The organism is Porphyrobacter sp. THAI-01a, from assembly GCF_056868655.1.
In genome coordinates this window covers 1,585,377-1,641,741 of sequence record NZ_CP180579.1, presented here as the reverse complement: position 1 = coordinate 1,641,741, position 56,365 = coordinate 1,585,377, and the positions used below count along the sequence as shown (strand labels likewise).

Annotated in this window: 53 protein-coding genes and 1 tRNA gene (2 of these 54 only partly in view); 34 read left to right on the top strand and 20 right to left on the bottom strand. The window is 67.9% G+C overall.

The features are described 5' to 3' along the window. The 5 genes from ACMX37_RS07965 to ACMX37_RS07945 form a co-directional block, all read right to left on the bottom strand. A protein-coding gene (locus ACMX37_RS07965) for a serine hydrolase (protein WP_483148310.1) crosses the window boundary here: on the bottom strand, positions 1 to 849 show its 5' portion. The gene continues 462 nt to the left of window position 1, outside the view; the window shows 849 of its 1,311 coding nt (coding positions 1-849); the start codon lies at positions 847 to 849; its stop codon lies beyond the left edge, outside the window. Positions 850 to 878: 29 nt separating this feature from the next. After that, positions 879 to 1,472, bottom strand: a complete 594-nt coding sequence (locus ACMX37_RS07960) for a hypothetical protein (RefSeq protein ID WP_483148309.1) — start codon at positions 1,470 to 1,472, stop codon at positions 879 to 881. Further along, a complete protein-coding gene (locus ACMX37_RS07955) occupies positions 1,469 to 1,993 on the bottom strand; it encodes an RNA polymerase sigma factor (protein WP_483148308.1) in 525 nt (174 codons plus the stop codon). Before ACMX37_RS07955 ends, ACMX37_RS07960 begins: the two co-directional genes overlap by 4 nt. Positions 1,994 to 2,068: 75 nt before the next feature. After that, entirely contained in the window at positions 2,069 to 4,069 is a 2,001-nt protein-coding gene (gene parE / locus ACMX37_RS07950) for a DNA topoisomerase IV subunit B (RefSeq protein WP_483148307.1), read from the bottom strand. A gap of 57 nt (positions 4,070 to 4,126) precedes the next feature. Next, complete coding sequence (locus tag ACMX37_RS07945; protein ID WP_483148306.1) at positions 4,127 to 5,344, bottom strand: penicillin-binding protein activator; 1,218 nt, start codon at positions 5,342 to 5,344, stop codon at positions 4,127 to 4,129. Between the two features lie 38 nt (positions 5,345 to 5,382). Between ACMX37_RS07945 and rsmI the strand changes: the two genes are divergently transcribed. The 4 genes from rsmI to ACMX37_RS07925 all read left to right on the top strand — a co-directional run bounded on the left by rsmI (position 5,383) and on the right by ACMX37_RS07925 (position 8,354). Further along, positions 5,383 to 6,243: a 16S rRNA (cytidine(1402)-2'-O)-methyltransferase gene (gene rsmI, locus ACMX37_RS07940; protein ID WP_483148305.1), complete on the top strand. Its 861-nt coding sequence runs from the start codon at positions 5,383 to 5,385 to the stop codon at positions 6,241 to 6,243. Next, positions 6,240 to 6,617 carry a YraN family protein gene (locus tag ACMX37_RS07935; RefSeq protein WP_483148304.1) on the top strand — a complete coding sequence of 126 codons (378 nt, stop codon included), beginning with the start codon at positions 6,240 to 6,242 and terminating at the stop codon, positions 6,615 to 6,617. The genes rsmI and ACMX37_RS07935 overlap by 4 nt, the downstream gene beginning before the upstream one ends. A 112-nt stretch (positions 6,618 to 6,729) precedes the next feature. Continuing rightward, positions 6,730 to 7,695, top strand: coding sequence for a glutathione synthase (gene gshB / locus ACMX37_RS07930; RefSeq protein WP_483148303.1), 966 nt, complete (start codon positions 6,730 to 6,732; stop codon positions 7,693 to 7,695). A gap of 35 nt (positions 7,696 to 7,730) precedes the next feature. Beyond that, entirely contained in the window at positions 7,731 to 8,354 is a 624-nt protein-coding gene (locus ACMX37_RS07925) for a DedA family protein (protein WP_483148302.1), read from the top strand. On the opposite strand, the gene ACMX37_RS07920 is transcribed toward ACMX37_RS07925, so the two are convergent. Genes ACMX37_RS07920 through rph form a run of 4 tightly spaced genes read right to left on the bottom strand, consistent with a single transcriptional unit; the run spans position 8,351 to position 11,738 of the window. Then, on the bottom strand, positions 8,351 to 9,241 hold the full coding sequence (locus ACMX37_RS07920) for a tyrosine recombinase XerC (RefSeq protein ID WP_483148301.1): 891 nt from the start codon (positions 9,239 to 9,241) through the stop codon (positions 8,351 to 8,353). The genes ACMX37_RS07925 and ACMX37_RS07920 overlap by 4 nt on opposite strands. Further along, positions 9,238 to 10,389, bottom strand: coding sequence for a radical SAM family heme chaperone HemW (hemW, locus tag ACMX37_RS07915; RefSeq protein WP_483148300.1), 1,152 nt, complete (start codon positions 10,387 to 10,389; stop codon positions 9,238 to 9,240). Before hemW ends, ACMX37_RS07920 begins: the two co-directional genes overlap by 4 nt. 9 nt (positions 10,390 to 10,398) lie before the next feature. Continuing rightward, on the bottom strand, positions 10,399 to 11,028 hold the full coding sequence (rdgB, locus tag ACMX37_RS07910) for an RdgB/HAM1 family non-canonical purine NTP pyrophosphatase (protein ID WP_483148299.1): 630 nt from the start codon (positions 11,026 to 11,028) through the stop codon (positions 10,399 to 10,401). Then, a complete protein-coding gene (rph, locus tag ACMX37_RS07905) occupies positions 11,025 to 11,738 on the bottom strand; it encodes a ribonuclease PH (protein ID WP_483148298.1) in 714 nt (237 codons plus the stop codon). Before rph ends, rdgB begins: the two co-directional genes overlap by 4 nt. A 145-nt stretch (positions 11,739 to 11,883) precedes the next feature. On the opposite strand from rph, the gene hrcA reads away from it, so the two are divergent. From hrcA to ACMX37_RS07890, 3 genes are all read left to right on the top strand, one after another. Continuing rightward, the gene (hrcA, locus tag ACMX37_RS07900) at positions 11,884 to 12,927 is read left to right on the top strand and encodes a heat-inducible transcriptional repressor HrcA (RefSeq protein ID WP_483148297.1); all 1,044 of its coding nucleotides are present in this window, start codon (positions 11,884 to 11,886) and stop codon (positions 12,925 to 12,927) included. Between the two features lie 17 nt (positions 12,928 to 12,944). Continuing rightward, positions 12,945 to 13,514, top strand: coding sequence for a nucleotide exchange factor GrpE (locus ACMX37_RS07895; protein ID WP_483148296.1), 570 nt, complete (start codon positions 12,945 to 12,947; stop codon positions 13,512 to 13,514). 104 nt (positions 13,515 to 13,618) lie between these two features. Then, entirely contained in the window at positions 13,619 to 13,891 is a 273-nt protein-coding gene (locus ACMX37_RS07890; RefSeq protein ID WP_483148295.1) for a glycine zipper family protein, read from the top strand. On the opposite strand, the gene ACMX37_RS07885 is transcribed toward ACMX37_RS07890, so the two are convergent. Next, positions 13,888 to 14,307, bottom strand: a complete 420-nt coding sequence (locus ACMX37_RS07885) for a vgr related protein (protein WP_483148294.1) — start codon at positions 14,305 to 14,307, stop codon at positions 13,888 to 13,890. The genes ACMX37_RS07890 and ACMX37_RS07885 overlap by 4 nt on opposite strands. Positions 14,308 to 14,390: 83 nt before the next feature. Continuing rightward, a complete protein-coding gene (locus tag ACMX37_RS07880; protein WP_483148293.1) occupies positions 14,391 to 14,882 on the bottom strand; it encodes a copper chaperone PCu(A)C in 492 nt (163 codons plus the stop codon). Positions 14,883 to 15,050: 168 nt separating this feature from the next. Here ACMX37_RS07880 and dnaK point away from each other — a divergent pair, with 168 nt between their 5' ends. The 3 genes from dnaK to ACMX37_RS07865 all read left to right on the top strand — a co-directional run bounded on the left by dnaK (position 15,051) and on the right by ACMX37_RS07865 (position 18,845). Continuing rightward, positions 15,051 to 16,970 carry a molecular chaperone DnaK gene (gene dnaK, locus ACMX37_RS07875; RefSeq protein ID WP_483148292.1) on the top strand — a complete coding sequence of 640 codons (1,920 nt, stop codon included), beginning with the start codon at positions 15,051 to 15,053 and terminating at the stop codon, positions 16,968 to 16,970. A 91-nt stretch (positions 16,971 to 17,061) separates the two neighbouring features. Further along, positions 17,062 to 18,219, top strand: a complete 1,158-nt coding sequence (gene dnaJ, locus ACMX37_RS07870; RefSeq protein WP_483148291.1) for a molecular chaperone DnaJ — start codon at positions 17,062 to 17,064, stop codon at positions 18,217 to 18,219. 2 nt (positions 18,220 to 18,221) lie between these two features. Then, positions 18,222 to 18,845 carry a DUF6445 family protein gene (locus tag ACMX37_RS07865; protein ID WP_483148290.1) on the top strand — a complete coding sequence of 208 codons (624 nt, stop codon included), beginning with the start codon at positions 18,222 to 18,224 and terminating at the stop codon, positions 18,843 to 18,845. Between the two features lie 118 nt (positions 18,846 to 18,963). Here the strand turns inward: ACMX37_RS07865 and ACMX37_RS07860 are convergent, their stop codons facing one another. Continuing rightward, positions 18,964 to 21,273, bottom strand: a complete 2,310-nt coding sequence (locus tag ACMX37_RS07860) for a patatin-like protein (RefSeq protein WP_483148289.1) — start codon at positions 21,271 to 21,273, stop codon at positions 18,964 to 18,966. A gap of 73 nt (positions 21,274 to 21,346) precedes the next feature. Between ACMX37_RS07860 and radA the strand changes: the two genes are divergently transcribed. The 9 genes from radA to rnr all read left to right on the top strand — a co-directional run bounded on the left by radA (position 21,347) and on the right by rnr (position 32,656). Next, a complete protein-coding gene (gene radA, locus ACMX37_RS07855; RefSeq protein ID WP_483148288.1) occupies positions 21,347 to 22,714 on the top strand; it encodes a DNA repair protein RadA in 1,368 nt (455 codons plus the stop codon). A gap of 11 nt (positions 22,715 to 22,725) precedes the next feature. Continuing rightward, a complete protein-coding gene (locus tag ACMX37_RS07850; RefSeq protein ID WP_483148287.1) occupies positions 22,726 to 23,271 on the top strand; it encodes a CvpA family protein in 546 nt (181 codons plus the stop codon). 6 nt (positions 23,272 to 23,277) lie between these two features. Continuing rightward, the gene (locus ACMX37_RS07845) at positions 23,278 to 23,718 is read left to right on the top strand and encodes an iron-sulfur cluster assembly scaffold protein (protein WP_483148286.1); all 441 of its coding nucleotides are present in this window, start codon (positions 23,278 to 23,280) and stop codon (positions 23,716 to 23,718) included. A gap of 49 nt (positions 23,719 to 23,767) precedes the next feature. Beyond that, the gene (locus ACMX37_RS07840; protein WP_483148285.1) at positions 23,768 to 25,399 is read left to right on the top strand and encodes an MFS transporter; all 1,632 of its coding nucleotides are present in this window, start codon (positions 23,768 to 23,770) and stop codon (positions 25,397 to 25,399) included. After that, positions 25,392 to 26,474, top strand: a complete 1,083-nt coding sequence (gene alr / locus ACMX37_RS07835) for an alanine racemase (RefSeq protein ID WP_483148284.1) — start codon at positions 25,392 to 25,394, stop codon at positions 26,472 to 26,474. Before ACMX37_RS07840 ends, alr begins: the two co-directional genes overlap by 8 nt. 83 nt (positions 26,475 to 26,557) lie before the next feature. Beyond that, positions 26,558 to 27,136 carry a polyhydroxyalkanoate synthesis repressor PhaR gene (gene phaR, locus ACMX37_RS07830; RefSeq protein ID WP_483148283.1) on the top strand — a complete coding sequence of 193 codons (579 nt, stop codon included), beginning with the start codon at positions 26,558 to 26,560 and terminating at the stop codon, positions 27,134 to 27,136. A 42-nt stretch (positions 27,137 to 27,178) separates the two neighbouring features. Beyond that, positions 27,179 to 28,723, top strand: coding sequence for a proline--tRNA ligase (proS, locus tag ACMX37_RS07825; RefSeq protein WP_483148282.1), 1,545 nt, complete (start codon positions 27,179 to 27,181; stop codon positions 28,721 to 28,723). 37 nt (positions 28,724 to 28,760) lie between these two features. Continuing rightward, entirely contained in the window at positions 28,761 to 30,128 is a 1,368-nt protein-coding gene (locus ACMX37_RS07820; RefSeq protein WP_483148281.1) for a M28 family peptidase, read from the top strand. Between the two features lie 224 nt (positions 30,129 to 30,352). Next, positions 30,353 to 32,656, top strand: a complete 2,304-nt coding sequence (rnr, locus tag ACMX37_RS07815; RefSeq protein WP_483148280.1) for a ribonuclease R — start codon at positions 30,353 to 30,355, stop codon at positions 32,654 to 32,656. A gap of 9 nt (positions 32,657 to 32,665) precedes the next feature. On the opposite strand, the gene ACMX37_RS07810 is transcribed toward rnr, so the two are convergent. Beyond that, entirely contained in the window at positions 32,666 to 33,118 is a 453-nt protein-coding gene (locus ACMX37_RS07810) for a universal stress protein (protein ID WP_483148279.1), read from the bottom strand. 137 nt (positions 33,119 to 33,255) lie between these two features. Here ACMX37_RS07810 and ACMX37_RS07805 point away from each other — a divergent pair, with 137 nt between their 5' ends. From ACMX37_RS07805 to ACMX37_RS07790, 4 genes are all read left to right on the top strand, one after another. After that, positions 33,256 to 34,716 (top strand): 2-oxo acid dehydrogenase subunit E2, encoded by a 1,461-nt coding sequence (locus ACMX37_RS07805; protein WP_483148278.1) that lies wholly within the window; start codon positions 33,256 to 33,258, stop codon positions 34,714 to 34,716. 49 nt (positions 34,717 to 34,765) lie between these two features. After that, positions 34,766 to 36,178 carry a dihydrolipoyl dehydrogenase gene (gene lpdA / locus ACMX37_RS07800; protein ID WP_483148277.1) on the top strand — a complete coding sequence of 471 codons (1,413 nt, stop codon included), beginning with the start codon at positions 34,766 to 34,768 and terminating at the stop codon, positions 36,176 to 36,178. A gap of 13 nt (positions 36,179 to 36,191) precedes the next feature. Continuing rightward, positions 36,192 to 37,046 carry a class I SAM-dependent methyltransferase gene (locus ACMX37_RS07795; protein WP_483148276.1) on the top strand — a complete coding sequence of 285 codons (855 nt, stop codon included), beginning with the start codon at positions 36,192 to 36,194 and terminating at the stop codon, positions 37,044 to 37,046. Positions 37,047 to 37,114: 68 nt separating this feature from the next. Then, a complete protein-coding gene (locus tag ACMX37_RS07790) occupies positions 37,115 to 38,281 on the top strand; it encodes an aspartyl/asparaginyl beta-hydroxylase domain-containing protein (RefSeq protein WP_483148275.1) in 1,167 nt (388 codons plus the stop codon). A 107-nt stretch (positions 38,282 to 38,388) separates the two neighbouring features. On the opposite strand, the gene ACMX37_RS07785 is transcribed toward ACMX37_RS07790, so the two are convergent. From ACMX37_RS07785 to ACMX37_RS07760, 6 genes are all read right to left on the bottom strand, one after another. After that, positions 38,389 to 39,141 carry an SDR family NAD(P)-dependent oxidoreductase gene (locus ACMX37_RS07785; protein ID WP_483148274.1) on the bottom strand — a complete coding sequence of 251 codons (753 nt, stop codon included), beginning with the start codon at positions 39,139 to 39,141 and terminating at the stop codon, positions 38,389 to 38,391. A gap of 13 nt (positions 39,142 to 39,154) precedes the next feature. After that, a complete protein-coding gene (locus ACMX37_RS07780) occupies positions 39,155 to 39,751 on the bottom strand; it encodes a pyridoxamine 5'-phosphate oxidase family protein (RefSeq protein WP_483148273.1) in 597 nt (198 codons plus the stop codon). Continuing rightward, complete coding sequence (locus tag ACMX37_RS07775; protein WP_483148272.1) at positions 39,748 to 40,536, bottom strand: alpha/beta fold hydrolase; 789 nt, start codon at positions 40,534 to 40,536, stop codon at positions 39,748 to 39,750. Before ACMX37_RS07775 ends, ACMX37_RS07780 begins: the two co-directional genes overlap by 4 nt. 37 nt (positions 40,537 to 40,573) lie before the next feature. Then, positions 40,574 to 41,470 carry an alpha/beta fold hydrolase gene (locus ACMX37_RS07770; RefSeq protein WP_483148271.1) on the bottom strand — a complete coding sequence of 299 codons (897 nt, stop codon included), beginning with the start codon at positions 41,468 to 41,470 and terminating at the stop codon, positions 40,574 to 40,576. A 79-nt stretch (positions 41,471 to 41,549) separates the two neighbouring features. Continuing rightward, entirely contained in the window at positions 41,550 to 41,966 is a 417-nt protein-coding gene (locus ACMX37_RS07765; protein ID WP_483148270.1) for a DUF6130 family protein, read from the bottom strand. 29 nt (positions 41,967 to 41,995) lie between these two features. Further along, positions 41,996 to 42,967, bottom strand: coding sequence for an alpha/beta fold hydrolase (locus ACMX37_RS07760; RefSeq protein ID WP_483148269.1), 972 nt, complete (start codon positions 42,965 to 42,967; stop codon positions 41,996 to 41,998). 108 nt (positions 42,968 to 43,075) lie between these two features. On the opposite strand from ACMX37_RS07760, the gene ACMX37_RS07755 reads away from it, so the two are divergent. From ACMX37_RS07755 to ACMX37_RS07730, 6 genes are all read left to right on the top strand, one after another. Continuing rightward, a complete protein-coding gene (locus tag ACMX37_RS07755) occupies positions 43,076 to 44,020 on the top strand; it encodes a LysR family transcriptional regulator (protein ID WP_483148268.1) in 945 nt (314 codons plus the stop codon). A 384-nt stretch (positions 44,021 to 44,404) separates the two neighbouring features. Then, positions 44,405 to 44,812 (top strand): Csu type fimbrial protein, encoded by a 408-nt coding sequence (locus tag ACMX37_RS07750; protein WP_483148267.1) that lies wholly within the window; start codon positions 44,405 to 44,407, stop codon positions 44,810 to 44,812. A 40-nt stretch (positions 44,813 to 44,852) separates the two neighbouring features. Beyond that, positions 44,853 to 45,536 carry a fimbrial biogenesis chaperone gene (locus ACMX37_RS07745; protein WP_483148266.1) on the top strand — a complete coding sequence of 228 codons (684 nt, stop codon included), beginning with the start codon at positions 44,853 to 44,855 and terminating at the stop codon, positions 45,534 to 45,536. A gap of 186 nt (positions 45,537 to 45,722) precedes the next feature. Further along, on the top strand, positions 45,723 to 47,738 hold the full coding sequence (locus ACMX37_RS07740; RefSeq protein ID WP_483148265.1) for a fimbria/pilus outer membrane usher protein: 2,016 nt from the start codon (positions 45,723 to 45,725) through the stop codon (positions 47,736 to 47,738). Positions 47,739 to 47,929: 191 nt separating this feature from the next. After that, positions 47,930 to 48,433, top strand: a complete 504-nt coding sequence (locus tag ACMX37_RS07735) for a Csu type fimbrial protein (protein WP_483148264.1) — start codon at positions 47,930 to 47,932, stop codon at positions 48,431 to 48,433. A 136-nt stretch (positions 48,434 to 48,569) separates the two neighbouring features. Continuing rightward, positions 48,570 to 50,657 carry a putative bifunctional diguanylate cyclase/phosphodiesterase gene (locus ACMX37_RS07730; RefSeq protein WP_483148263.1) on the top strand — a complete coding sequence of 696 codons (2,088 nt, stop codon included), beginning with the start codon at positions 48,570 to 48,572 and terminating at the stop codon, positions 50,655 to 50,657. A 162-nt stretch (positions 50,658 to 50,819) separates the two neighbouring features. Here the strand turns inward: ACMX37_RS07730 and ACMX37_RS07725 are convergent. Beyond that, positions 50,820 to 50,909 (bottom strand) — tRNA-Ser (locus tag ACMX37_RS07725). Positions 50,910 to 51,000: 91 nt separating this feature from the next. Here ACMX37_RS07725 and ACMX37_RS07720 point away from each other — a divergent pair. The 5 genes in view from ACMX37_RS07720 to metG are tightly spaced (at most 53 nt apart) and all read left to right on the top strand, a layout consistent with a single transcriptional unit that may run on beyond the window. Next, the gene (locus ACMX37_RS07720; RefSeq protein WP_483148262.1) at positions 51,001 to 52,050 is read left to right on the top strand and encodes a lytic murein transglycosylase; all 1,050 of its coding nucleotides are present in this window, start codon (positions 51,001 to 51,003) and stop codon (positions 52,048 to 52,050) included. Positions 52,051 to 52,103: 53 nt separating this feature from the next. Beyond that, on the top strand, positions 52,104 to 53,288 hold the full coding sequence (locus ACMX37_RS07715; protein WP_483148381.1) for a D-alanyl-D-alanine carboxypeptidase family protein: 1,185 nt from the start codon (positions 52,104 to 52,106) through the stop codon (positions 53,286 to 53,288). After that, positions 53,285 to 53,917 (top strand): dTMP kinase, encoded by a 633-nt coding sequence (gene tmk / locus ACMX37_RS07710; protein ID WP_483148261.1) that lies wholly within the window; start codon positions 53,285 to 53,287, stop codon positions 53,915 to 53,917. The genes ACMX37_RS07715 and tmk overlap by 4 nt, the downstream gene beginning before the upstream one ends. Next, positions 53,914 to 54,870 (top strand): DNA polymerase III subunit delta', encoded by a 957-nt coding sequence (locus tag ACMX37_RS07705; protein WP_483148260.1) that lies wholly within the window; start codon positions 53,914 to 53,916, stop codon positions 54,868 to 54,870. The genes tmk and ACMX37_RS07705 overlap by 4 nt, the downstream gene beginning before the upstream one ends. Further along, positions 54,863 to 56,365, top strand: the 5' portion of a protein-coding gene (gene metG, locus ACMX37_RS07700; protein ID WP_483148259.1) for a methionine--tRNA ligase. 54 nt of this gene lie beyond the right edge of the window; 1,503 of the gene's 1,557 nt are visible here — the first part of the coding sequence; the start codon lies at positions 54,863 to 54,865; the stop codon falls past the right edge of the window. Before ACMX37_RS07705 ends, metG begins: the two co-directional genes overlap by 8 nt.

Genomic DNA, 56,365 nt, shown 5'->3' with positions numbered 1-56,365 from the left:
CTCGCGCGTTGTCAGGAAGGGATCGTTCGCGGCCGGGTTCGCATGGCCGCTGTCGCGCAGCATCTTTTGCAGCCGCTCCTGCCCGAGCAGCCGGACAAGCTGGTCGGTGGCGGTGTTGTCGCTGATCGAGATCATCAGGGCGGCGAGGGTATGGAGCGTCACCGGCGCGCCCTTCGGCCAGTCCTGCAACCGGCCGCTGGGATAGCTCTTCTCCGAGAGCGGCACGACATCGCTCCACTTGCGCCGCCCCGCCTTCACGTCCTCGGCGAGCGCGGCGAGAACATAGAGCTTGAAGGTCGATCCGAGCGCCAGCGGCCGCGCGGCTTCGAGGCCGATCACCGGCGCGCCCTCGCCGAGCGGGGCGAACAAGGCGTTGACGGTGCCGGGGAGCGCGGCGAGCTCGGCGGCGATGGCATCGGGCGTGTCTCCCGCCACCGCCAGCGAATCCACCTGGGTGAAACGCAATTCGCTTACCCGGTTGTCCTCGGCCGGGTCGATCGCGATCCCGCCGCGGGCGATGCCGCGTTCGAAGCGGATCTCCAGCGCGGCGCGGGTGCCCTCGCGCGGGGCGAGCAGGGCGACCTCGCGCGCGGGGCCGAACTGCGAGACGAGGCTTGTGGCGAGCGCCTTGATCTGGGCGTCGGCGATGGCGGCGCGGAAGCCGGCGGTGAAGATGTCCTCGGGCCTGGCCGTGCCGTTCAGAAGGTCGACCACTTGGCCAGCACGCGATTCGAGCGCGGTCTGCTCCTGTACAGCAGCGGGCGCGGGCCCCTGCGTCTGCGCGCCGAGCGGGGCGGCGAGCGGCGTTCCTGCCGCCAGTGCGAGGCCGAAAAAGACTCTGCGGATCATGGGCTTCACTCCTCTCGCGTCTGCATGGTCTAGGTCGATTGTCCGTCCGGCGCCAGCGCCCTGATCCGCGCGATGTCGGTCGCGATGGAGCGCGCGGCGAGGCGGTTGAGCAGTATCACGGCGAGGAATATCCCGAAGGTCACGGCAAAGGGAACGACCGCCCCCTCCAGCGCGGCGCTCCAGCCCCTGCTTTCGGCCACCCGCGCGGTGACCGCGGCGAAGAAGGCCAGCGTGCCGGGCACCAGCGGGCCGATATACCACAGGGGAACGCTGCGGAGCGCGGCGAGCTGGTGGCGGTATTGCCGTTCGAGGTGGGCAAGGCACGGCTCCTCGGGCCGGGGCGGGAGATTGTCGGCGCGGCGCGCGAGGTTGCGCAGCACCAGCAGCACGCCAGCGCCGGTCAGCAGCAGCGACAGCGCGGTGAGCCATTCGCCCTGCCACAGGAAGAACCCCGCCATTCCGGCCCAGACCGGAAGCTGGATCCACCCGGCAAGCCTTTCGCGGCGGTTGCGGCGGGCGATCTGGCGCTCGAAACTGCCCGCCCGCGCGGCGCAGGCGGCAGGATCGGTGAAGGCCGCGTCTTCGGCAGCGGCGGTCCACAGGGGGAAGGGGGCGTTGCTCATGCGTCGCTCTCCGGCTTTTCGTCGGGGTTGAAGTGGCGGGCCAGCAGGGCCTTGATGCGGTGGACGCGGACATTGACCGCGCCGGGCGAAAGGCCGGTGATCTCGGCGATGGCGGCGGCGGTCTCGCCTTCGAGCCACAGCACGATCACCTGCATGTCGACGGGGGGCAGCCGGCGGATCAGCGCGCCGACCTGCGCCAGCACCAGCGCCTCTCCGGCCTCGGCCTCGATGTTGCCCGGCGAGGGCAAGGCCTCGATTTCCTCGAGCGGCACCCGCCTGAGCCCGCGCACGGCCTGCGCGACATGATCGGCAGCGACATTGTGGGCGACGCGGTAGACCCAGGTCTTCAGCGCACATTGCCCCTCGAACCGCGCGAGGCTGCGCCACAGCGCGCAGTGCATCTCCTGCTCGAGATCGCGCGCCTTGTCGGCGTCACGCTCGACCGAGCGGGCGAGACGCGCCAGTGCCGGGGCGAATTGCGCGCCGGCCTGCCGGTAGAGCTGTTCGATCGCTTCGGTCATGCCCCCTTAGTCCCCGCCGGAGCGGATTCCTTACACGAGGGGGCGATTTTTTCTGTGGCGGGCGGAAACGCCGCCTCAGGCGTCGATCAGGTCGCGGTCAACGTCGCCCGCGCGGTTCTGGATGAAGTTGAAGCGGTGTTCGGGGTTGCGGCCCATCAGCTCGTCGACGAGCCGCGCGATCCCGGCGCGCTGCTCGAATTCCTGCGGCAGGGTGATGCGGATGAGGCTGCGGGTCTCGGGCGCCATGGTGGTCTCGCGCAGTTGCTGCGGGTTCATCTCGCCGAGGCCCTTGAAGCGGCTGACCTCGACCTTCCGGCCCTTGAACACCGTGGCCTCCAGCTCCGCCCGGTGCGCATCGTCGCGGGCGTAGCGGCTCTCCTTGCCCGCGGTCAGGCGGTAGAGCGGGGGCTGCGCGAGGAACAGGTGCCCGCGCCGCACGATGTCGGGCATTTCCTGGAAAAAGAAGGTCATCAGCAGCGTCGCGATATGCGCGCCGTCGACGTCGGCGTCGGTCATGATGATGATGCGATCGTAGCGCAGGTTGCCCGCGTCGCAGTCCTTGCGGGTGCCGCAGCCCAGCGCGAGGATCAGGTCGGCGATTTCACTGTTGGCGCGGATCTTGTCGGCGGTGGCGCTGGCGACGTTGAGGATCTTGCCGCGGATCGGCAGGATCGCCTGGCTCTTGCGGTCGCGCGCCTGCTTGGCGCTGCCTCCCGCGCTGTCGCCCTCGACGATGAAGAGTTCGGTCTCGCGCCCGCCTTCGCCGGAGCAATCGGTGAGCTTGCCGGGCAGGCGCAGCTTCTTCGCATTCGTGGCGCTCTTGCGCTTGATCTCGCGCTCCTGCTTGCGCTTCAGGCGCTCGTCCATGCGATCCATCACCTCGCCCAGCAGCGCCTTCCCGCGCTCCATGTTGTCGGCGAGGAAATGGTCGAAGTGGTCGCGGACCGCGTTCTCGACGAGGCGCGCGGCCTCGGGCGAGGTGAGGCGGTCCTTGGTCTGGGACTGGAACTGGGGATCGCGGATGAAGACCGAGAGCATCACTTCCGCGCCTGTCATCACGTCATCCGCGGTGATGTCCTTGGCCTTCTTCTGGCCCACCAGCTCGCCGAAGGCCCTGAGGCCCCGGGTGAGCGCGGTGCGCAGGCCCTGTTCGTGCGTCCCGCCATCGGGGGTGGGGACGGTGTTGCAGTACCAGCTCGTCGCACCGTCGGAATAGAGCGGCCAGGCGATTGCCCATTCGACCCGGCCCTGCTGGACGCCGTCCACCTGCGGGAAGTCCTGCGAGCCGGTGAAGGGCTGGGCGGTCACGCATTCGCGCGTGCCGACCTGTTCGGCGAGGTGATCGGCAAGCCCGCCGGGGAACTTGAACACGGCTTCCGCCGGCACGTCCTCCGACGCGAGGCTGGCTGCGCATTTCCAGCGGATCTCGACGCCCGCGAAGAGGTAGGCCTTGGAGCGCGCCAGCTTGAACAGGCGCTTGGGGTTGAAGCTGCGCTCGCCGAAGATCTCGGTGTCGGGGACGAAGGTGACGGTCGTCCCGCGCCGGTTGGGCGTCGGGCCGAGGTTCTGGATCGGGCCCTGCGTCACCCCGCGCGCGAATTCCTGCGCGTAAAGCTGCTTGTCGCGCGCCACCTCGACACGGGTGTGGGACGACAGCGCATTGACAACGCTGATCCCGACCCCGTGGAGGCCGCCGCTGGTGGCATAGGCCTTCCCGGAGAACTTGCCGCCCGAGTGGAGCGTCGAAAGGATCACCTCCAGCGTCGACTTGCCCGGAAACTTCGGGTGCTCGTCGACCGGGATGCCGCGGCCGTTGTCGGCGATGGAGAGGCGGTTGCCTTCGTCGAGGCGCACCTCGATCCGCGTCGCATGGCCCGCCACCGCCTCGTCCATCGCGTTGTCGAGCACTTCGGCGGCAAGGTGGTGATAGGCGCGGTCGTCGGTACCGCCGATATACATCCCCGGTCGGCGGCGGACGGGCTCCAGCCCCTCCAGCACCTCGATGGCGGAGGCGTTGTAGTCGCCGCTGGAGGTCGGGGTGTTGGCGAAGAGATCGTCGGGGGAGGTATCGGCCATGCGCGCGGTTATAGGGCCGCCGCGCGGAGCCTCACAAGCCACCCCCCGCGATTATACTCACTTGCCGAAGCCGGTCGGGGCCGGATCGACCGGCACGACCTCGCCGCCGCGGACCTCGCGCACCTCGAGCGCCCGCTCGATCACGCCGCCCCGCCCGAACCGGAACGCCCCGTCGACCCCGAGGAACCCGCCCTTGTCGTAGAGCTCGTTCTTGGGGAAGGGCGTGCCCACCTTCCAGTCGCGCGCCACCCTCAGGGTCAGCAGCACGGCATCATAGCCGAGCGTCGCCACCCGGTAGGGCTGGGCGCCGAAGCGGGCGGCGTAGCTGTCGGCGAAGCGGGCGTAGCGCTGGTCCGAGACGGCGGCGAACAGCGCGCCTTCGAGCGAGGCCGCCCGGGTGAGCACGGCATCGCCGCTCCACAACTCGGTGCCGAGAATCCGCGTGCGATTGCGGGCGGTCTTGTTGAGCTCGCCCGCGGCATCGACCCCGAGCCGGGCGGAATCGGCGATCAGCACCGTGTCGTAGCCCCCCGCCGCCCGCAGCCTTGCGGCCGCGCTGACGATCGAGGTGTTGCCGCGCGCATAGCTCTCGCGCCGCACCAGTGCGCCGCCGAAATCCCTGAGGGCGTTCTCCAGCACCGAGACGGCGCGGGTGCCGTAGTCGCCTTCGGGGGCGAGCACGGCGAAGCGGCCTGCGCCCTTGCCGCGCGCATATTGAACGGTGCGGCGGATCGACTGTTCGGGCAGGTGTCCGATCACGAAGACATCGGCGCTGGCGACCGAGGCGTCGTTGGCGAAGGCGATCACCGGCACGCCGGCCGGACGCGCCGCCATCTGCACCGCGGGGACGGCATCGGAGGTCAGCGGGCCGAGGATCAGCTTGTTGCCGTCGGCGATCGCTTTCTGCGCCGCTCCGCCGATGCCGGCCGAGGTGTCGTAGGTGGTGATGCGCAGATTGTCCGCGCCCGTATCGAGCAGCGCCATGGTGGTGGCATTGGCGATCGCCTGCCCGACAGGCCCGGTATCGCCCGACATCGGCACCAGCAGGGCAATGCGGTGGCGGCCCGTGTCGGTCGGGAGCGCGGTCGCCGAGGGTTCGGGCGCGGGCGCGGGCGGGGCGGTGGTCGCCACGTCGGTCTTGGGGATCACCTGGCACCCCGCCGCCAGCAGCGCCGCGCCGGCCAGTGCCACGTTGCGCGCCGGAACGGCAGGCGCGATGCGCTGCGCCGCGTGCCCGAGCCGTGCGGCCCAATTCGATCCCGCCCAAAGCTTCATTCTTGCCGACCCCTCAGCCGTGCTCCATGAAACGTCCCGTGAGACCCTCGGAGCTTTCTTCCATTCCCGCGTGGGAACCCGTCCCCGGGCTGTATATCGTCGCGACCCCGATTGGCAATCTCGGCGACATCACGCTGCGCGCGCTGGCGGTGCTCGCAGGCGCCGCGCTGATCGCCTGCGAGGACACGCGGGTGACGGGCAAGTTGTTGAAACATTACGGTATCAAGGCGCGGCTCCAGCGGCTCGACGATCACGCGCCGCCCGAGATCCGCGCGCGGGTGATCGACGAGGCGAGGCAGGCGCCGGTCGTATTGGTGTCGGATGCGGGCACGCCGCTGGTGTCCGATCCGGGCTATCGCCTGGTGCGCGAGGCGCGCGCGGCGGGCGTGACGGTGACGAGCATTCCGGGCGCCTGCGCCGCGGTCTCGGCGCTGGCGATGGCGGGCCTGCCCTCCGACCGCTTCCTCTTCGCGGGCTTCCTGCCGGTCAAGGACAAGGCCCGCCGCGAGGCGCTGGAGGGCGTGGCGGGCGTGGGGGCGACACTGGTGTTCTACGAGACCGCGCCGCGGCTCGAACGCTCCTTACAGGCCATCGCGGAGCTGTGGCCGACCCGCGAGGTGGCGGTCGCGCGCGAACTCACCAAGCTCCACGAGGAGTGCCGCAGCGGCACCGCCGCAGCCTTGGCGGAACACTACGCCGCGCATCCGCCCAAGGGCGAGATCGTGCTGCTGGTCGGTCCACCCGCCGAGGCGGAGGCGCCTGTCCACGACACCGACGCCCTGCTGCGCGCGGCACTGGCCGGGGCAGGGCCGGGCAAGGCAGCGGGCCAGGTGGCGAAGCAAACCGGTATCGACCGCGCGACGCTCTATGCCCGCGCGCTGGAGCTGAAAGGCGAATGAGCGCGCCCCGCACCCCGGAAGATCGCCACGAGGCCGACGCCCGCGGCCGCGAGGGCGAAGCCGAAGCGGCGATGTTCCTCGCCCAGCGAGGCTGGCGGATCGTGGCCGAGCGGGTCAAAACCAAGGCGGGCGAAATTGATCTCGTCGCCAGGAAGGCCGGCCTCGTCGCCTTCGTCGAGGTGAAGTGGCGGGCGCGTGCCGCGAGCCTTGCCGACGCCATCGACGAACGCCGCTTGAGGCGCGTCGCGGCGGCGGTGGAATGCGTTTGGCAGGACTATGCGACAGGCGGGGAGGACATCCGCATCGACGTCATCCTGCTCGCCCCCGACCGCAAACCGACCCACATCGAAAACGCATGGATGCCTTTCGGGTAACGGCCCGCTCTTCCGTTTCCACCAACCTTGTCGAGGGGCCGTCCTTCCTTCTAAACCGCCGCACCTGAGAAACACGGTGCTTCGACAAGCCCAGCACGAACGGATTTGGGACATGACCCTGAAAATTGCCGTCCAGATGGACCCCATCGACCGCATCAAGATCGCGGGCGACAGTTCCTTCGCCCTGATGCTCGCAGCACAGGCGCGGGGCTACACGGTCTATGAATACCATGTGGAAAGCCTGACGCTGGACGAGGACGACCGCCTGTTCGCCCACGCCTTCCCGGTGACGGTGCAGCGGGTCGAGGGCGATCATTTCACCCGGGGCGAGCAGGTCAGGCTCGATCTCGGCAAGGATGTCGATGTCGTGCTGATGCGTCAGGACCCGCCCTTCCACATGGGCTACATCACCGCCACGCACCTGCTCGAACGGATCGGGCACGAGACGCTGGTGGTCAATGATCCGGCCAATGTCCGCAACAGTCCCGAAAAGGTGATGGTGCTGAACTACCGCCGCTTCATGCCGCCGACGCTGGTCACGCGCTCGGTGGACGAGGTGCGGCGCTTCATGGCGAAGCACGGCGCGATCGTGGTCAAGCCGATCCACGGCAATGGCGGCAAGGCCATCTTCCGCATCGGCGAATCCGGTGAAAACCTCACCGCGCTGTTCGAGGTGTTCAACCAGACCTGGCCCGAGCCGCACATGGTCCAGCCATTCCTTCCCGATGTGGCGAAGGGCGACAAGCGCATCGTGCTGGTCGACGGGGAGGTCGCGGGCGCGATCAACCGCATCCCGGGCGAGGGCGAGTTCCGCTCCAACCTGGCGATGGGCGGCTCCGCGCAACCGACGGAGCTCACGGAGCGCGAAAGGGAGATCTGCGATGCCCTCGGGCCGGACCTCAAGCGGCTCGGCCTCACCTTCGTCGGGATCGACGTGATCGGGGGCAAATGGCTCACCGAGATCAACGTGACGTCCCCCACGGGCATCGTGGCGATTGACCGCTTCAACCAGACTGATACGGCGGGCATGATCTGGGACGCGATCGAACGGCGCCTCGCCGCGCGCCGCGCCGCATAGACCGATCCGTCCCGCAACCTCTCGACTGGGATCACATGACCGAATTCCTCCTCGAACTGCTCGACAAGGGCGGCTACCTCGGCATCTTCCTGCTGATGATGGCCGAGAACGTCTTCCCGCCGATCCCGTCGGAGGTGATCATGGGCGGGGCGGGGCTGCTGGTCGCCAGGGGCGAGATGACCTTCTGGGCGGTGTGGATCGTCGCCACGCTCGGCACGGTCGCCGGCAACCTGTTCTGGTACTGGATCGGAGTGCGCTGGAGCGAGGAACAGCTCAAGGCGATCATCGACCGCTGGGGCCGCTGGCTGACCTTCGAGTGGGACGAGTTCACAAAGGCGCGCAACATCTTCCGCAAATACGGCGACGGGATCGTCTTCGCGCTCCGGTTCTCGCCGATCCTGCGCACCATCGTCTCGCTGCCGGCGGGGCTGGCGCAGATGAAACTGTGGCGCTTCTGCCTGTTCACCTTCCTCGGCTCGGGGATCTGGAACGCGGTGCTGATCTTCGGCGGACGGGCGGCGGCCCCGCTGGTCGAGCGGTTCGAGAAGCTCGCCGGCTACGGCGTGGTTGCTTTCGTGCTCGCCGGGGTGGCGTTCTACATCTACCGCGTGGTGACGTGGAAGCCGGTCAAGGCGCACGAGGCCGAGGACAAGGCCTAACCCCTCGGGTGGGCCTTACGGTAGTTCTCCAGCAGCGCCGCCGCATCGACGCGGGTGTAGATCTGGGTCGATCCCAGTGAGGCGTGCCCGAGCAGTTCCTGCAAGCTCCTGAGATCCGCCCCCGCCCCCAGCAGGTGGGTGGCGAAGGAGTGCCTGAGCGCGTGCGGCGTGGCGGTGTCCGGCAACCCTAACGCGCGCCGCGCCTGTGCCATCGCGCGCTGCACCATTCCGGGCGAGAGCGGCCCGCCCTTGGCGCCCCGGAACAGCGGTTCTGCCGGAGCGAGCGGCCAGGGGCACTGGCGCACATAGTCTGCCACCGCCGCGCGCGTGATCGGCAGCACCGGCACCATGCGCTGCTTGCCGCCCTTGCCGGTCACTTGCAGCACCTCGCCCATCGCCCCGTCGCGTCCCTTTAGCGAGAGCGCCTCGGCGATGCGCAGGCCCGATCCGTACATCAGGAGCAGCACCGCCCTGTCGCGCGCGCCGATCCAGTCCTCGCCCGCGAGGCCATCGACGAGGTCGGCGAGGTTCGCGGCCTCGTCGGGGGTGACGGGGCGGGGGAGGCCCTTCTTGAGACGCGGTCCGCGCAGGCGCGGTGCGGCAGGGTCCGGGTCACCCGATTGGGTGCGGGCAAAGGCGATGAAGGCCTTCAATGCCGAAAGCTCGCGGGCGGTGCTGGCGTTGCCGAGCCCTTCGGTGCGCCGCGCGGCGAGGTGGGCCCGCAGGTGATGCGCCTCGGTCCGGGCGACCGACGGCCAATCCTCCAGCGCGTTTGCCGCCATCAACCGGGCGGCGGCGGCGACATAGGCGCGCACCGTATGGGGCGAGCGGCGGCGGTTGTCGGCAAGATGCGCGCGCCAGGCCTCGAGCAGGTCGGCAGCGCTCATGCCGCGACCAGCGTGTCGGCGACGAGTTCGGCGAGCAGCGCGTCGAGCACCCCCCGCCCCGGCGGCGCGACCCCGATCCGCGTGCCCTGCCTCCACATCATCCCGAGGCCGGCAAGCCGTGCGAGGGCGCCCTCATCGACAAGGCCGGCGACCGGCAGACCGAAGCGCGCCGAAAGTCCGGCAAGATCGACCCCCTCGGTCAGGCGAAGGCCCATCAGCAGCGCCTCGGCGGCCTGTTCGGGGATGGCCAGCGCGCGGGCCTCGGCGATCCCGTCGCCCTGCCGCGCCACGGCGGCGAGGTAGTTTTCGGGCTTCCTGTGCCGCACCGTCGCGATGCCGCCCCGCCGCCCGTGCGCACCCGGGCCGATCCCGGCGTAATCCTGATAGCGCCAATAGACGAGGTTGTGGCGGCTTTCCTCGCCCGGCCTTGCGTGATTGCTGGTCTCGTAGGCCGGCAGACCCGCCGCGCCGGTCAGGCTCTGGGTAATGTCGAAAAGCTCGGCCGCGGCGTCGTCATCCAGCGGCACGAGCCGCCCGCGCCGCACGTCGCTGGCGAAGCGCGTTCCCGGCTCGATCGTCAGCTGGTAGAGCGAGAGGTGACCGGTCCCGAAGCCCAGCGCGCGGGTCAGGCGCTTCTCCCACAGCTCCGGCGTATGGCCGGGCAGGGCATAGATCAGGTCGAAGCTAACCCGCCCGAAATGCGCCTGTGCCGTCTCCAGCGCCGCCAGCGCCTCGCCGGCCCCGTGGAGCCGCCCGAGGAACCGCAGTTCCGCATCGTCAAGCGACTGCACCCCCAGTGACAACCGGTTCACCCCCGCCGCCGCGAGTCCGGCGAAGTTCGCCGCCTCGACCGAGGAGGGATTGGCCTCCAGCGTGATCTCGATGGCCGGATCGAAGCCCCAAAGGCCTTCCGCCTCGGTCAGCAGCGCGGCGACGAGGGCAGGGGGCATTAGCGAGGGTGTGCCGCCGCCGAAGAAGATCGAGGTCAGCGTCTCCCCGCCGGCGACAGCCGCCTCTGCCCGCATGTCGGCGATCAGCGCGGCCTGCCACGCGGCAATGTCGACGCCCTCGCGCACGTGCGAGTTGAAGTCGCAATAAGGGCACTTCTTCGCGCAGAAGGGCCAGTGGATGTAGAGGGCGCGGGCCATGCCGCCAGTCTAGCCGCCGAACTGCTCCGCGACCAGCTTGGCGAAAGCATCGGCGCGGTGGCTGATGGCGTGCTTTTCCTCAGGCGGGATTTCCGCGAAGGTCAGCGCGCTGCCGGTCGGCACGAAGACCGGATCATAGCCGAAGCCGAGCGTGCCACGCGGCGGCCAGGTGAGGCTTCCGTTGCAGCGGCCCTCGTAGATGGCGTGCTCGCCGTCGGGCCACGCAATCGCCAGGACGCAGTGGAAGGCGGCGGCACGGTCCACATCGGGGCCCTTCTCGGCGAGCATCCCCTCGACCTTGCCCATCGCCATGTACCAGTCCCGCCCCGGCGCGCCCTCGAACCACTGCCGCTCGGCCCAGTCGGCGGTGTAGACGCCGGGGCGGCCATCGAGCGCCGCGACCGAAAGCCCGCTGTCGTCGGCGAGCGCGGCGAGGCCCGAAGCCTCGGCCGCCGCGCGCGCCTTGATCATGGCGTTCTGGGCGAAGGTGGTGCCCGTCTCGGCCGGCTCGGGCAGACCCAGCGATCCGGCGGAGATGCACTTCACCCCGTAAGGATCGAGCAGGGCACTGATTTCCTTGAGCTTGCCCGCATTGTGCGTGGCAATGACCAGCGTGCCGGAGCCAAGCCTTCTGGTCACTTCACGGCGTCCAGCTGTGTCGCGAAGATCCGGTCGCAGCCGATGCGGGCGAGGCGCAGGAGGCGCAGCAGGCCTTCCTCGTCATAGGTCGCGCCCTCGGCGGTGGCCTGCACCTCGGCGATCTTGCCGCCCGACAGGAGCACGAAATTGCCGTCGGCTTCGGCGTTCGAATCCTCGTCATAGTCGAGGTCGAGCACCGGCGTGCCCTTGTAGATGCCGCAGGAAATGCCGGCGACCTGCGCGGTGATAGGATCCTGCTTGATCTCGCCCGCTGCCATCAGCCCGTTGATGGCGAGCCTGAGCGCGATCCACGCGCCCGAGATCGCGGCGGTGCGGGTGCCGCCGTCGGCCTGGATCACGTCGCAATCGAGCGTGATCTGCCGCTCGCCGAGCTTCTGCAAGTCTACCACTGCGCGCAAGCTTCGACCGATAAGCCGCTGGATTTCCTGCGTACGGCCCGACTGCTTGCCCTTGGCGGCCTCGCGTGCCCCGCGGGTGTGGGTGGCGCGCGGGAGCATCGAATATTCCCCCGTCACCCAGCCTTCGCCCTTGCCTCGCATCCACGGCGGCACGCCTTTCTCGACGCTCGCGGTGCACAGCACCCGGGTGTCGCCGAAGCCGATCAGGCACGAGCCTTCCGCGTGCTTGGTGAAACCCGTCTCGATGGTGATGGCGCGCATTTCGTCGGGCGCGCGTCCTGAAGGGCGCATGATCTCTTGTCCTTTGATCCGTTCGCCCTGAGCTTGTCGAAGGGCTGTTTTTCTTTCGTCGCCATGCGCTAGAAGAAAGTGCAGGGCTCGGGCAAGCTCAGCCCGAACGGATTGAAAGAAAGTTGGCGATAGGGCCTGCACATCCATGACCTCGCTCCCCGTCACCGAACTGACCCAGCGCGCCCGTGAGATCTTCCGGCGCGTGGTCGAGGAATATATCGAGAGCGGACAGCCGGTCGGCTCCAAGACGCTGGCGGCGGACGGCACGCTCAACCTTTCGCCCGCCTCGATCCGCTCGGTGCTGGCCGACCTGGAAATGCTCGGCCTGCTCGCCGCACCGCATACCAGTGCCGGACGGATGCCGACCGATGCAGGCCTCAGGATCTTCGTCGACGGGATGATGCGCGTGGCCGAACCGACGCGCGAGGAACAGGCCGCGATCGAGGCGCGGCTCGCGGAGGCAGGGCCGGTCGAGGCCGCGCTGAAGCAGGCGAGCGCGATCCTCTCCGACCTGTCGGGAGCTGCGGGGATGGTGCTGGTGGCTCCGCGAGAACAGCGGCTCGCCCAGTTCTCCCTCGTCGACCTCGGGCAGGGCCGCGCGCTCGCGGTGCTGGTGGGCGAGGACGGGGGGGTGGAGAACCGCGTCGTCACCATCGGGGGCGCCCTGAACCCGGGGGCGCTCGATCGGGCGTCGAACTACATTACCGCGCGCCTCGCCGGGCGCACCCTTGCCGAGGCGGCGCAGGCGATGCGCGCCGAGATCAGCGCCGGACAGTCGCAGCTCGACGATGCCTCGCGCGATCTGGTCGAACGCGGCCTCGCGGTGTGGAGCCAGGACGCAGCCGCACGGCCCGTGCTGATCGTTCGCGGCGCGGCGAACCTGCTCGACGAGGCGGCGCTCGGCGATATCGAGCGGGTGCGGATGCTGCTGGAAGACCTCGAGAACAAGCAGTCGGTCGCCGAGCTGCTCGATTCGGCGCGCGAGGCCGAGGCGACCCGCATCTTCATCGGCTCGGAGAACCGCCTCTTCGCGCTTTCGGGCTCATCGGTGATCGCCTCGCCCTATCGCGACCGCGAGGGGCGGGTGGTCGGCGTGCTCGGCGTGATCGGCCCCACGCGGTTGAATTATGCGCGGGTTGTCCCCATGGTGGACCTCACCGCCCGTTCGCTGGGCAAGCTTATCGCTTGAATGGAAAGCCACACGACATGACCGACAACGACAAGCCGCTGGATCAGGCGGCGGAAGACGAATTGAAGGGCGTGCCCGAGCACCTGCGCGAGGGCGGCGAGGAAGCCGAGCCGCTGGCCGAGGCGCTCGAATCGCTCAAGCGCGATCTCGAGGCGGCGAAGCAGGAGGTGCTCTACGCCCAGGCCGAGACGCAGAACGTGCGCCGCCGCCTCGAGCGCGAGAAGGACGAAGCGCGCGCCTACGCCGCGACCGGCTTTGCCCGCGACATCCTGAGCGTCGCCGACAATCTCGCGCGCGCGATCGACGCGATCCCGCAGTCCCTGCGCGAGGACGAGAGCATGAAGGGCCTCGTCATCGGGCTGGAGGCGACCCAGCGCGAGCTCGAGAAGGTATTCGCCTCGAACGGCATCACCCGCATCGCCGCGGTCGGCCTGCCGCTCGATCCCAACCAGCACCAGGCGATGCTCGAGGTGCCGACCACGGATCACGAGCCGGGCACGGTGGTCTCGGAAATGCAGGCGGGCTGGATGATCAAGGACCGCCTGCTGCGCGCGGCGATGGTCGCGGTGGCGAAGGCGCCCGAATAACCGGGCTTTCGCGCCGCACGCACCCTGCGGCGCGGCGAGCCGAGGAACATCGCTGTCCCCTCTCCGGTAGGCTTGGGCCTAACCCGATCCATCGGAGAGATGACATGAACTATCGCCTTGCAACCCCGATCCTCGGCGCGGCCGCAGCCCTCTCGCTTGCCGCCTGTGCCGACAACTACGCCGTCGAGGGCGCCGGCGTCGGCGCTGCCGCAGGGGCCGCCGTCGGCGCTGTGACCGGCGGCGACATCGGCACGGGCGCCGCCATCGGTGCTGCCGCAGGCGGCGTTGGCGGCACGCTGATCAAGAAGCGCGACAACGGCGATTGCTACCGCGTCGACGCACAGGGACGCGAATACGCGGTGCGCTGTCCCGACTAACCCGCCCGGAAGGGCAGAATTCCGGCGTAGGTCGCGAGGTCGGGTGCCCCCCCCGCGACCTCGCCGCCTTCGCGCAGCAGGAAGGCATGGCGCACGATCTCGGCCTGCTGCTCGATCCCGTAGCGTTCGAGCGGCCAGCCCGGCTTCAGCGCATAGTCGTAGCGGCACCACGGATGGCGGCGCGTCACCAGATACCACCGCCCGCGGGTCTGCGTCTGCCAGACATGCACCATCTCGTGGATGAAGTGCGCCTGCCGCTCCAGCGGGGCGGCGGCGAAGTCGTCGCAGTAATGGGCGGCGAGCGGGTGGAAGTGGAGATGACCCATCGGCGCCATCGTCACCCCGCGCGGGTGGAGGGCAAAGAACTTGCGGCGCCGGATGCGCACCGGCGCGTAGTCGATCGCATCGCCGAACACCGAGCGCGCAAGGGCGACCTCGCCCGCCGTCAGGGGCCGCTCGCCGCCGACCGGGCAGGCAGGGGCGAGGACCTGAGCCTCGTTCAGCGTTCGTCCCCGGCGGCGCGCACCGGTGCATCGACGGTGGTGGTGCTGCCGTCCGACAGGGTCAGGGTCACCTTCGCGGTGCCGCCCGGCTTGAGCGCGTCGGTCGGCTCCATCGCCATCACGTGCAGACCGCCAGGCGCAAAGCTCACCGGCGCACCCTCGGCGAGGGTCACGGGCCCCGCCATGGTCATCTCCATCTTCCCCGCTGTCTCGGCATAGTCGTGGATCATGGTCATGCCTGCGCCCTCGACCGTCACATCCTCGAGCGTGACGCCCGCTGCGCCCGTATAGGCGAGGTCGAAATAGACCGCCGCCGGATTGCCCGCGACGGGCGGGAGCACGACGCGCGCATTGCTCACGGTTAGGCCGCTGGCTGCGGGGCTCGCGGTCTCGCCTGCAGGCGCGCCGGCCTCGGGGGCGCAGGCGGCAAGGCCGGGCAGGGCGAGGACAACCAGAGCGGCACATGCGACGGGTCGAAGGGAAATCACGCTTCAGTCTCCTTGTGGAAGGGCTCTGAATCTAGGGCGGGGCCTCTCTTGTGCCAAGCGAAACCACACCTATATCGCCGTCACAAACGAGCCGCCGAGGTGCTTTGCCGATATCCGGGAAGCCGAAGGCAGCGGTGTCCAACAATTGTCCTTATGGATGGGGAAACAATGGGTAAAGTAATCGGTATCGACCTCGGCACCACCAACTCCTGCGTTGCTGTCATGGACGGCGGCAAGCCCAAGGTCATCGAGAATTCGGAAGGCGCGCGCACCACGCCCTCGATCGTGGCCTTCACCAAGGATGGCCAGCGCCTGATCGGCCAGCCCGCCAAGCGGCAGGCGGTCACCAACCCCGACAACACCCTCTTCGCGATCAAGCGCCTGATCGGCCGCCGGTTCGACGATCCCATGACCAAGAAGGACATGGAGCTCGTTCCCTACAAGATCACCAAGGGCAAGAACGGCGATGCCTGGGTCAACGCCGGCGGCGAGGACTACAGCCCCTCGCAGGTTTCGGCCTTCATTCTCCAGAAGATGAAGGAAACCGCCGAAAGCTACCTCGGCGAGAGCGTGACGCAGGCCGTCATCACCGTGCCCGCCTATTTCAACGACGCCCAGCGTCAGGCGACCAAGGATGCCGGCCAGATCGCCGGCCTCGAGGTGCTGCGCATCATCAACGAGCCGACGGCCGCAGCGCTCGCCTATGGCCTCGACAAGGAAGACGGCAAGACCATCGCGGTCTACGACCTCGGCGGCGGCACCTTCGACGTTTCGATCCTCGAGATCGGTGACGGCGTGTTCGAGGTGAAGTCGACCAACGGCGACACCTTCCTTGGCGGTGAAGACTTCGACAACGCGATCGTCGAGTTCCTCGCGGATTCCTTCAAGAAGAAGGAGCAGATGGACCTCAAGACCGACAAGCTCGCCCTCCAGCGGCTCAAGGAAGCCGCCGAAAAGGCCAAGATCGAGCTGTCGAGCGCGGCGACCACCGAAATCAACCTGCCCTTCATCACCGCGCGCATGGAAGGCGGCAGCACCACCCCGCTGCACCTCGTCGAGACGATCACCCGCGCCGACCTCGAGAAGATGGTCGACGGGCTGATCCAGCGCACGCTCGAGCCCTGCAAGAAGGCGCTCGCCGATGCGGGCATCACCAAGGATCAGGTCGACGAGGTGATCCTCGTCGGCGGCATGACCCGCATGCCCAAGGTGCGCGAGGTCGTGGAGCAGTTCTTCGGTGCGAAGCCCCACACCGGCGTGAACCCCGATGAAGTCGTCGCGATGGGCGCGGCGATCCAGGCGGGCGTGCTCCAGGGCGACGTCAAGGACGTGCTGCTGCTCGACGTGACCCCGCTCTCGCTCGGCATCGAGACGCTGGGCGGCGTGTTCACCCGCATGATCGACCGCAACACCACCATCCCGACCAAGAAGACCCAGACCTACTCGACCGCCGAGGACAACCAGAACGCGGTGACGATCAAGGTCTATCAGGGCGAGCGCGAGATGGCGGCGGACAACAAGCTGCTCGGCAATTTCGACCTGATCGGTATCCCGCCGGCCCCGCGCGGCGTGCCGCAGATCGAAGTGACCTTCGACATCGACGCCAACGGCATTGTCTCGGTCTCGGCGCGCGACAAGGGCACCGGCAAGGAACAGACGATCAAGATCCAGGCCTCGGGCGGTCTCTCGGATGCCGACATCGATCAGATGGTCAAGGACGCCGAGAAGTTCGCCGAGGAGGACAAGAAGCGCCGGGCGGCCGCGGAAGCGCGCAATCAGGCCGACAGCCTTGTCCACGCGACCGAAAAGCAGCTCGAGGAGCACGGGTCCAAGATCGACGCCGCGACCAAGAGCGACGTCGAGGCCGCGATCGCCGCGGTCAAGGCCGCGCTCGAAGGCGGCGATCCGGATGACATCAACGCCAAGGCGCAGGCGCTCACCCAGGCGGCGATGAAGATGGGCCAGCAGATCTACGAAGCCCAGCAGGCCGCCGGCCCCGAAGGCGAGGCCGCGCCGGCCGACGAGGCTCCGGCCGAGGACGTGGTCGACGCCGAGTTTTCCGAGGTCGACGAAGACAAGAAGGGCTAAGGCCCCGATGCAACCCACAGGCCCGTCGCAGCGCCCGGATCACGTATCCGGCGCGGCGGCGGGTGGTGGTCACGGGGATTAGGTCACGCACATGTCCAGCGCCCAGCTCGATTATTACGCCACGCTCGAGGTCACCCGCGATTGCGACGGGGCGACCCTCAAGAGCGCCTACCGCAAGCTCGCCATGAAGTATCACCCGGACCGCAATCCGGGCGATGCCACCTGCGAGGCCAAGTTCAAGGCGATCAACGAGGCCTATGACTGCCTCAAGGACCCGCAGAAGCGTGCGGCCTATGACCGCTACGGGCACGAGGCCTTCACGCAGGGGATGAACGGCGGGGGCGGGGGCGGCCCGTTCGGCGGCGGCTTCGGCGGCCGGGGCGGCGGCGACTTCGCCGATATCGGCGACATCTTCGAGACGATCTTCGGCGGCGCCTTCGGCGGCGGCGGGGGCCAGCGCCAGCAGAACCGGCGCGGCGCGGATCTGCGCTACGACATGCAGGTCACGCTCGAGGAGGCCTTCCACGGCAAGTCGAGCGAGATCGAGATCGAGGTCTCGCAAGCCTGCGACACCTGCGACGGCACCGGCGCCACCCCTGGCACCAGCGAACGCCAGTGCAACCTGTGCCACGGCATGGGGAGCGTGCGCGCCAAGCAGGGCCTGTTCGTGATCGAGCGCCCGTGCCCGACCTGCAACGGCCGCGGCACGGTGATCGAGAACCCCTGCCGCGTCTGCCGCGGGGAAGGCCGCGTCGACAAGGCCCAGACCCTCAAGGTCGACATCCCCGCAGGGGTCGACACGGGCACCCGCATTCGCCTTCAGGGCAAGGGCGAGGCCGGCCAGCGCGGCGCGCCTCCGGGCGATCTCTACATTTTCCTCCACGTGAAGCCGCACCCCGTGTTCGAACGCGAGGGCACGACGCTTGCGACGCGTGTGCCGGTCAGCTTCACCACCGCCGCGCTCGGCGGCTGTGTCGAGATCCCCGATCTCGACGGCTCGACCAACCGGCTCGACATTCCGGCGGGCATCCAGTCGGGCAAGCAGCTACGCATCCGCGGCGCCGGGATGCCCGTGCTCCAGGGCCGCGGACGCGGCGATCTGGTGGCGGAGATCGTGGTCGAAACGCCCACGAGACTCTCGCGCCGTCAGAAGGAGCTGCTCGAGGAGTTCAAGGCGACCGAAACGGGCGACGAATGCCCCGAAAGCCGCAGCTTCTTCGCCAAGCTCAAGGACGCGTTCGGTAGCTGAGCGTGCTGCCCTCGCTCCTCATCATTGACGATTTCCTTGCCGACCCCTGGGCGGCGCGGCGGGCGGCGCTGGGGCTGGACTATGATCCGGCGCGACAGCACGGCAATTTCCCGGGGCTCAACTCCTCGCAGCCGCTCGATACCGCGCCAATCGACACTGCGGTCTCGCGCCTGCTCGGGGTGAGGCTCACCTCCGCGCCCGGCACGCAGCACGGCCATTGCCGTCTTACCCGCAAGGGCGCGAAGGGCCGGAGCGGGGTGCATATCGACCCGGCCGCCTATTCGGGCATCCTCTATCTCTCGCGCCCCGAGGATTGCGCCAAGCCGGATGCGGGCGGCACCGATTTCTTCCGCCACAGGCGCACCGGGCTCGAAGCCGTGCCGCAGGACGCGGCGAAGATCGCCGCCTCGGGCTATGGGGACATCAACGCGCTGGTCGAGGACGTGGTCAACAAGGACACCACAAGTCCGGCCAAGTGGGAGCGCGTCATGCGCGTGCCCGCCCGCTTCAACCGGCTGCTGCTGTTCTCGCCCTGGCAGTTCCACGATGCCGCCCCGGGCTTCGGCACCACGCCGGAGGATTCGCGCCTCGTGATGCTGCTGTTCTTCGGGGTGGTCAAACCTTAGAACCGTTCGTGCTGAGCTTGTCGAACCACTGCTTTTCCTTTTCGATAGCGGGGTTTGTAAGCGAAAGGAAAGACGGCCCTTCGACAAGCTCAGGGCGAACGGAAGCCGAGCGCAATTGCTAGCCCATCCGCTCGCGCACTTCCAACCGCACCTGTTCGACCAGCCCGCGCTGGCAGCGACCGGCGCTCTCCTCCTCGTCGAGCACCGCAAGGAACACCGACCGCTTGGCGGCGCGCACCGCTTCGCCCGAGACGCCGCCGGTGACGGTCGATGCGACGAGATCGATCATCCGCTCCGCCCCGTGCAGGCGGCCCCAGAGGTAATCGTTCTCGCGGTAATCGCGGCTGAAGAAGGCGCCGAAATTGTAGAACTCGATGCCCCTGAGCGTCGCCGTCGTCCCGCCGCCGCGGATGCTGAGCGCATCGTCGGGGGAGATGCGGTCGATCTTCACAGGATTGAACTCGTCCAGCCCCTCGCGCCGCGACAGGGGCAGGGTGGCGACATCGTAGAAGGGAAAGCCGAGATAGGTGAGCAGCATCCGCCGCTTGAGGTTCTTCGGCATGTCCTCGAGCGCGTCGATCAGCTGCTCCTCCGCGGCCAGATCCGTGGCGGGCAGGAGCCGCTGGGTGGCGAGCAAATCGAGCACCGCGCCCGGATTGCGGATCCCGTCTACGGCAAGCTCGCGGAAACGGGACGCGCGCAACACGTCCTCGTCGGCGCGATAGTAGAGCGCGAGGATCTCGTAGAGCCGGTCGCGCGCGCGGTCGAGCGCGTCCTCGGCGATGTCGGGATCGACCTGCCAGTCGCGCGCGAGCTTGCGGGCGAGGAGTTGCAGGCGGCGGATGCGGAAGCCTGTGTCGTGGGCGCGGAAGAAGGCGATCGCGCCGGCCGTGGCGCCGCCTTGCGCATCGGTCAGCCCGTCGAGCCCCCGCGCCTCCAGCTCGCACCGAAACGCCCGCACCAGCGGCGCCGTGTCGCCGAGCGGCTGACCCGCGGCCTTGAGCGTCAGGCGCGCGAGCTGGTCGAGGATGCCCTCGAACTTGGTCAGCGCATAGGCCCCGAAGGCATAACCCGCGCGCTCGGCGGCGGCCTGCTGTGCCTTGGCGCGCCACCCGGCGAGGCGCTTGGGCGTGGGGCGGTCGAGCAGGAAGGTGTAGCCGAACAGCTTCTCCACCGCGCGGTCGATATCGCCCTGGAGGTCCATGACGATGCGCTTCAACCGGGCGGCGTCGCGCGATTGCTGTTCGATGCGTTCCAGATCGTCGCGGATCGGCTGTTCGCGCGGGATGGTCGAGAGCGAGCCGAAGATCGCGCCGAAGAAGCCGACCTTGCGAGACGCAGGCCCCGTCATCGCCGCGCCGCCTTCCGGGCGCGGGTCGAGATAGACGAAGCGCCGGTCGACCTCGCGCTGGGCCGGACGGCCATAGAGCGCCGCAAGCGCGGCTCCGAAGGGCGCGTTGACCAGCACCGCCCCGTCGATCAGCGCGACCTCTCCCACGGTGCCCCGCGCGACGTGCGCGGGCATGATGCGGGCAAGGAACGCCTCGCGCGTGGCCCAGTGATGCCCCTCGGCCTCGGCCAGACGGTCAATCTCGGCGAGCGTGAGCGGCGGGAAGGCGCCCGGGAAGCTCGCGGTGGCGCGGGCCGCGAGCACCAGTTCGAGCGGATCGGCCAGCACCCCGCCATCGCCGGTGCGCGCGCGGAAATTGATCGGCAGGCGGTGCTCGGTCTCCTCGACCTCGAGCGGGGAGTTGAGGCGCAATGTCTCCGGGTGCCCGCGGAAGTCGGTGACCGTCACTGCGAGGTCGACCGGATAGCCGGGGGGCAGCAGCGGGATGCCGTCGCCTTCCGCCTCCATCTTCCTGAAGGCCTCGTAGAGCATCGCCGAAAAGCGCGCGCCCGAGAAGGGCGGGCTGAACCAGCGCCCGCGCACGAGGCGCGAGACCTTGGCCCGCACCTCGGCCCGCGTCTCCGGCGAGACGGTCGCACTGACAGCGTTGCCCGGCCGCGAGAGGAACCATTCGGCGATCGGCTGGGCCCAGAGCTTGGCATAGCGCCACATCGGCTCGGCCTCGGGATCGGTCAGCTCGCTCACGTCGGCATTGGTCAGCCACAGGTCGGTCAGCGGCTCCAGGCTGTGCCCGGCGTGGATCGCCTGGGCGAGGAACACCGCGTTGATCCCGCCCGCGCTCGCCCCGGTGAGGATGTCGGGAAGCACGCGCAGGCGCAGGCCCTGCTGCTGCTCGATGGTGCGCAGGAAATCGCGATAGGCCGCCGCCACGCCCTCGAGCGGCACCGCGGCGGGGTGATGGAAGGCACGGCTCGCGCGGGCGAGGTGCCAGACCTCCTTGGTGATCCCGTGCATGTAGACCGCAAGGCTGACCCCGCCATAACATACCAGGGCTAGGCGCAATTCCTTCTGGCGCATGGCGACTGTCTAGCGGGGAAGACAGGCGGGATGCAATTGCGTTCAGCATCTGTTCTCGTTATGGCGCGTGCCTATGGCAAAAACCAAGCGCCGTTACGTGTGCCAGGAATGCGGCTCGGTCTCGCACCGCTGGCAGGGGCAATGCGCCGATTGCGGGCAGTGGAACACGCTGGTGGAGGACGTCCCGGCGACGGTGTTCTCGCAAAAGCACGACCTTTCGAGCGGCGGACGGCCGGTGGCCTTCGAGCCGCTCAACGCGCCCGCGACCCTGCCGGTGAGGAAGTCGACCGGTCTTGCCGAGTTCGACCGCGCACTGGGCGGCGGGCTGGTGCCCGGCTCGGCGGTGCTGCTCGGCGGCGATCCGGGGATCGGCAAGTCGACCCTCCTGCTCCAGACCGCGGCGACCATCGCGCGGGGCGGCAATGATGTCGTCTATGTCAGCGGCGAGGAGGCGGCCGGGCAGGTCCGCCTGCGCGCCTCGCGCATGGGCGTGGCCGACGCGCCGATCCGGCTCGCCTCGGAAACCTCGGTCCGCGATATCCTGACCACGCTCGGGATGGGCCCGCCGCCCGCGCTGCTGGTGATCGATTCTATCCAGACGATGCATTCCGACACGATCGAGGGCGCGCCCGGCACGGTGTCGCAGGTCCGCGGCTGCGCGCTGGAGCTGATCCGCTACGCCAAGGAGAGCGGCTGCGCGCTGGTGCTGGTCGGCCATGTCACCAAGGACGGCACCATCGCCGGCCCGCGCGTGCTGGAACACATGGTCGATGTGGTGATGAGCTTCGAGGGCGAACGCTCGCACCAGTATCGCATCCTGCGTGCGCTGAAGAACCGCTTCGGCGCGGTCGACGAGATCGGGGTCTTCGCCATGGCCACCGAGGGGCTGGAGGAGGTCGCCAACCCCTCGCTGCTGTTCCTCTCGGGCCGCGAGACGCCGCTCGCCGGGAGCGCGGTGTTCCCGGCGCTGGAGGGCACGCGGCCCGTGCTGGTCGAGATCCAGGCGCTGATCGTGCGCCTGCAATCGGGCGCGACCCCGCGGCGGGCGGTGGTGGGGTGGGACAGCGGGCGCCTCGCCATGCTGCTCGCCGTGCTCGAATCGCGCTGCGGGCTGAATTTCTCCTCGGCCGAGGTCTATCTCAACATTGCCGGCGGCTATCGCCTGACCGACCCCGCCGCCGACCTTGCCGTCGCCGCCGCGCTGGTCTCGGCGCTCGCCGACCGGCCGCTGCCCGACAAGGCCGCGTGGTTCGGCGAGGTCAGCCTTGCAGGCGAGATCCGCCCCGTCGCCCACGCCCCGCTGCGCCTGCGCGAGGCCGCCAAGCTCGGCTTTGTGCGCTGCTACGGCCCGGCGGGCGCAGCGACGGGCGACAAGGGCGCGCAATATCGCGGTTTGCCGGCGCTTGCGAACCTCGTTGACCAGGTGATGGGCAGCGCATAGACCTCGCGCCCATGGCCGGTCTCGACATCATCATCGCCATCATCGTGGGCGTCGCCGCCATCGGCGGATTCATGCGCGGGCTCGTGCAGGAAGTCCTCAGCCTCGCCTCGTGGATCATGGCGGCGATCGCGCTGCACTTTCTCCACCCCGGCCTGACAGAGGGCCTGCGCAATTTCTACCGTGCCGAACCGGCCGTTTCGCTGCTGGCCTTCGCGCTCCTGCTCCTGATCCCCTATGCGGCCATGAAGGTCATCATCGGCAATGCCAGCAGCGCATCGGACGGCGCGGTGCTGGGACCGATCGACCGGGTGCTCGGCTTCGGCTTCGGCGCGGTCAAGGGCGCGCTGATGGCGGTCTTCGCCTTCGCGATGCTGGTCACCGGCTTCGACGAGAGCTGGGGCTACACCGGCCGCCCGCAATGGATCACCGGTGCACGCACCTATCCGGCCGCCGATGCCTTCTCGCGCCAGCTGCTGCCCTCGATCGCGATCCGGCGCGACCGGCTGCGCGGCGAGAACGAGGCGCGCGAGGCGGCGGCGGCCCGGTTCGCCAAGTAAGCGCCGGTGAACGCGCGCGCATCGACAAGGCTCTATTCGCCCGAACTCCTGTCGCTGGCGACGGCGCTGGCAGCATTTCCGCTCGCTGACGACCTGCCGCTCCGCGCCGAGGCGCGCTCGCGCAGCTGCGGCAGCGTGATCGCGCTCGGGATGGCGCTGGACGGGGCGGGGCAGGTCGCAAGGGTCGGGATGCAGGTCAGCGCCTGCGCGATCGGACAGGCTTCGGCGGCGCTGCTGGCGCAGGGCGCGCCGGGCGCTCCGGCAGAGGACCTCCACCGCACCCTTTCCGCGCTCGAGGCGTGGCTGGCGGGCGAGGGCGCGCTGCCGTCATGGCCGGGAATCGCGGCGCTCGCTCCCGCACAGGGGCACCCCGGGCGCCACGGCGCGCTGCTCTTGCCGTGGAAGGCCGCCGTCGCGGCGCTTTCAAGCGGCGCGGACGCGCGCTAGGGACGTGTCCCGAGAAGCTGCCTCGGGCGGCAAAGGGGATAAGAGAAACATGGCAGAGGCGCAGGCGCTCGCTGACCGCGAGCCGTCAGAACAGGAAATCCGGCTGGTGATCGGCGCATCGTCCGCCGGCACCATCTTCGAGTGGTACGATTTCTTCATCTACGGCACGCTCGCCTACATCCTCAAGGACGCCTTCTACGCCACCGACAACGAGACGCTGGGGCTCCTGCTGGTGTGGTCGACCTTCGCGGTCGGCTTTGCCTTCCGCCCGCTGGGTGCGGTGCTGTTCGGCTTTCTGGGGGACAGGCTGGGGCGCAAATACACCTTCCTCGTCACCGTCACCCTCATGGGGATCGCGACCGCCGGCGTGGGTCTGATCCCGACAGTCGACACCATCGGCATGGCGGCGCCGATCATCGTGATCCTGCTGCGGGTGATTCAGGGCCTTGCGCTCGGCGGCGAATATGGCGGTGCGGCGATCTATGTCGCCGAGCACGCCCCGCCCGAAAAGCGCGGCTTCTACACCAGCTTCATCCAGGCCAGCGTGGCAGGAGGCTTTGTCCTGTCGATCATCGTCGTGCTGGCCTGCCGCGCGCTGATCCCCGCCGATGCCTTTGCCGCATGGGGCTGGCGCGTGCCCTTCCTGCTTTCGATCATCCTCCTTCTGATCTCGCTGTGGATGCGCCTCAAGCTGTCGGAAAGCCCGGTGTTCCAGGCGATGAAGGCGGCCGGCGAAACCTCGGGCAACCCCTTCGTCGAGAGCATGACCTATCCCGGCAATCCCAAGCGTCTGTTCGTCGCGCTGTTCGGGATCACCGGCATCCTTACGACGATCTGGTACACGGCCTTCTTCTCGGGGATGAGCTTCCTGCGCGGGCCGATGCATGTCGATGATCTGACGGTCGAGCTGGTGCTGCTGGTGTCGGGCCTGATCGCCATGAGTTTCTACATCGTGGTCGGCAAGTGGTCCGACCGGGTCGGGCGCAAGCTGCCGATCATCGTCGGATCGGTGCTGACGCTGGCGCTGCTTTTCCCGCTGTTCTGGCTCATGGGGAGCCTCGCCAACCCCGGAATCGCCGAGGCGGCAGAACGCGCCCCGGTGGTGGTGAGCGGCCCGGCCTGCGAGACCGATCCCTTCGCCGAGCTGTTCCAGCGCGACCAGACCGATTGCGGCAAGGTGCTCGAGACCCTGACCGCCGCGGGCGTGCCCTACACCCTGACCGCGGGCGATGCGGTCACGCTCAGCGTCGGCGGGGAGCCGGTGCCGGTCGATCCGGCATGGTTCGCCGACGGAGCGGCGCGCAAGGCGGGGATTCAGGGCGCTCTCGGGCAATACGGGTTTGACTTCGCCAAGCAGCAACCGCCTCTCGCCAACATCATCGGCATCGTCGGCGTGCTGCTGGTGCTGGGGCTGCTCTCGGCGCTGACTTATGGTTCGGTTGCCGCGCTCCTCTCAGAGATGTTTCCGGCCCGCATCCGCTATTCCTCGATGTCGATCCCCTACCACATCGGCGCGGGCTATCTCGGCGGGTTCCTGCCCCTGATCGCCGGCGTGATCGTGGCCCGCACCGGGGATATCTATTCGGGCCTGTGGTACACTTGGGCGGTGGTCGCCTTCGGCCTGCTGGTCGCATGGTGGGGCATTCCGGGAGGCCCGCCGCGAGACTTTGTCGATGAATGAAAGCTATCGGGCAGCGATGGGCACCGTTCCAGACCCCCTGCTGCCTCCGCCCAGTCTGCGCCTGACCGTCGATCGCGAGGCCCTCGCGGCCAATTGGCGGGCGCTCGATGCGCTCTCGGGCGCGGCGACCGCGGGAGCTGCGGTCAAGGCGGACTGCTACGGCCTCGGTGTGGACACCTGCGTTCCGGTGCTCAGGGATGCGGGGTGCGAGACCTTCTTCGTCGCCCACTGGAGCGAGGTTGCGGGGGTGATTGCCCACGTCCCCGCCGAACAGGTGGCAGTGCTCCACGGCCCGTTGACGAGCGAAGATTGCGCCTATGCCCGCGCGAGCGGGGCGGTGCCCGTGATCAATTCGCTCGAACAGGCCGCAATGTGGACAAACAGCGGGGGCGGGCGCTGCCATCTGATGGTCGACACCGGGATCAACCGGCTCGGCATCGCGCTGGCCGAAGCGGGCGATCCGCGGATCGCCGCGCTCGAGATCGACTTACTGATGAGCCACCTCGCCAGTGCCGACGAGACCACGGCGATGAACCGGATGCAGGCCGAACTGCTGCGCGAGGCGGCCGGGATCGTTCCGCACCGGCGGCTCAGCCTCGCCAACAGCGCAGGCATCGCGCTGGGAGAGAACTTCGCCTTCGACGTGACGCGCCCGGGCCTTGCGCTCTACGGCGGGGTGCCGCGCCCGGAACTGGCCGGCACGATCCGCCCCGTCGCCCGCGTCGAGGCGCGCCTGCTGCAATGCCGCCAGCTCGCGCCGGGCGAGGGCGTGGGCTACAATTCGGTCTTCATTGCGCCAACCCACATGCGGGTCGGCACTGTCTCGATCGGCTATGCCGACGGGTTCCTGCGCAGCCGCGGCCCGGGCAACGCGCTCCATCATCAGGGCCGGCCGCTACCGATCCTCGGCAAGGTGTCGATGGACATGGTGGTGGTCGATCTGGGTGCGGCACCCGATCTTGTGGCCGGAGACTGGCTCGAGGTTCCCTGGGACATCGCCGATGCTGCGCAGCAAAATGCTCTCTCGCCTTACGAAATGCTGACGGTGATCGGCGCGCGCCTGCGCCGCGGTTGACAGATTCCGGCGCGGTTGTTGCACCGCAGCGTGTGCAGGTGCTAAGGAGCAACTAACGGGACGCAATTCGGGATCGAAACACAATGGCGGGCAGGGCGAAATCGGCATCGGGCGAAGCAGGCGATGCCATCATCATCAAGAAATACGCCAACCGGCGGCTCTACAACACGGCATCCTCGAGCTACATCACGCTCGAGGATCTGGCCAAGATGGTTCGCGAGAATGTCGAGTTCCAGGTGCTCGACGCCAAGACCGGCGATGACATCACCCACCAGATCCTGACCCAGATCATCATGGACGAGGAAGCCAGCGGCGGCCAGCAGATGCTCCCCGTCAGCTTCCTCAGGCAGCTGATCGGCATGTACGGCAATTCGATGCAGGCGATGATGCCGTCCTATCTCGAAGCCAGCATGGCCAATTTCCGCGAGAACCAGTCCAAGATCCGCGAGGCCTTCGAGAAGGGCCTCTCCACCGGTCCCTTCGCCGCCATCCACGAAACCAACATGGCGATGATGCGCGCGGCTGCCGACGTCTTCATGCCCGGGATCGGCAAGCCCAAGGACAAGCCGCGAGCGTCCGCGGGCGAGAGCCGCGACGAGATTGCGGTGCTGCGCGAACAGATGGCGGCAATGCAAAAGAAGCTGGACGAACTCGGCAAATAGCGCATAGCGCCCTGCCGCAATTCCAAGCAGGAAAGCCCGACAGTGTCCCAGATCCGCCACGCGCTCACGGTCAAGCGCGAAGACGACTTTGCCAAGTGGTACCAGGAGGTCATCTCCGCCGCCGACCTCGCCGAGGAATCGGGCGTGCGCGGGTGCATGGTCATCAAGCCGTGGGGTTACGGCATCTGGGAACGCATCCAGCGGTTGATGGACGACCGGATCAAGGCCGCGGGCGTGCAGAACTGCTATTTCCCGCTGTTCATCCCGCTCGCCAACTTCACCCGCGAGGCCGAGCATGTCGAGGGCTTCGCCAAGGAGATGGCGGTCGTCACCCACCACCGCCTGATCGCTGACGGCAAGGGCGGGCTGATCCCCGATCCCGAAGCTAAGCTGGAAGAACCGCTGGTGGTGCGCCCGACCTCCGAGACGATCATCGGCGATGCCATGGCGCGCTGGGTGCAGTCGTGGCGCGATCTGCCGCTGCTCACCAACCAGTGGGCCAACGTGGTGCGCTGGGAAATGCGCACGCGGATGTTCCTGCGCACCAGCGAGTTCCTCTGGCAGGAGGGCCACACCGCGCACGAGACCCGCGAGGACGCGCTCGCCGAAACGCACCGCGCGCTCGAGATGTATCGCGCCTGTGCCGAGGATGACCTCGCGCTCCCCGTGATCGCGGGCGAGAAGCCCGAGAACGAGCGTTTCCCGGGCGCGGTCGAGACCTGGTCGATCGAGGCGATGATGCAGGACGGCAAGGCCTTGCAGGCGGGCACCTCGCACTACCTCGGCACCAATTTCGCCCATGCGGCGGGCATCCAGTTCCAGGACCGCGAGGGCACCCAGCAATATTGCCACACGACCAGCTGGGGCGTTTCGACCCGCATGATCGGCGGGGTGATCATGACCCACGGCGACGACGATGGCTTGCGCGTGCCGCCCGCCATCGCGCCGCAGCAGATCGTCATCATCCCGATGCTGCGCGAGGCGCCGGAGGATGCCGAGCTGATCGCCTATTGCGAAAAGGTCCGCGCCGCGCTCGCCGCGCACACCGCGCTCGGTGAGCGGGTGCGCGTGCTGCTGGACACCAAGCCGGGCAAGGCCGCGGCCAAGCGGTGGGACTGGGTGCGGAAAGGCGCGCCCGTCATCATCGAGGTCGGCCCGCGCGACATGGCCGAGGGCAAGATCGCCGTCCTGCGCCGCGACCGGCTGTGGAATGAGGCCAACGGCAAGCCCGCCTTCACCTATCCCGCCCATGCCGATTTCGTGGCCGAAGCGGGCGCGCTGCTCGAAGCGATCCAGCAGGGCCTCTATGAAGAAGCCCGCGCGCGGCGCGATGCCAACATCACCCGCGGGGTGACCGAGTGGCAGCAGGTCGTCGACCACTTCGAGAAGGGCGGCAAGTATCCCGGCTGGGTCGAGGTCGAATGGGCCAAGCCGACCGGCGCGGCGCTCGAAGCGGTCGTGGAGAAGCTGAAGGCGGTGAAGCTCACCATCCGCAACGTCCCGCGCGGCGCGGAGCCTGCGGGCGGCGCCTGCATCTTCACGGGCGGACCGGCGGTCGAGCGCATTCTGGTGGCGCGCGCCTACTAGGGTTGCGCCCGCGCCAGCGGGCAGGCAGACAGGAGGCATGATCAAACGTGCCCTCCTGCTCGCCGCCGTCCTTGCGGCTCCGCTTTCCGCCCAGAACCACCCCGCCGACAACGTCTCCGCCGAAAGGCTGGAGCAGGACGTCGCCAAGCTCGTCAGCTTCGGCACCCGGCACACCCTGTCCTCGCAGACCGACCCCAAGCGCGGGATCGGCGCCGCGGTTGACTGGGGGCTGGCCGAGTTCAAGCGCATCGGGGCGAAATGCGGCGGGTGCCTCGAAGTGCTGCCCGTCGGCGAGACCGTCACCGGCCCGCGCATTCCGACCCCGACGCTGGTGCGCAATGCGGTCGCGATCCAGCGCGGCACCGAGCGCCCGAACGAGGTCGTGATCGTTCAGGGCCACATTGATAGCCGCGTTAGCGACGTGATGGACGCGACCTCCGACGCGCCCGGCGCCAATGACGACGGCAGCGGCACCGCGCTGGTGATCGAGGCGGCGCGGGTGCTCTCGGGCACGAAATACCCCAGCACGATCATCTACGCCCTGCTCTCGGGCGAGGAGCAGGGCCTCCACGGCGGGCAGATTCTCGCCAACTGGGCGGCGGCGCAGGGCTTCACCGTCAAGGCCGTGCTTAACAACGACATCGTCGGCAATTCCTGCGGGTCGGACGGCTATTGCGAGCCCAAGGTGGTGCGCGTCTTCTCCGAAGGCCCACGCGCCGACCTCACCGAGCGGCTGCGCGCCGCCGCCACGCGCTTCGGGGGCGAGAACGACACGCCCTCGCGCAACCTGTCGCGCTGGGTGGCGGACCTTTCGGCCAAGCACCCGGAGGAAATGCAGGTCCGCCAGATATGGCGCACCGACCGCATGGGGCGGGGAGGGGACCAGGTGCCGTTCCTGCAGAAGGGCTACCCGGCGATCCGCTTCTCCGTGGGCGTCGAGGACTACGACCACCAGCACCAGGACCTGCGGACCGAGAACGGCGTGGTCTACGGCGACACCATCGACGAGATGGACTTCGCCTATCTCGCCGGGGTGACCAAGCTGAACGTGCGTGCATTGGATGCGCTCGCCCGCGCACCGATGCCGCCCAAGGTGACGGTGGATGCCGCGGTGCGGGTCGATACGGAGCTGACGTGGAAGGCCGTTCCCGGCGCGCAAGTCTACGCCGTCGCCACCCGCGCGACCGACGCGCCCGAATGGGGCAAGGATGTCGCACTGGTCACCATCGACGGGCCCCAGGCGGCCAATGATGCCGCCGCCAGTGAGGGCCGCGAGTTCAGGCATGTGAAGAAGCTGCGCGGCGACGACTGGATGTTCGGCGTGGCGGCCTGCTCCGGCGAGTATTGCTCTCCCGTCTCCAGCGCGGTTCCGGGCGGGGCCTTCGCGCCGGTGGGGAAGGAATAACCAGACCCCTAACGGCATGAAATTTCCTACCCAAGGGATTCGTGCCATAAAGCCAGAATGTCCGGCCAGAATGCGAAAACAAGCCTGCGCTCCCCTGTCCGTCCGCTCTGGGCGGTCGTGAATATAGATCTGACTTTGAACGACATTATTTCTTGCGACGAGGCGGACAGGGTGTCCGCTTTGTCCGCTTCACGCGCGACATTCGCGCCTCGACCGGATTTTTCATGAACAGCAAATATCCCAAGCTCCCCCAGGGGATGCCGACGCGCCAGCAGGTGCTCGACTTCATCCAGTCCTCCGACATTCCCGCCGGCAAGCGCGAGATCGCCAAGGCCTTCGGCCTGAAGGGGCAGGAGAAGATCAAGCTCAAGGCGCTGCTCAAGGACATGGCCGAGGAAGGCCTGATCGACGGGAAGAAGAGCGCCTATCACCGCATGGGCGGGGTGCCGAAGGTGACGACGCTCAGGATCGTAGACGTGGACGAGGGCGATCTGATCGCCGAGCCCGACAACTGGGACCCCGAGGCCCCCGGCAAGCCGCCGCGCCTCACCATCCGCGAGCCGAAGATGCGCGGGGCGAAGCGCCCGCCCGCCCTGAAGCGCGGCGACCGGGTGCTGGCGCGCACCGAGGAGACCGAGCGGGGCTGGGTCGCCCATGTGATGAAGAAACTCCCCGCCCGGACGGAGGGCCTGATGGGGATCGTTGAGATCGACAAGACCGGCAAGGCCTGGCTCGCGCCGGTCGACAAGCGCGTGCGCCAGTCCGCTCCGATTGCCGATCGCGGCGAGGCCGAGGAAGGCCAGCTGGTGATCGCCGAGCGGGTGGGGCGCTCCGAGCGGGCTGGGGTCAAGGTGATCGAGGTGGTGGGCGATCCGCTCGCCCCGCGGTCCTTCAGCCTCATCGCCATCGCCAAGCACGGCATCCCGCACATCTTCCCCGAGGAAGTGCTGGAGGAGGCGCCGCGCGCGGCGAAGCTGAAGCTGTCCGAGAAGGCGCGCGAGGACCTGCGGCACCTGCCGATTGTCGCCATCGACCCTGCCGACGCCCGGGATCATGACGATGCGATCTGGGCCGAGCCCGACGGGCAGGGCGGGTTCAACGCCGTGGTCGCGATTGCCGACGTCAGCTTTTACGTCCGCCCCGGCTCCGCGCTCGACCGCGAGGCGAGGAAGCGCGGCAATTCGGTCTACTTCCCCGACCGGGTGGTGCCGATGCTTCCCGAGGTGCTCTCGGCCGATGTCTGCTCATTGAAGGAGGGCGAGGACCGCGCGGCGATGGCCTGCCACCTCCACATCAACGCCGACGGCAAGGTATCGAGCTACCGCTTCACCCGCGCGCTGGTGCGGATTGCGCACAACATCGCCTACGAGGACGCGCAGGCGCAGGTGGACGCAGGCAATCCGCCCGAATACCTCGCCAACCTCTGGGCGGCGTGGCGCGCGCTCTCGGCGGCGCGCGAGGCGCGCGATCCGCTCGAGCTCGAACTGCCCGAACGCCGTGTGGTGCTCGACGAGCAGGGGCGCATCGCCTCCATCGCCATCCGCGAGCGGCTCGATGCGCACCGCGTGGTCGAGGATTTCATGATTGCCGCCAACGTCGCCGCGGCCAAGGCGCTCGAGGCCAAGACCGCGCCCGTCGTTTACCGCATCCACGAGCCGCCGAGCCGCGAGAAGCTGATTGCCCTGCGCGATTACCTGGCGACGATGGGGAAGAAGCTTGCGCTCGGGCAGGTGGTGACTCCCGGCCTGTTCAACCGGATGCTCAAGGACATTGCCGACGAGGCCGAGAAGGCGCTGGTGATGGAGGCGGTGCTGCGCAGCCAGACGCAGGCCTATTACGGGCCGGCGAACGCGGGGCATTTCGGGCTGAGCCTCGGCTCCTACGCGCACTTCACATCGCCGATCCGCCGCTATTCCGACCTGCTGGTGCATCGCGCGCTGGTCGATGCCTACAAGCTCGAACAGCCTGCCCCGCCGGGGTCGATCCCTGCCACCAGCGGCCTGTCCGACCGCGACCGCGCCTCGCTGCAACAAGTCTCCGACGCGATCAGCCAGACGGAGCGCCGCGCGATGGAGGCCGAGCGCGACACAATCGACCGCTATGTCGCGGCATGGCTTTCGGGCCGCGTGGGCGAGGTGTTCGACACCCGCATCACCGGGGTGCAGGCCTTCGGCTTCTTCGCCACCATCGTCGGCCTCGGCGGCGACGGGCTGGTGCCGATCTCGACCCTCGGGGGCGAGTATTTCCGCCATGACGAGGCGGCGCAGGCGCTGGTCGGCAGCGACAGCGGGACGACCTATGCCAGCGGCGACAGGCTGAAGCTGAAGCTCGCCGAGGCCAATCCGCTCACCGGCGCGCTCAAGTTCGTGCTGCCCGATGCCGATGCGAACGCGATCGAGCCGCGCGGCAACCGTCCGCCCGAGCGCCGCCGCGCCCCCGGCGGAGCGGGGCCGAAGACAGCCGGCAAGTTCATGGTCGGAAAGCGCGGACGGCCCGGCAACATCCGCCATCAGGGCCGCAAGAAGTAGCGCAGCGAATCAGACCTGATGGTCGCTCTTGGTCTCGTCGTAATCGGCGGGGATGATGTAGAGCGGGCAGGGCAGTGATCCGGCTGCGGCCGAGAAGTGGGTGACAAGCGGCCCCGGCGCGGCGCCCTTCGCGGCGCCCAGCACCAGCGCGGCGACCTCGGCGTGTTCGGCGAGGAATTCGCTGACGATCTTCTGCCCCTGGCCGATCTTGACCGAGATCGTCGGCATGATGCCGCTTTCGGCGAGGAGGTTGCCCGCCACGCCATGGGCGAGCATCTCCGCCCGGTCGCGCGCCTCGGCCTCGATGGTCGCCTGAACGGCACCGAAGGCGCTGAAGTTCTGCTGCGGCACCAGCGCCAGCAGATGCACCGCGCCGCCCACCGCCACCGCCCGGCGCGCGGCATAGCGCAGCGCGGCGGTCGCCTCCTCGCTCTCGTCGATGATCACCAGGAATGTGCGCATCTCTCAGGCCCCGTTATCGCGCGGGTATCAATGCATTCGTATGGAATGGCAAGTCCCCCGCCGCTCGGGGCTTGCCCGACGCTAGGGAATTGGCCAGAGACAGCCCCAAGGATCGATTACGGGAGTTACATCGGATCATGGCCCTCGACATCAAGATGCCGGCTTTGTCGCCCACCATGGAAGAGGGCACGCTCGCCAAATGGCTGGTGAAGGTCGGCGACACGGTCAGCTCGGGCGACGTGATGGCCGAGATCGAGACCGACAAGGCGACGATGGAGTTCGAGGCGGTCGACGAGGGCGTGATCGCCGAGATCCTGATCGAGGAAGGCACCGAGGGCGTGAAGGTCGGCGCGGTGATCGCGCGGCTCGCGGTCGACGGCGAGGAGGCCGCCCCGGCACCTGCCCCTGCCGCCGCGCCCGCAGCTGCCGAGGCGCCTGCCGAAGCTCCCGCTGCCGATGGTCCCGCCGCCACGCCGACCGCGCGGAAGATGGCCGAGCAGGCCGGGATCGACCTCGCCGGCGTGACCGGGACCGGCCCCAAGGGCAAGATCACCAAGGAGGATGTCGAGGCCGCGATCGCCAAGGGCAGCGGCTCGCCCGCGACCGCGCCGGCTGCGGCCCCCGCCGCTGCCCCCGCAGCCGCGCCTGCGCCTGCGCCTGCCGCTTCGGGCGAGCGCATCATCGCCTCCCCGCTCGCCAAGCGGATCGCCGCCGACAAGGGGATCGATCTTGCGCAGGTGAAGGGCACCGGCCCCAATGGCCGGATCGTCAAGGACGACGTTGAGAACTTCACCCCCGGCGCCGCCCCGGCTGCTGCTGCGGCGGCTCCGGCTCCTGCGGCATCCGCCGCTGCCCCTGCCGCAGCCCCGGCACCCGCAGCCATTCCCAGCCTCGGCGGCGATCTCGATGCGCCTTACGAGGTCCAGAAGCTCAACAACGTGCGCAAGGTCATCGCCCGCCGCCTCACCGAGGCCAAGCAGACCATCCCGCACATCTACCTCACGGTCGACATCCGGCTCGATGCGCTGCTCAAGCTGCGCGGGGAACTGAACAAGAGCCTTGAGGCCGACGGGGTGAAGCTCTCGGTCAACGATCTCCTCATCAAGGCGCTCGCCCGCGCATTGCAGCGCGTGCCCAAGTGCAATGTCAGCTTCCAGGGCGACACGCTGCTGCAATTCACCCGGCAAGACATTTCGGTCGCGGTCGCCGCGCCCTCGGGCCTCATCACCCCGATCATCCGCGATGCCGGCCGCAAGGGGCTCGCCGAGATCAGCACCGAGATGAAGGCGCTCGCGAACAAGGCCAAGGACGGCAAGCTGCAACCGCACGAATTCCAGGGCGGCACGGCGAGCCTTTCCAATCTCGGCATGTTCGGCACCAAGCAGTTCGACGCCGTGATCAACCCCCCGCAGGCCATGATCCTCGCGGTCGGCGCGGGCGAGCAGCGTCCGTGGGTCGTGGACGGCCAGATCGTCCCCGCCACCGTGATGAGCGCCACCGGCAGCTTCGACCACCGCGCCATCGACGGCGCCGACGGGGCGCAGCTGATGGAGGCGCTGAAGAGCCTCGTCGAGAACCCGATGGGGCTGGTGGTCTGAGAACCGGAGCCCCCGTCGCGACGCAATTTCCTCCCCAAGGACAACGACAATGGCCAATGACTATGACGTGATCGTGCTCGGCTCGGGCCCCGGCGGCTATGTCGCGGCGATCCGCTGCGCGCAGCTCGGGCTCAAGACCGCGATCGTGGAACGCGAGAACCTCGGCGGCATCTGCCTCAACTGGGGCTGCATCCCGACCAAGGCGATGCTGCGTTCGGCCGAGATCTTCCACTACATGCAGCACGCGGGCGACTACGGCCTCAAGGTTGCCGGGCAGATCGAGGCGGACCTCGCCGCCATCGTCAAGCGCAGCCGCGGGGTGGCAAAGCAGCTCAACCAGGGCGTCACGCACCTGATGAAGAAGAACAAGATCACGGTGCATATGGGCGAGGGTCGGCTGACCGGCCCGACGAGCCTCACCGTGAAGTCGGACAAGGGCGAGGAAGCCCTCGCCGCCAAGCACATCATCGTCGCCACCGGCGCGCGCGCCCGCGACCTGCCCTTCGCGCCCGCCGACGGCAAGCGCGTGTGGACCTATCGCCACGCCATGACCCCCGGCGAGCTTCCCGCCAAGCTGCTGGTGATCGGATCGGGCGCGATCGGGATCGAATTCGCGAGCTTCTACAACGATCTCGGCAGCGAAGTGACCGTGGTGGAAATGCTCGACCGGATCGTGCCGGTGGAGGATGCCGACGTCTCGACCTTCCTCGAAAAGTCACTGAAGAAGCAGGGCATCACGATCATGACCGGCGCCGGGGTCGAAGCGATCAAGGTCTCGGACAAGGGCATCACCGCCACCATCAAGGACAAGGCGGGGTCCAGCACCACCAGCGACTTCACCCACGTGATCGTCGCCATCGGCATCGTGCCCAATACCGAGAACATCGGGCTCGAGGGCCTTGCCGACATGGACCGCGGCTTCATCCAGATCGACCCCTATGGCCGCACCAAGACTAAGGGCCTGTGGGCGATCGGCGATTGCACCCCCGGCCCGTGGCTCGCGCACAAGGCGAGCCATGAGGGCGTTACCGCGGCCGAGGCCATCGCCAAGGAGCTGGGCAATACCGAGGTCCACCCGCATCCGCTCAACCGAAGCAACATTCCGGGCTGCACCTATTGCCACCCGCAGGTCGCCTCTGTCGGCATGACCGAAGCGAGAGCGAAGGAGGCGGGCTACGAGGTCCGCGTAGGCAACTTCCCCTTCATCGGCAACGGCAAGGCCATCGCGCTCGGCGAGGCGGAGGGCTTCATCAAGACCGTGTTCGACGCGAAGACCGGCGAGCTGCTCGGCGCGCACATGGTCGGCGCGGAAGTGACCGAGCTGATCCAGGGCTACACCGTCGGCAAGACGCTGGAGACCACCGAGGCGGAACTGATGCAGACCGTTTTCCCGCACCCGACCCTGTCGGAAATGATGCACGAAAGCGTGCTCGACGCCTACGGGAGGGCGCTGCACTTCTGACGAAAGGACCCGCATGGCCGAAAGCGCACCCGATGCCCTGAAGGACGAGGACTGGGCGGGCGAGATGGGCGAGCGCTGGCTCGCCAGCCTCGACCGCTTCGAGGGCATGATCGCGCCCATAGGAGCGGCGCTGCTGGCGCGCGCGGATTACCGCGCCGGCGAGAAAGTGCTCGATCTCGGCTGCGGGGGCGGGGCGACGACGCTCGCGATTGCGAAGGCTGTCGGCCCGGACGGCGCAGCGGTCGGGCTCGATATCGCGCCGATGCTGGTCGAGGCCGCCACCCGCCGCGCCGCCGCTGCACACAGCACCGCGCGCTTCGTCTGCGCCGATGCCGCCACCGTCACGCTGGACGAACCGCCCTTCGACCGGCTGTTCTCGCGCTTCGGTTCGATGTTCTTCGCCGAGCCTGTGGCAGCCTTCGCCAACATCCGGGCCATGCTGAAGCCAGGGGCGCGGATCGACCTCGCCGTGTGGGCGCACCCGCGTGACAACGCGTGGATGATGGAGGTCATGGGTGTCGTGCGCGCGCATGTCGAGGTGCCGCCCGCCGTCCCCCGCACACCCGGCCCCTTCGCCTTCGAGGACCTCGGCTATCTCGGAGAGGTGCTGACCGGTGCCGGTTTCGGCGGGATGGCGGTGGAGGCCTACGAGGGAAGGCAGCCGGTCGGCGGCGCGGGCGCGAACCCGGTCGAGGCGACCCACTTCGTCCTCGCCTCGATGGCCGCAGGACGCATCCTCGCCGAGCAGGGCGAAAGCGTGCTGGCGGCGGCACGGGCCGATCTGGAAGCCATGTTCGCCCGCCATCATCGCGCAGGCGAGGGGGTCATGCTGGCCTGCAAGGCATGGCTGGTGAGCGCCAGCGCCTGAGCCTGAACCTGAGCCTTCGGGGGCTCGCCGCCTTGCGCCTGTTCCTAACATAGGTCAGTATCCGGGGCGTGACCGTCATCGCCCCCGACCTTTCCGACCGCATCGCTGCCGCCGACCGCGCGCTTGCGGGCGGCAAACTCGCTGAGGCGCGGCATATCCTCGAGGAGGCGGCGCGGCGCGACCCGCCGGCGCCCGATTTCTGGCAGCGGCTCGCGACGGTAAGGAAAATGGCCGGCGCCACGGGCCTCGCGATCGAGGCGATCGACCGGGCGCTGGCGCTGGCGCCGCTCGATTTCGTCAACCTGCTCATGCGCGCCCATCTGCTAGACGGCGCGGGCCATCCCGAGGCAGGCGAAGCCTATGGCCGCGCCCTCGCGCAGCCGCGCCCCGATCCGATGCCGCCGATGTTCCAGCGCACCATCGCGCGGGCCGAGGCGCTGTGGGCCGCGCACCAGCATGACTTGACGGCGCGCCTTGCCGGAGCGGTTGAGGCGAGCGGCGCCGACCTGACGCCCGCCGAGCGCGCTCGGGCGGAACGTTTCGCCAGCAACATCGCCCGCACCACGCGGCCCTATCACTCCGAGCCAACCCACTTCGCCTGGCCCGGCTTGCGCGAAGCCGAGTTCCACGATCGCGCCGCCTTCCCCTGGATCGAAGAACTCGAGGCGCTGACCCCCGCCATCCGCGCCGAGATGGACGCCGTGGCGAACGCCCCCGATGCGGCGCTGGTGCCCTACGTCAAATATGCCGAGAGCGAGCCGCTCGCCCAGTGGCGCGACCTCAACCACAACCGCGACTGGACCGCGATCCACCTGATCGAGCGGGGCGCAGCGGTTGCCGCCAACAGCGCGCATTGCCCCGTGACGATGGACTTCCTCGCGCGGATGGATCAGCCACAGATCGCGGGCTGCGCGGCGAACGCGATGTTCTCGCTGCTCGCCCCGCGCACCCATATTCCGCCGCATGTCGGCGTCGCCAATTTCCGGCTCCTGTGCCACCTGCCCCTGATCGTGCCGAACCGCTGCTGGTTCAGGGTCGGCGCCGAAACGCGCGATTTCGCGGAAGGGCAGGCATGGGTGTTCGACGACACGATCGAGCACGAAGCCATGAACGAGACCGTTGCCCTGCGGGTGATCCTGATCTTCGATCTCTGGCACCCGGACCTGTCACCCGCCGAGCGCAGCGCGATACAGGCTGCCGTGAGCGCTGCGGCGATGCCGGTGGGTGCGCTTTAGGAACTGGCGGACAGGGTGACAGTCACAGCCTTGAGGAGTTTTGGCGGAAATCTGCGATTATAGTTTGATGATGCCCCTAGAGGTCCGCGAGCGGGCGGCGCGCGGTGTCAGACCTGGCCCGCGCCGCCGTCGACGAAATACTCGGCCCCGTTCACGAAGCTCGCCTCGTCCGAGGCAAGGAACAGGGCGAGCGCAGCCACTTCGGACGGCTGGCCGAGGCGACCGAGCGGCACCGAAGATGCCATCGCCGCCTTGAACGCGGCCGCTTCCTCATCGGTCTTGCCGAGCCCGTGCAGCCCCGGCGTGTCGATGGGGCCGGGGCTGATCACGTTCACCCTGATGCCGCGATCCTTCAGGTCCAGCGCCCACCCGCGGGCGAAATTGCGCACCGCGGCCTTGGTCGCGCTGTAGACGCTGAATGCGGGAATGCCGCCGGAGCCTGCAGTCGACCCGGTGAGAATGATCGCGGCACCGTCACGCAGGAGCGGCAGCGCCATCTGGGCGGAAAACAACACCCCCTTCACGTTGGTGCCGAAGGTCGCGTCGAAGTGCTCTTCGGTAATCGCACCGAGCGGCGCGAACTCGCCGCCGCCCGCATTGGCGACAAGTATGTCGATCTGCGCGTGGCGTTGACCGACCGCGTCGAACACCCGCTCGATGTCGGCCAGATCGGACATGTCGGCTCGGATGCCGACCGCCGCATGGCCGACCGACGCGGCCGCGGCGTCCAGCTCGGCCTGCCGCCGCCCGGTCAGGACGACATGCGCGCCTTCCGCGGCGAAGCGCGTCGCGATCGCCAATCCGATCCCCGTGGTTCCGCCGGTGATCACGGCCACGCGTCCCGAAAGTGCTCCGTTCATGTGATTGTCTCCGTCATTCTCTTGACCCCTTCAGGGCGGCCACCTCGGCCTCAAGCTCTGCAAGTCGCGTGCGAAGCGGAGCCATGTCATTCTCGGTGAAGCGCGGCGTGATGTATTGCGGGCAGTTCCAGTCGAAGCCTTCGAGCGCGATGACGACCCGGCGTGCGGCATCGGCGGTGCCCGACCGCTCGGCCAAGGCCGGATCGCTCCAGGCATCCATGACCCTTGCATGGCCAAGCAGCTTCAGCCGGCGACGGTTGGGATAATCCATCAGGATCAGCGCGACCCGATCGCTTGCCGCCATGTTCCCGAAGCTGACGAACTGACGGTTCCCCGGATAGTCGGCAAAGGCGAGGGTGCGCTCGTCGATCACCTTCAGGAACCCCGGCGCTCCACCGCGATGCTGGACATAGGGCCAGCCGGTTTCCGAGACGGTCGCCATGTAGAAGCTGTCCCGCTCGGAAATGAACTCGGCCTCCTTCGGGGTGAGGCGATCACGCGCAGGAAAGCCCGGTTCCTCAAAGCGGGCATAAGAGGCGCGCGAGCCGTCCTCCGCCTGCATTGCCTTGACGTGGGGCGTGAACATGAGCTCGGCGAAGCGGTGGGTCATCGGGCCGCGCCCGCCGCCCGCTTGATGATGGCGGAGACCACCTCGGAGTGGGAGATCATCACCACATGCGATCCGCCCGGCACCTCGACTGCCTCGCGCGCACCGGCGCGTCTTGCCATGAAGCCGTGCAGCGCGGCCGGGATGTTGCGATCGAGCTCGCCCCAGACGAACCAGCTCGGTATCTTCCGCCAAGCCAGCGCGGCCGCAGGTTCGGCGAGCGCCGCCTGCGCGATCGGGCGCTGGGTCGCGGCCATTTCGGCCGCCTGGCCTTCCGGCACGTCGGCGGCGAACTGCTTCCAGTATCGCGCGCGGAGGATGTAGAGATCGGCCGAACCGTCCGCGAGCGGCACCGGGGGAGCGAGGTTCTCGGCCAGCGTACCGGTCGGGAAGCGGGCGCCGAGGCTGGCCGGGCTCTCGCCGATCTCAGGGGCAAATCCCGCGACGAACACCAGCGCCTTGACGTTGGGTTGTTCGGCCGCCGCGACCGAGACCACCCCGCCGCCGTAGGAGTGACCGACCAGCACGACCGGCCCGGCAATGTTGGCGGCAAGGCTGCGCACATAGGCCGCATCACCCGCAAGGCTGCGCAACGGCACCGCAGCGGCGATCACCGGGTAGCCGTCGCGCGCGAGGTCGGTGATGACCGCGTTCCAGCTCGAGGAATCGGCAAAGGCACCGTGGACGAGGATGATCGTCGGTTTGGGCGGCATGGGCTCCTGCGCGGGCGCGGCGCCCGACAGGCTCCCGGCGAGAACCAGGACAAGGACGAGGAATCTGCTGCGCATGGGTCGGCTCCGTGACGGTGGGGCTAGGGGCGCAAGATCAGGCCGACGGCTGATGCCCGCCCGATTGATCGAGCGGGATCTGGACGATCCCCGAGGGTTCGAGATCCTCCCGGATGAAGGCAAGAATGTCCTGATTGATCATGTCGGCATGCGTGGTGGGCATGCCGTGCGGCAGGCCGCTGTAGGTCTTGAGCGTGCCGTGCTTGAGCAGCTTGACCGCTAGCGGCGCGGACGCGGCGTAGGGCACGATCTGGTCGTCGTCGCTGTGCATTACCAGCACCGGCACTTCGATCGCCTTCAGATCCTCGGTCAGATCGGTTTCCGAGAAAACCTTGATGCAGTCGTAATGGGCCTTGATCCCGCCCATCATGCCCTGCCGCCACCAGTTGCGGATCACGCCCTCGATCGGCGGCGTGCCCCTCCGGTTGAACCCGTAGAAGGGCCCCGAGGCGACATCGAGATAGGTCTGCGCGCGGTTGGCCGAGACCGCCTGCCGGTAGCCGTCGAACACCTCCATCGGCAGTCCGCCCGGATTGCTGTCCTTGCGCACCATGACCGGCGGGATCGCACTGATCAGCACCGCCTTGGCGACGCGCCCCGGCTCCGCGCGGGCGACATAGCGCGCCACTTCGCCTCCGCCGGTCGAGTGGCCGACATGGATCGCCCCGCGCAGGTCGAGCGCGCGCGCGAGTTCGATCACGTCGGCAGCATAGGTGTCCATGTCGTTGCCGGTATCGGTCTGGGTCGAGCGGCCATGCCCGCGTCGGTCGTGCGCGATCACGCGGTAGCCTTGGCCGAGGAAGAACATCAGCTGGTTGTCCCAGTCATCCGCGCTGAGCGGCCAGCCGTGATGGAAGACGATCGGCTGCGCGTGCTTCTCGCCCCAGTCCTTGTAGAACAGGCGGGTTCCGTCGCTTGTGGTGAACATATTCATGGCCAATCTCCGTCGGGGCGCCGGGGGGAGCGTTCCGGCCGCGGGGCGCGCGGCGGCCGAATGGGGGTGGGTCACATGCTCATCGCTGCCCCGGCGCAGGCGGCGGGACGGTGAAGCGGACACGCTCCTGCGCGAGCACGCGGTGAGTGGGATCGGCGAGTTCGACGAGCACTTCATGGTCCCCCGGGGCGAGGCCGACGAGGATGATCGTCTCGCCGCTTGCGTCGACGAAGTGCCACGGCGCTCCGTCGACGCTGATGTGCACGTGTCCGATGCGCGGCGAGACATCGAGCGCGCCGACCCCGAACACCGGCAGGATTCGCATGTTCTCGGCCCGGTATTGGATGAAGACGCGCCCTGCCGCGAGCGGGCCGGGGAGCGGCGGGTCGACGATCAGGCGCGGCGGCGGTTCGTTCTCGATCGCGAGCAGCGGGGTGGGGCCACGAACGTCGCGCGCGCTCTGGGCGTTGGCAGCTGCGGCGGGGGCAATCACCATGATCAGGCTCCCTTTCAGGCGAGCGCGCATCAGCATCCGGGCAACGTACGATCGAGGAAGTCGCGGATCAGCGGCGCGATCTCGTCGAGCTTGTCCTCGAGAGCGAAGTGGCCGGTGTCGAGCATGTGCAGCTCGGCCTTCGGAAGGTCGCGCAGATAGGGGGTCGCGCCCTCGGCGGGAAAGATCGTGTCGTTCTTGCCCCACACGATCAGCGTTGGCGGCTGGTGCTGGCGGAAATAGGCCTGGAATTGCGGATAGAGCGGGATGTTGGTGCCGTAGTCGCGGAACAGATCGAGCTGGATGTCGCGATTGCCGGGTCGATCGAGCAGCGTCTGGTCATGCAGCCAGTTGTCGGGATCGATGCGAGAAACGTCGCTGACGCCGTCGACGTACTGGAACTTCGTCACTTCCGGCGTGACCAGGCTGTTCAGGGCATCCCTCTTTTCCTGCGACCCGTCGGCCCAGTAGGCCTTGATCGGGTCCCAGAATTCCCTGAGCCCCTCCTCGTACGCATTGCCGTTCTGGACGATCAGCGCGCTCACGCGGTCCGGATGCTTGAGCGCAAGCCGGTAACCCACGGGGGCGCCGTAATCCATGACGTACATGGCATAGCGCGGCACGTTCAATTGCTGCAGCAGACCGTCCATCAGGTCCGCGTAACGCGCGAAGCTGTATGCGAACTGTGCATGATCGGGCGCAGCGCTGTGACCGAACCCCGGATAGTCGGGAGCAATCACATAGTATTTGTCCGACAAAAGTGGTATGAGATTGCGGAACATGTGCGACGAGGTCGGGAAGCCGTGCAGGAGCACGAGAGCGGGCCTCTCTGGCGAACCTGCTGCCCGGTAGAAAATCTCGACGCCGTCTACCGTCGCCGTCCGATAATGCGTGACTGGCACCGCGATGGACGAACAGGCACCGGCTGGCGGGGCCGCAGCGGCGATGGTGCCGCTTGCTAGCAGGCCTGCCGCCAGTGCTGTCCTGATGATGCGCGTTGCCATGCTGATGATCCTTTCGGCGAGTGCCTGCGCCGCTGGGCAGATTAGGCCGGCCATGGAGGACATCGGAATGCCCGACGCACGACAGCTTGGCTTACGCAGCGCGAAACGATGATCGACCGCCTCGACAGCATGCGCGTCTTCGTGACCGCGATCAGCGAGGGCAGCATGGCGCGAGCCGGGCGACGTCTGGGCCGCTCCCCTGCCGCGGTGACCCGTGCCGTCGCCGCCCTGGAAAACCACGTCGGCACGGCGCTTTTGCACCGGACCACGCGCCGGCTCCATCTGACAGAGGCGGGCGAACGCTACGCCGCCGTGTGCCGCAGTGTGCTGGCCGAGCTGGACGAGGCCGACCTGTCCGCGGCCGGTGAAGGCGTCACGCCGCGGGGCGTGCTGACCGTCACTGCGCCCGTCATGTTCGGGACCCGTCTACTGCGCCCCGTCGTCGGCGAATTCCTGCGGCAGCATCCCCTTGTGCAGATCAGGTACCTTCTGCTCAACCGCATGACCAACCTCGTCGACGAAGGCATCGACATCGGACTGCGCATTGCGGCACTCCCGGATTCATCGCTGATCGCGCTCAAGATCGGCGAGGTTCACAAGGTGCTGTGCGCCTCGCCCTGCTATCTCGCCCGCCGCGGAGAACCCGCGAGCATTGCCGAACTGGCCGTCCATGATTGCATCGCGATCGAACCTTCCAGTCCCGAGGACATCTGGAGCTTTCCGCCCTCGCCAGGCCGGAAGATGGCTAGAACGGTGCGCTTGCGGCCGCGCCTCATGGTCAATTCGGATGAGGCAGCAGTGAGTGCGGCGCTCGACGGCGGAGGCATCATCCGGGTGTTCAGCTACAAGATCCAGCAGGAGGTGTGCGACGGCCGTCTGGTGGTGCTGCTCCCGGGCGATCAACCGCCTCCTGTGCCCGTCAGCCTCGTCGCATCCGAGCATCGGCTGACAATACCGAAGGTGCGCGCTTTCATGGACTTTGCCGGACAAAGGTTACGGGCAAGCTTCCGGGAAACCGAGCAGCCCGCAGCCGGGCTGAAAAATCCCGCTTAGGCCACGCCACCGCTCAACCTGGAGCGTGCGGGGCCTTGAACTCAGGTCTATCTGCAACCGACACGCTCAGTGGCTTTCCTGTTGATCAGGCTCGGAAATTGCGACCCTTGAAGTTGCGCATCTGTCCCGAGGCGGAGCCTCGATCGACGGTCGAACCCGCACGCAAAGGATGGAGGACCGGAGGGGGCATGCAAGCGGACTTCAGCTGACCAGAGGCATGAGGGCTAACCCTTAAGGGCCATTCGGCTTGCCGTTCAGTCCTATGGCTTATCCTGCGGGGGTAAATCCAAGGACAGCCTCATGTCACCAAGAATACTGGCCGCACTGGCAATCAGCTTCGGACTTCTTCCATCATCCGCATGGGCCCAATCCGCGCAAACGACGATGGATGTGTCGGCAACGGTGGTGAAGGCCTGCGTGGTCAGCGCCACGAACCTCGCCTTCGGAAACTACGACCCTACATCGGCCACTCCCACCGATGCTTCGAGCACCATAACGGTAACCTGCACGCCGGGAACCAGTTTCACCGTGGGCCTCAATGCCGGGACCACCGCTGGTACGACAGTCACGAGCCGCAAAATGGCAAGCGGCAGCAATCGTCTCGACTATGCCCTGTACAGCGACGTCGCCCGCACCACGAACTGGGGAAATACGCCCGGAACAGATACCCCTGCAGCAGCCACGGCATCGACTTCGCCATTGGCCTTGACGGTCTATGGCCGGATCGCTGCCCAACAGGCTGCGGCGGTCGGCAACTACACGGACACGGTGACCATCACCGTCAGCTACTGATCCGATGATGCAGGGGTCGATCATTTGCCGCGGCCTTGCCGTGTTCAAGCTGGCGTGCGGCCTTATGGGGCTCTTGCAGGCGCAGGCCGCTTTGGCCGGATCACTTTCCGTCCTGCCGGTCCGCGTCGAGGTTGCCGCCAACCAGCAGTTCTGTTCGATCAACATCGGCAATGACGGAGCCAGCGACGTCACGGTCCAGGTGCGCGGATACCGCTGGCACCAGGATCACGGCAGCGATGCGCTCGACGAGAGCCAAAGCATAGTCATCAATCCCGCGATCGTGACGATCGCGCCGGGCACGAAGAGACTCGTGCGTTGCAGCCTGCCTCAGCAGACGGGCCAGGTCGAAAGCACCTATCGCCTGATCGTGAGCGAACTGCCGCGCGCTTCGGCGGAGCCCGGCACGCTCCAGACGCTCCTGCAGCTCAGCATTCCTGTGTTTCGCGGGTTACCGGATGCCAAACCCTTGCTTTTCTGGTCTGCGGCGGAGGACGGCCGTCTGGTCGTCTCCAACACGGGCACGCGCCACGTTCGCATCGCGGATCTCGTCGTCCATCCGGGCGCGTCCGATCCGGTGCGCACAGGCGCGAGTTTCTATCTGCTGGCCGGTGCCAGTCGCACCGTCGATGCCCGCTTGGGTCGCGCGGCGATTGCAGAGGTGGAAGCGATGACCGAAGACGGCTCTCTCCTTGCCGTGCCGCGCGCGCCCACGCCACAACCGTGAGTGGGTGCGGCGATGCTCGCCATGCGGCTATGGCGCGCCGGGGCATCCGCCTTGGCGGCGGCGGCGGCGGCGATCATGTGCGCCTCCTGCTTGCGGGCCGAGGACGCCAGCGGTGGCGCGGTCCCTGCGAAGCACGCCAGGCCTGACGGGCGAAGCGGATTGCCCGAACCCAGACCGGTAGGCGTGATGATCAACGGCAGGCCGACGCAGCATCAGGCTCTCGTGGTGGTCATGGACGATGCCCTCTTCATCAGGCGCTCCGATCTTGCACTGACCGGCCTGATCCTTCCCGAGCTGGCGAGCGCATTTGCGCTGTCGGGTCAGGATTACGTCTCTCTCCCGGTCGTGGGCGGCGTCTCGGCAGCCCTTGAAGACGGCGGAAGCCTGCTGGACATCAGCGCCGATCCCGCCGTCTTTCCTCCGGCAAGATACGGCAGATCTGCCCAACCTGTCGCGCTCGATGAAATCGTGCCGGCCGTCTTCCTCAGCTACGATCTCACCTTCAATCGCTGGAACGGGCAGAACTCCGCCTTCGCATTTCTCGATGCGGGGGTTTCGGGCGGATGGGGCCTTATCGGCACCACGGCCGCAATCCAGAATGCAGGACGCACGACCGTGCGGCTCGACAGCTATTTCCAGCGCGACTGGTCCAACGAACACCTTAGGCTCGTGGTGGGCGATACTGTCACCAAGCCAACAGAATGGAGCGCACCGACACGATTTGCGGGCATTCGCCTCGGCACGGACTTCTCGCTCCAGCCCACCCTTGTCACCTTTCCGGTGCCGCAGCTCACCGAAGCGGCAACCATACCGTCCACCGTGGACCTCATCTCGGCAGTGAGCCGCCAGACTATTCCCGTGCAGCCGGGTGCCTTCATCATCGATTACCAGCCGGTCTTCTCCGGGGCCGGCGAGGTGACGATGATGATCACCGATGCCAATGGCCTGTCGCGGCAAGTGACCAGCAGCATCTACACCAGCCCGCGGCTGTTGCGGCCCGGGCTGGTGGACTTCTCCCTCGAGGCCGGTCTGGTCCGGCGGAACTACGGCACCGCGAGCTTCGATTACGGTGCGCCCTTCGCTGCGGGTTTCCTGCGCTTCGGCTTCAACGATGCGCTCACGATCGGTGGGCGGCTCGAGGCCAGTCCGGATGTCCAGATGGGCGGGATCGGCATCGGATGGGTGTTCTCCCCCATCGGCGAGTTCGTGGTGGCTGGCGCGATCTCCCGAAGCGCGCAGGGGCAGGGGACGCTTTGGCGTGCCCAATTCCAGAGGATCGCACCGACGCATTCGCTCACCTTGAGCTACCAGCAGGATAACGGTCGCTTCACCCAGGTGGGCAGCGACGAGGCGGGTGCCTTGCCTTTTGCCGCTACGCGGCGGGAAATCGCGATCGCGGGCAGCCTGTCGCTCGGCGTGCTCGGCGATGTCGTGCTCGGACACGCCGAAACGCGCACTGCGGCAGGGCAGAGCTTCAGGACGACAAGCCTCAGTCTGAACGGCGATTTCAGGACCGCGTTCTACAACCTCGGCCTCCGCCGAAACGAGTTTGGCGGGCGAACCGATAACGGTGCGTTTCTTTCGGTCAGCATGCCGCTGGGGGCTCGCACCAGCGCGAACGCGCGGATCGACGACAAGCGGTTCATCGCTGTGGCCGGAATTACCCCGCCGAACGATCCGGGTGCCGGATACCAGTTCGCCGCCGGATATGACATGGTATCGGATCAGCCGATCATCGACGTCTCGGCGCTGCTTCGCACGCGCGTTGGCGACCTGGAACTGGCTGGCGGTCGCAACGGTGCAGGACAGGGGATACGGCTCAGCGCCAGAGGCGCAGTGGTGGCGGTGGGCGGCAAGGTCGTGGCCACGCCGCGACTGGAAAACGCCTTTGCCGTGGTCGATCTGGACAGCGAGGCAGACGTCACGCTCTACCTCGAAAACCGGCCGGTGGTTGCGAAAGGGGGAGCGGGCAAGGTAGCGCTCCTCACCGGTCTTCAGCCCTATGCACCGAACCGGATTGCGATTGACGTCGCTTCGCTTCCGATCACGGCCGACGTCGACGCCGGTGAACGCCATGTTGTCCCCGGCTTCCGGCAGGCAGTGCGGGTCTCGTTCGGTGGCGCTTCGCAGGTCCCGGTGACCTTCAGGCTGATAGGACCCGACGGCGAGCCGCTGCCCCCCGGGCTGGAAGTCCTGTCCTGATCGCAAGTCGCGGCAATCACCGGATATGACGGCCTTGTTTTCCTGCCTGATCTTGAAGGAGGCGAGCGCCTTTCCGTCTCCACTCGAACCTATCGCTGCGAAGCGCAGATCCCTCCGGCGCCGCAAATCGACGAAAACCGGCAGCTCGCGCCTGTCGCCTGCCTGCCACGGCCAACCTTGGAGCCTTTCCCATGAACCAGAGTTTCGCTCGCGCCCTAAGGCTCTCCGCAGCGCTTCTTGCCGGGCCGATCGCGATCGGCATTGCCGCGCCAAGCCCGGCGCTCGCCTGTACGCTGTGCTCGTGCACGGCGACAGCAACCAACATCGCGTTCGGAACCTACGACCCGACATCGTCGACCCCTTCCGACACATCGGGCACGGTGACAGTCAACTGCACAGGGCTCGTGTCGCTGTTCGGGTCGGTCGACATCGCGTCCAGTGCGGGCAGTTCGGGCAATGCGGCTCAGCGCACGCTGCGGCAAGGCACGAACACGCTGAGCTACAATCTCTACGTCAATGGCGCGCGCACGATCGTCTTCGGCGACGGGTCGGCAGGGACACAGAAAATCACCACACCGCTGAACGGACTTCTGTTCTTCGGCCAGAGCGTCTTCATTTATGGCCGGATACCGGCGCGACAGTGGGCAAGGGCGGGGAGCTATTCCGACGCGGTCGTCATCACGATCACCTATTGATCGCCTAATGAGGCTCTCCGTCAAGGTTAAGCGGTCACCATCTTCGGCCCTTATCCGCCATTAAGTCCCGCTTAGCCTTCCCTCTTTAGGTGCCTTAAGCGCCTCCGGGCTAACGGCCGGCAGAGAAGGATCCTGTTTGCGCGTTCTGACTTGCCTCGCTTACGACCACAACGCGCTGCTGGTGCTGCTGGCAGCCCTTGTGTGCCTGCTTGGCTGTTCGGTAACCATCAGGCTCGCGCATCGTACTGTCCACTCGCGTGGATCAACCGGGCTACACTGGCTGTTCCTCGCATCGGTATGTGCCGGATCCTCGACTTGGGCCACCCATTTCATAGCCATGCTCGGCTACCGTCCCGGCGTGCCAGTCCACTTCGATGCGACTCTCACCATCGTGTCAGCCCTGATCGCCATCGGCGGGTGCGCGGTGGGCTTTGCTCTCGTTCGAGTGCGTACCAGCAGGGTTGTCGGCCTGTGTGGCGGAGGCGTAATCGGCCTCGCGATTTCGACCATGCACTACGTTGGCATGTTCGCCTACCGGCCCGACAGGATCGTAACCTGGGAGCCCGGCTATGTGGCTGCCTCCATTGTGTGTGCGGTCGTCATGTCGGCGTTGGCTGCCCACAGGCTCCAGCGGCTGGACAAGGACGCTCACGGCAACGCATGGAGGACGACGCTGCTTCTAGTCGGGGCAATCATTCTGCTCCACTTCACAGGGATGGCCGCTTTCGCCGTAACCCCCATTGAAGGCGTTGACGCCAGTTCGAACAGCGAGGTTTTCACCGCGATGGCGGCGGCAATCGCGGTGGCGGCGGTCATGATCGTGGGGACCGGCATCTCCACCCATCTATTCGAGCTTGGTCGTGCGAATGCGCAGCAGCGCCTTCATCAGATGGCCATGCACGACATGCTCACCGGTATCGCAAATCGCCACAGCTTCGTCACGCAGCTTGCCGAACGGTGCGCACATTTGAAGAGCGGGGCGCCGGAGCCGTTCGCCCTGCTGCTGATTGACCTCGACCGCTTCAAGGCTGTCAATGACACGATGGGCCATCCGGTCGGTGACCTTCTCCTCCAAAGCGTCGCCAAGCGCCTGCAACAGGTGGCGCGATCCGGAGACGTCATCGCACGTATCGGCGGCGACGAGTTCGCGATGATCGCCCGCGGTGTTAACGGTGCGGGCGACGCGCAGAAACTCGCCGAGAAGATCGTTGAGACCCTCTCCAGCCCGTTCAAACTCGGGGACTGCACCGCGGAGATCGGCGCGAGTGTGGGGTTGACGCTTGCCCCCGCCGACAGCGATGACGCCGAGGTTCTCACGCAGCAGGCAGACGTGGCGCTTTATCGCGCCAAGCGCGAGGGGCGTGGACGGGTGTGCGTCTTCAATCCCTCGCTGACACAGGCAATGCTCGAACGTTGCGCCCTGGAGAACGATCTGCGCCAGGCGTGGGCAAGCAACAGCTTCGAGATCCTCTATCAACCGATCTTCGATGCCCGCTCGCGCCGTTGCACGGGGGCCGAGGCGCTGCTGCGCTGGCAGTCTCCCACCCATGGCGAGGTGCCGCCCGAAACGTTCATTCCCATCGCCGAAGAGCTCGGCCTGATCTCGGCGATCGGCGCGGACGTGCTCGGAAAAGCCTGTGCGGTCGCCGCCGGCTGGCCGCCGTCACTGACCATCTCCGTCAACGTCTCGCCGGTGCAGATTGCCAGCGGCGGGTTCCTTGTGACGGTCAAGAATGCCCTGGAACTTAGCGGACTTTCTCCGGAGAGGCTCGAGATCGAGATCGTCGAGTGCTCGCTGCTGTCGGACGACGAGGTTGTCCGCAAGACGCTGGAAGATCTGTCTGCGATGGGGGTGAAGATCGCCCTCGATGACTTTGGCAAAGGCTATTCGTCACTGTCCTATCTGCGCCGCTTCCCGATCGACCGGATCAAGATCGATCGCAGTTTCATTTCGCGGTTGCTTGAGGACACAGGCAGTGCATCGATCGTTCGTGCGATCTGTCAGCTTGGAGAAAGTCTCGGTCTTGAGGTCACTGCAGAGGGGATAGAGGACCTCGCACAGCTGACCTTCGTCGCGGCAAACGGCTGCACGAATGTGCAGGGCTTTTTTCTGGGCGCGCCGCTGCCAGATCAGATCGCGAGCGAGATGTTCGCTGCAAATTTGCCGGGCGCAATCGAAGCACCGTCGGCAGTTCGGCCCGAGCCCATCGCGAAGGCCATCTGAAACATGGGCTGAACACGTTCGGCCCACGACGGAGTCGACGCATCATGCGAAAATCCGCGGTCGCACTCCCGCTGATGAGCCGCGAAAGGGAACTTCAGCATTGATTTGCGGCGGTGCAATGGCCGCTCCGGGCATTTCGTGGCAGCGGGTGGCGCGGGCCGGTGGCGGACAGGGTGGGATTCGAACCCACGGTAGGCTTGCACCTACGGCGGTTTTCAAGACCGCTGCCTTAAACCACTCGGCCACCTGTCCGGTGAATCGCCCCTAGCCAGACTTGCCCTTCAAGTCATCCCCAGTTCGGTTGTTGGGAATTCAGCCAAGGTGTGACACCTTGCCGAACATCATGATTCCCCGTCCGCTTCCCTTTGCCGCGCTCGCTCTCGCCCTGTCTGCCACGCTCGGCGCGCCGCCTGCTTCGGCGCCGGCTGCGGCGCAGGTCAGCCGAGACGGGATGCCCTTCGATGCCTATCTCGAACTGCTCAAGGCCCGCGCGCGGGGGGAGGGGGTGTCGGAGGCAACCATCGAGCGCATGACCGCCGGGCTCACGCCCAATCCGCGGGTGATCGCGCTCGACAACAACCAGCCCGGCAGCGCCACGACGCGCGGCTATCCGCCGATGTCGAACTATATCGCCACCCATGTCGATGCCGCGCGGATCGGCGGCGGGCGGGCCGTCTGGCGCCAGCACCAGGGGACGCTCGCGGCGATCGAGGCGCGCTACGGCGTGCCGGGGCCGATCATCGTCGCGATCTTCGGCCACGAGACCAGCTACGGACGGGTGAAGGGCGACTTCGATCTCGCCCGCAGCCTCGCGACGCTGGCATGGGAAGGGCGCCGCCGCGAGCTCTTCGCCGGCGAATTCGTCGCGCTGATGAAGATCGCCGAGAAGGGCTACGACCGCTCGCAGCTGGTCGGATCCTACGCGGGGGCTTTCGGCAATCCGCAGTTCCTCCCCAGCGTCTACCTGCGCCTCGCCACCGACGGCGACGGGGACGGGCGCGCGGACATCTTCACCAACCGGGCCGACACCTTCGCCTCGATCGCCAACTACTTCCGCGATGCCGGGTGGCGGACGGGCCAGCCCTGGGGCGTGCGGGCGAGCGTGCCCGCGGGCTTCGATGTCTCGCGCTACCGCACCCGGCTGGTCTCGCCGGTGTGCCCGCGTGTGCACGAACGGCTCAGCCGCTGGATGACCGTGGGCGAATGGCGCGCCGCGGGCGTGGTCGCCCAAGGGGGGCTGGCCGATGACGTCATGGTGTCGTTCTTCCAGCCCGACGGCCCCGGCACCCCGGCCTTGCTGCTCACCGGCAATTACCGCGCGATCCTCGAATACAACTGTTCGAGCTACTATGCGATGAGCGTGGGTCTGCTCGCCGACGAAATCGTGAACTGATCCGTCCCGCTGCCTCGCCAAGCGGGAAGGGCACGGGTATAGCAACCCGCGTGATGCCCCCCTTCCGTTTGCGCCCGGCGCTTCGTCTGCTTGCCCTCGTCCTTGCCGCTGCCGCACTGCCGGCGCGCGCGCTGGTGCCCGATCCGGGCGCGGTCCCGCCCGCAGTTCCCACCGCCGCCGAGGCGCCCGTCGCGCTGCTGGTGGATCTGGGGAGCGGACAGATCCTCCACGCCCGCGCCCCCGACCGGCGCTTCATGCCGGCCTCGGTGACAAAGGTGATGACGCTCTACCTCGCATTCGAGCTGATCGCGGCGGGGCAGCTCGATCCGGCGCAGGTCTTCGTGATGAGCCCCGCCATAGCGCGCGAGTGGCGGCGCAAGGGTTCGACCATGTTCCTCGATGCAGGCGAGCAGGTCAGGGTCGACGACCTCCTGCTCGGCATCGCCAATGTCTCGGCCAATGACGGGGCGGCGGTGCTGGCCGAGGGGCAGGCGGGATCGGTCGCGGCCTGGACCGCGGCGATGAACCGCACCGCGCTCGGCCTCGGGATGACGGGGAGCCACTTCGCCAGCCCCAACGGCTGGCCCGACGAGGGCAGGACCTTCACCACCGCGAGCGATCTCGTGACGCTCGCCCGGGCGATGATCACGCGGCACCCGGACAAGTTCGGCTATTACATCGGCCGCAGCGGGTTCGACTACAAGGGCATCGCGCAGGTCAATCACGATCCGATGATCGGCCGGGTTCCCGGGGCCGACGGGATCAAGACCGGCTTCACCAACGAGGCGGGCTTCTCCTATCTCGGCACTGCCCGGCGCGACGGGCAGCGGCTGGTGCTGGTGCTCGCCGGGGTCGAGAACGGGCGCCTCCGGGCACGGCTCGCCAAGGCCTATGTCGAATGGGGGTTCACCGCCTTCGACCGCCGGCAGCTCTTCGCGCCGGGGGCGGTGGTGGGCGAGGCCCGCGTGCAGGACGGCGATGCGCGCAGCATCGCGCTGAAGGCGGCAGGGCCCGTCACGATCAACCTCCCCAAGGGGAGCGACGCGCGGCTTGCCGCCACGATCCGCTACGACGGCCCCCTGCGCGCGCCGATCGCGGCGGGGCAGGAAGTCGCGGTGCTCGAGGTGACCGCGCGCGGCGCGGCTCCGGCCCGGATTCCGCTCTATGCCGCGGCCCCGGTGGGCAAGGCCGGCCCGATCGACCGGATCGTCAACGCGGTCGCGGGGATCTTCTCGTGAGCGCGGCGCAGGGCAGGTTCATCGCCTTCGAGGGCGGGGAGGGGGCGGGCAAGTCGACCCAGGCCCGGCTGCTCGCCGCCGCACTCGAGGCGCGCGGGCTTCCCGTCGTCGTCACCCGCGAGCCGGGAGGAACCCCGGGCGCCGAGGCGATCCGCCAGCTCCTGCTCGCGCCCCCCGGAGAAGGCTGGCCGGCCGAGGCCGAGGCCCTGCTGTTCGCCGCCGCCCGCGCCGATCACGTCGCCCACCTGATCCGCCCCGCGCTCGCCCGCGGGGCATGGGTGATCTGCGACCGCTTCGTGGATTCGAGCCGCGCCTACCAGGGCGGGGCAGGGGGCCTCGGTGACGAGGCGATCACCGCGCTCCACGCCTTCGGCAGCGGCGGCCTGCGCCCCGACCGGGTGATCCTGCTGGAGGGTGACGAGGCCGCCCTCGGCGCCCGCCTCGCCGCGCGCGGGGCCGAGGCCGACGCGATCGAGGGCCGCCCTGCCGCCTACCACCGCGCCGTCGCCGCCGCCTTCCGCACCCTCGCCGAGGCCGACCCGAAGGGCTTCGCGCGCCTCGACGCGATCGGCTCGCCCGAGGCGGTCCACGCCCGCATCCTCGCCGCGATCTCGGACCTTCTGCCGTGACCGACTGGCCCAACCATGCCGAGGCCTGGCGCGCCTGGCGCGATGCGCTGGGCGGCGAGCGGATGCATCACGGCTGGCTGCTGGCGGGCAAGGCAGGCCTCGGCAAGCGCGACTTCGCCCTTGCCGCCGCGCGCGAGCTGGTCGCCGAACCGGGGGTGCCGCAACCGGCGGGGGACCACCCGGACATCATCACGCTCACCTACGGCCCCAAAGAAGAGAAAGACGAGAAGGCACAGGCCGAAGGCAAGCCTTTCGCACTCGCGCGCTCAATCCGCATCAAGCAGATTCGCGCGATGCAACGACGCCTGAACACCCGGCCGACACTTGGCAGCCGCCGCGCCATCATCATCGACCCGGCCGACGATCTGGAACGCAACGCCGCCAACGCGCTCTTGAAGAGCCTTGAGGAGCCGCCCGTCGGAACCTTCTTCCTGCTCGTCACCCACCGGCCCGCCAGGTTGCTGCCGACGATCCGCTCGCGCTGCCGCACGCTTCGCTTCCCGGTGCTGAGCGACAGCCAGCTAGCCGCGATGCTGGCCGAGGCGGGGCTGAACCCCGATCCGCAGGCGATCGCCGCGGCCGAGGGCTCCTTCGGCGCGGCGCTGCGCTTTGCCGAGGAGGATCTCGCGCCCGTCGCCCGCGTGATATCGGGCCTGCTGGCAGGGGGCGACAGCGGCATGACCGGGCGCGGCGAACTCGCCCGCCTGATCGGCCCGCGCGCCTCGCGCGAGCGGGTGCAGGCGGTGCTCGACCTTGCCCAGTCGCTCGCCGCGCGCGCCGCCCGCGCCGCCGAGGATCACGAGCGCCGCGCCCGGCTGGTGGAGACCCACGCCGCGCTGGTCGCGCTCGCGGTCGAGGCGCCCACGGCCAATTTCGATCCCGCCATGCTCCCCTTCGAGATCGGCAGCTTGCTTGTCGCCGCCGCCCCCGCTAGCGAACCGGCCCATGGCTGACACGACCCCCTTCTACATCACCACCGCGATCAGCTACCCCAACGGCAAGCCGCATATCGGCCATGCCTACGAGGCGATCGCCGCCGACGTGATCGCGCGCTTCCAGCGCCTCTCGGGCCGCCGCGTGCGCTTCCAGACCGGCACCGACGAGCACGGCCTCAAGATGGCCCGCAAGGCCGAGGAACAGGGCCGCACGCCGGCCGATCTCGCCGACGAGATGTCGGGCTATTTCCGTGAGATGTGCGACGCTCTTAACGTGTCCTATGACCGTTTCATCCGCACCTCCGAGCCCGATCACCACCGTGCTAGCCAGGCCATCTGGCAGGCGATGGAGGGGTCCGGCGACCTCTATCTCGATCGCTACGAGGGCTGGTACTCGGTCCGCGACGAGGCCTATTACGACGAAAGCGAACTCGTCGAGGGCGAGGGCGGGGCGAAGCTCTCGCCGCAGGGCACGCCGGTTGAGTGGACCGTCGAGGAAAGCTGGTTCTTCCGGCTTTCGAAGTACGAGAGCCAACTGCTTGAATTGCTCAAGACTCCGGGCTTTCTCGAACCGGCAAGCCGGCGCAACGAGATGATCGCCTTTGTCGAACAGGGCCTGCGCGATCTTTCGGTCAGCCGCACCTCCTTCGACTGGGGGGTGAAGGTGCCCGGGTCCGAGGGCCATGTCATGTATGTGTGGGTCGATGCGCTCACCAACTATCTGACGGGGCTGGGTTATCCCGACGACATGGGCGATTTCTGGCCCGCCAGCCTGCACCTCATCGGCAAGGACATCGTGCGCTTCCACACGATCTACTGGCCGGCCTTCCTGATGAGCGCCAATCTGCCGGTGCCGCAGAAGGTGTTCGGCCACGGCTTCCTGCTCAATCGCGGGCAGAAGGAATCGAAGTCGCTCGGCAATGTCACCGATCCGTTGGCGCTGGCCGAGCAGTTCGGGATCGACGCCTTGCGCTACTTCCTGATGCGCGAGGTCGCCTTCGGGCAGGATGGCAGCTATTCGCCGGAAGCGATTGTTTTGCGGGCCAATGCCGAGCTGGCCAACAGCTTCGGCAACCTCGCGCAGCGCACCCTGTCGATGATCGCGAAAAACATGGACGGGGCGCTGGAGGCGTTCGATCAGGGCGAAGCGGACGCGGCGCTGCTGGCGATGGTCAGGACCGCGTGCGCGAGCGAACTCCCGCGTGAATTCAACGACCTCGCCTTCTCGACCGGCATCGAGGCCTGGATGCGCGCGGTCTATGCCTGCAACCAGTATGTCGACGAACAGGCTCCTTGGGCGCTGAAGAAGACCGATCCTGCGCGGATGAAGGCCGTGCTCCAGACGCTGTTCATGGCGCTGAGGGATCTCGCGATCGCGATCCAGCCCGTGGTGCCGGAAAAGGCGGCCGCGCTGCTCGACCAGCTCGGCATTGCCGAGGGCGAGCGCACCTACGCGGCTCTCGCAGACGACGGCTGGTTCGAGCGCCTCGTCGCCAGCGGCTTCACCGTCGCC

Excerpts from the sequence above, each read along its gene's own strand:
- ACMX37_RS07960 (WP_483148309.1), bottom strand. The coding sequence starts at position 1,472 with ATGAGCAACGCCCCCTTCCCCCTGTGGACCGCCGCTGCCGAAGACGCG.
- ACMX37_RS07955 (WP_483148308.1), bottom strand. The coding sequence starts at position 1,993 with ATGACCGAAGCGATCGAACAGCTCTACCGGCAGGCCGGCGCGCAATTC.
- parE (WP_483148307.1), bottom strand. The coding sequence starts at position 4,069 with ATGGCCGATACCTCCCCCGACGATCTCTTCGCCAACACCCCGACCTCC.
- ACMX37_RS07945 (WP_483148306.1), bottom strand. The coding sequence starts at position 5,344 with ATGAAGCTTTGGGCGGGATCGAATTGGGCCGCACGGCTCGGGCACGCG.
- ACMX37_RS07935 (WP_483148304.1), top strand. The coding sequence starts at position 6,240 with ATGAGCGCGCCCCGCACCCCGGAAGATCGCCACGAGGCCGACGCCCGC.
- gshB (WP_483148303.1), top strand. The coding sequence starts at position 6,730 with ATGACCCTGAAAATTGCCGTCCAGATGGACCCCATCGACCGCATCAAG.
- ACMX37_RS07925 (WP_483148302.1), top strand. The coding sequence starts at position 7,731 with ATGACCGAATTCCTCCTCGAACTGCTCGACAAGGGCGGCTACCTCGGC.
- ACMX37_RS07920 (WP_483148301.1), bottom strand. The coding sequence starts at position 9,241 with ATGAGCGCTGCCGACCTGCTCGAGGCCTGGCGCGCGCATCTTGCCGAC.
- hemW (WP_483148300.1), bottom strand. The coding sequence starts at position 10,389 with ATGGCCCGCGCCCTCTACATCCACTGGCCCTTCTGCGCGAAGAAGTGC.
- rph (WP_483148298.1), bottom strand. The coding sequence starts at position 11,738 with ATGCGCCCTTCAGGACGCGCGCCCGACGAAATGCGCGCCATCACCATC.
- hrcA (WP_483148297.1), top strand. The coding sequence starts at position 11,884 with ATGACCTCGCTCCCCGTCACCGAACTGACCCAGCGCGCCCGTGAGATC.
- ACMX37_RS07895 (WP_483148296.1), top strand. The coding sequence starts at position 12,945 with ATGACCGACAACGACAAGCCGCTGGATCAGGCGGCGGAAGACGAATTG.
- ACMX37_RS07890 (WP_483148295.1), top strand. The coding sequence starts at position 13,619 with ATGAACTATCGCCTTGCAACCCCGATCCTCGGCGCGGCCGCAGCCCTC.
- dnaK (WP_483148292.1), top strand. The coding sequence starts at position 15,051 with ATGGGTAAAGTAATCGGTATCGACCTCGGCACCACCAACTCCTGCGTT.
- dnaJ (WP_483148291.1), top strand. The coding sequence starts at position 17,062 with ATGTCCAGCGCCCAGCTCGATTATTACGCCACGCTCGAGGTCACCCGC.
- ACMX37_RS07860 (WP_483148289.1), bottom strand. The coding sequence starts at position 21,273 with ATGCGCCAGAAGGAATTGCGCCTAGCCCTGGTATGTTATGGCGGGGTC.
- radA (WP_483148288.1), top strand. The coding sequence starts at position 21,347 with ATGGCAAAAACCAAGCGCCGTTACGTGTGCCAGGAATGCGGCTCGGTC.
- ACMX37_RS07850 (WP_483148287.1), top strand. The coding sequence starts at position 22,726 with ATGGCCGGTCTCGACATCATCATCGCCATCATCGTGGGCGTCGCCGCC.
- ACMX37_RS07840 (WP_483148285.1), top strand. The coding sequence starts at position 23,768 with ATGGCAGAGGCGCAGGCGCTCGCTGACCGCGAGCCGTCAGAACAGGAA.
- alr (WP_483148284.1), top strand. The coding sequence starts at position 25,392 with ATGAATGAAAGCTATCGGGCAGCGATGGGCACCGTTCCAGACCCCCTG.
- phaR (WP_483148283.1), top strand. The coding sequence starts at position 26,558 with ATGGCGGGCAGGGCGAAATCGGCATCGGGCGAAGCAGGCGATGCCATC.
- ACMX37_RS07820 (WP_483148281.1), top strand. The coding sequence starts at position 28,761 with ATGATCAAACGTGCCCTCCTGCTCGCCGCCGTCCTTGCGGCTCCGCTT.
- rnr (WP_483148280.1), top strand. The coding sequence starts at position 30,353 with ATGAACAGCAAATATCCCAAGCTCCCCCAGGGGATGCCGACGCGCCAG.
- ACMX37_RS07810 (WP_483148279.1), bottom strand. The coding sequence starts at position 33,118 with ATGCGCACATTCCTGGTGATCATCGACGAGAGCGAGGAGGCGACCGCC.
- ACMX37_RS07805 (WP_483148278.1), top strand. The coding sequence starts at position 33,256 with ATGGCCCTCGACATCAAGATGCCGGCTTTGTCGCCCACCATGGAAGAG.
- lpdA (WP_483148277.1), top strand. The coding sequence starts at position 34,766 with ATGGCCAATGACTATGACGTGATCGTGCTCGGCTCGGGCCCCGGCGGC.
- ACMX37_RS07795 (WP_483148276.1), top strand. The coding sequence starts at position 36,192 with ATGGCCGAAAGCGCACCCGATGCCCTGAAGGACGAGGACTGGGCGGGC.
- ACMX37_RS07785 (WP_483148274.1), bottom strand. The coding sequence starts at position 39,141 with ATGAACGGAGCACTTTCGGGACGCGTGGCCGTGATCACCGGCGGAACC.
- ACMX37_RS07780 (WP_483148273.1), bottom strand. The coding sequence starts at position 39,751 with ATGACCCACCGCTTCGCCGAGCTCATGTTCACGCCCCACGTCAAGGCA.
- ACMX37_RS07775 (WP_483148272.1), bottom strand. The coding sequence starts at position 40,536 with ATGCGCAGCAGATTCCTCGTCCTTGTCCTGGTTCTCGCCGGGAGCCTG.
- ACMX37_RS07770 (WP_483148271.1), bottom strand. The coding sequence starts at position 41,470 with ATGAATATGTTCACCACAAGCGACGGAACCCGCCTGTTCTACAAGGAC.
- ACMX37_RS07765 (WP_483148270.1), bottom strand. The coding sequence starts at position 41,966 with ATGGTGATTGCCCCCGCCGCAGCTGCCAACGCCCAGAGCGCGCGCGAC.
- ACMX37_RS07760 (WP_483148269.1), bottom strand. The coding sequence starts at position 42,967 with ATGGCAACGCGCATCATCAGGACAGCACTGGCGGCAGGCCTGCTAGCA.
- ACMX37_RS07755 (WP_483148268.1), top strand. The coding sequence starts at position 43,076 with ATGATCGACCGCCTCGACAGCATGCGCGTCTTCGTGACCGCGATCAGC.
- ACMX37_RS07750 (WP_483148267.1), top strand. The coding sequence starts at position 44,405 with ATGGATGTGTCGGCAACGGTGGTGAAGGCCTGCGTGGTCAGCGCCACG.
- ACMX37_RS07740 (WP_483148265.1), top strand. The coding sequence starts at position 45,723 with ATGATCAACGGCAGGCCGACGCAGCATCAGGCTCTCGTGGTGGTCATG.
- ACMX37_RS07735 (WP_483148264.1), top strand. The coding sequence starts at position 47,930 with ATGAACCAGAGTTTCGCTCGCGCCCTAAGGCTCTCCGCAGCGCTTCTT.
- ACMX37_RS07720 (WP_483148262.1), top strand. The coding sequence starts at position 51,001 with ATGATTCCCCGTCCGCTTCCCTTTGCCGCGCTCGCTCTCGCCCTGTCT.
- ACMX37_RS07715 (WP_483148381.1), top strand. The coding sequence starts at position 52,104 with ATGCCCCCCTTCCGTTTGCGCCCGGCGCTTCGTCTGCTTGCCCTCGTC.